The organism is Enterococcus sp. DIV0546 (genome assembly GCF_051712785.1).
In the GTDB taxonomy this organism is placed as follows: Bacteria; Bacillota; Bacilli; order Lactobacillales; family Enterococcaceae; genus Enterococcus; species Enterococcus faecalis.
This window is the reverse complement of record NZ_JBIOPO010000001.1, coordinates 1,817,917-1,875,587: the sequence shown is the minus strand read 5'-3', so window position 1 is coordinate 1,875,587 and position 57,671 is coordinate 1,817,917. Positions and strand designations below refer to the sequence as shown.

Below are 57,671 nucleotides of genomic sequence, written 5' to 3'. Positions count from 1 at the left end.
GGTAGGTGGAATTATTGTTTTAGGAAGTTGGTTTGATGAGAATGGCAATGTAGTAACAGCAGCCAATGATCATCGAACAACGACTGGATTTAATGATATTTTGATTGAAAATAACGTGATTCAACGAGTGGGACTTGAAGGAATTCGAACAAAAGCTGATTCAGATACCTCAAGAGGCAACACTTTCTACAAAACGTTTTCTAATATTACGATTCGTAATAACTATTTAGAAGATATTGCTGGCGACGGGATTGTCTTGTCAGAAGCCAAAAGTGGCGGTGTCGTCGAAGGAAATGTTGCTGTCCGAATGTGCAATGCCGATTATGGTACACAAAATTACGCGGGCGTTTGGGCAATGTCTGTAGATGACGGACTGTTCCAATATAACGAAGTATACGGAATCAAATATGGATTTAACGATGCCGAAGCTTATGATGTGGACATGCAGTCAAACAATGTTATTTATCAATATAACTATTCACATCATAATACTGGCGGCTTTTTATTGCTTATGTCTGATCAAAAAAATTCGGTTATTCGGTACAATATCTCAGCTAATGACGGCGGTGGTAACCGAGGAACAGGTAAAGACAATCCAGGCGGAGCTGGTGGCTACAATTATAAAGAACAAAGCATTTTCCATTATTGGATAAAAAATGATGGAGCGGCAATGCCAACTATCCACAATAATACGATTTATGTTGGCGACGGCATTTCAACATCATTATTTGGTGAAGGAAATAGTTCTGACAACAGTGGTACAGTAGCCAATTTTTACAATAATATTTTATACAAAGAAGGTACCGGACAATTAAAATTCTTATCTAATTATCCAACAAATGGGACACAACCAATTGAACGTAAAATGGTCGATAATCCAGAAAAATATTTCAAAAATAATGTTATTTGGCCAAAAGAAATTGCTACAGAAAAAAGTGGTGCAACTGTTGAAAAATTAGTATCAAGTGGAAACATTTTTGAAAAACCACAATTAGAAATCACAGATAACCCTGAAAAAGTGAAAGAGTTGGCAGAGCAAGAATTTACGACATTGAAACCAACAAAAGATAATGTGGTTGAATTTACTTCCAAAGAACGCTTACGTCAGCGAGCACAAATGTTCCAATTAAAAGAAACCTCTCCAGCGATTGGTAAAGGCTTGTCGGAAGTGAACAGTGCGGCCGAAGACTTCTTTGGAAATAGCTTGAAAAATAAAGTTTTAGATATTGGTGCGCAACAAGCATCCACAATTGAAAAAAGTATTCGTTATCAAAATCAAGTGTTAGAAATTAGTTCGGCAACAGGTGTGTATCCTAATTTGCCAGAGCAAGTTGAATTAACGTACGAAGAAGTCGTTAATGAAGAAGTGGTTGCGACAGGCAAAAAAGAATTTAAGTTACAATGGGAAGCAATCCCTCAAGAAAAAATTAATACAGCAGGCACAGTTGAAGTTGCAGCAACAGTTATCGGCTTACCGATAGATGCTGTCAAAGTAACAGCCAAAGTCTCTTTTGAGGGTGAACTTGGTGAAGGAAAAGACACCGTTAAACTAAAAACAGCCCAAACTGCCTATGTTCAAAAGAGTGATGGTAACCGAGCATACTCTGCTATAGCAGGTGGTACTGCTGCCATTAGTTCAGGAGACGCCTATAAATATCCATATGGAGTAAACTATACAGGCAATTACGCATTAAAATTAAAAAATGCTAGTTCTGCGGGGTATAATCGCCGGATTTACGTTGAAATTGATACACAAGAATTGAAGAACTATCAATCACTAAAAAGTGCCAATTTAGAACTAAATGTGATGCGTTATGATGCGTGGAATGGTGCTGGAAATACAAATGATGAACGTTTGAAAAATACGCAGTTCCAAGTAGATGTTTATGGAACAGATACTAATTGGATGAGTAACACCATTACTTGGAACAATGGTCCAAATAATTTAAATGTACCAAATGAAGAATTTATTGCTCGACAATCTTTTACAAATAGCTCAATTATGAATAATCAAAATACAATCTCTATTGATATTAGTAACTATCTACGGAAGCTAATTCAAAGTGGTGAGAAAATTCCAGCCAAGTTAAGTTTCTTATTAGCGATTACAGACAGTCGTTTGCCTGGTTATGATTCTGATAATGCTGGGTTTGATGCTTTTTCAAAAGAAGGCGCACAAAAGGCCTATCAAGACTTTTTAGCAGGCAAATTGACCTTGCCAACTGGTCAACAGCTAACAGAGTATAGTTTAGCTCCTAAAATTGTTTTATCGAATGTTTTCGAAGTCAAACATGAGTCGATTGAGGTTGCGACAGAAGCGGGTCAAGCCCCTAATCTACCAGAAAAAACAACTATTTTTTATTCGGATGGTTCACAACGAGAAGTGACTGTCAATTGGTCAGAAGTTCCAGCATCTTCTTATCAAAAAGAAGGAACATTCACTGTTGTAGGACGAGCAGCAGGTGTCTCAATGCCAATTATTGCCAATGTAAAAGTCACCGCTAAACATATTGTTGGATTCAAGGAATTGCCTACGCTGGATCGACTAACAGGCACCTCGCGAGGCGAACTGAATTTGCCAACTGAAGTAATTGCAAAATTAGATGATGGTAGCGAAACGAAATTGAAGGTTATTTCTTGGGATGACGATGTTAGTAATTATTCGCCAAGTAGCCCGCCAGGTACTTACCAGTTCCCTGCTGCAGTAGAAGAAAAAATAGGAATTGCGAATCCTGATGAACGAAAAATTTTCCAAGTCGTGCAAACTCATGCGATTCCTGAAAGAATTCAATTTGCTACAGAAACAGCCACTATAAAATCAGGCGAAAATTATCAAATTCAATCTAAAGTGGTTGGTCAAGCGCCGCACACAGAAACGGATGCTTGGAGCTCGCAAGTAACGTATGAGTTGGTTACACCAGATGCTGGCAATACAGTAAGTGTAGATGAAAACGGTCTGATTAGGACAGAAGCAACGACTGCTGCAGGAAATTATCAAATCAAAGTAACAAGTAAAGTCTTGCCGATAGTAACTGCACAATTTTCAATTAAAGTCACAAAATAAATAAACTGTTTGAAGAGACTGGAACAAGAATTGCTGTAGCTTGCAATCTTTCTAGTCTCTTCGATTATCTAGAATCAATAAATATTCTATTGCCTACTATTCATTCTTTTTAAAACAAGGTAAAATAATAAATGAAAGTAAACGATAAAGGTGTGTAGACAATGAATACTATCTTAACAGGTGATCGTCCAACTGGTAAATTGCACCTAGGACATTACGTAGGTTCCTTAAAAAAACGAGTAGAAATGCAAGCAGACCCTACAAATCAATTATTTGTCATGATTGCAGATTTACAAGCATTGACAGATAATGCAAAAAATCCCGAAAAAGTTTCAGCCAATGTTTTAGAAGTTGCTTTGGACTATTTAGCAGTTGGTTTAGACCCTACGAAAACAACAATTTTTATCCAATCGCAAATTCCACAGTTAGCTGAATTAACAATGTACTATCTAAATTTAGTGACCACGTCACGTGTTCGTCGGAATCCAACGGTCAAAGCAGAAATTGAGCAAAAAAAATTTGGGGAGGGTGTTCCGACAGGATTCTTTATTTATCCCGTTTCACAAGCTGCTGATATTACTGCCTTTCAAGCGAATTTAGTCCCAGTTGGGGAAGATCAAAAACCAATGTTGGAACAAGCGCAAGAAATTGTGCATAGTTTTAATCAGACGTACGGTGAAGTTTTAGTTAGACCGGAAGCTGTGTTACCACCAAAAGGCATGGGACGCTTGCCAGGAATTGATGGCAACGGAAAAATGAGTAAGTCGTTAGGTAATGGTATTTATCTTTCAGATCCAGCTGAAGTGGTACAGAAAAAAGTAATGAGTATGTATACCGATCCAAATCATATTCGTATAGAGGACCCAGGACAAGTTGAAGGAAATATGGTCTTTACTTACTTGGATGTTTTTGGGAAAAATAAAGAATATATTGAAGAATTAAAAGAGCACTATCGCCATGGTGGTTTAGGAGATGTGAAAATTAAACGTTACTTAATTGATGTCCTAGAAGAAGAACTCGCACCGATTCGTCGACGTCGTGAAGAGCTGGCTAAAAATCCAGAAGCGATTATGGAAATGTTGCATAAAGGAAGTCTTGCTGCTGAAAAAGTGGCAGCACAAACCTTAACAGAAGTCAAAAAAGCAATGGGAATTCAATATTTCTAAGCAATAAAAGAACTGGAACGAGTCAAAAGAAGAATGACTTGTTCCAGTTCTTTTTAAGTGGTTTGAAATTGACTATTATATAAGCTGGCGTAAAGAGTCGGAGCTTGTAATAGTTCCTGATGCGTTCCTTTTTCAATAATATCGCCATTTTTCATCACTAAAATTAAATCAGCATTTTCAATTGTGGATAATCGATGAGCGATAACGAAGCTTGTTCGATTTTCTGTGACAGTTTCCATCGCTTTTTGAATATGGGCTTCTGTTCGTGTGTCCACACTCGAAGTTGCTTCATCGAGAATAACAACGGGCGGATTTGCTAAAATGATTCGGGCGATGGTTAATAACTGTTGTTGCCCTTGTGATAATGCACCATTTTCGCTAGAAATAATTGTATCATATCCTTGAGGAAGGGTCCGAATAAAATGATCACATTGAGCAATTTTAGCTGCTTCAATTATTTCTTCACGAGAAGCATCTTTTTTTCCATAGGCAATATTATCTGCTACGGTTCCTTCAAATAGCCAAGTGTTTTGTAAAACCATGCCAAATAAATTTCTTAGATTTTGTCGAGAAAGTTTCGTAATATCAATCCCATCAAAAGTAATGGCGCCTTGATTTATTTCATAGAAACGCATTAATAAGTTGACTAATGTTGTTTTACCAGCGCCGGTGGGTCCTACAATGGCCACTGTTTTTTTCGGTTGAACAGAAAAATCAACATTTTTCATTAAAATTTTTTTTGGTGTGTAGCCAAATTGAACATTTTTAAATTCAATGGCTCCTTTAGGAGAAGAAATAGTTTCTAAATGAGTTGCTTCTGGCTGTTCATCAGCTTCATCTAAGATAACAAAAATCCGATCAATGGAAGCCATCGCTGCTTGAATTGAGTTAATGACATAAGAAGCGGTAGAAATCGGCTCAGAAATTTGGTTGATATATTGCAAATACGCTTGCAAGAAACCAATCGTAATACCACCAGATAAAACGAGCATTGCGCCTAAGATAGCACTAATAATAAAAGCCAACTGATTAATAAAACGAATAGCTGGATAAATCGCAAAATTTAGAAACTGTGCTTTTTTAAAGGCACGATAATGTTGTTGATTAACAGCATCAATTGTTTTTTCAGCATTTTGTTGTTGATTAAAGGTTTTTGTGACCAAATTTCCTGCTAAATATTCTTCCATCTTATTATTTAATTGACCTAATTCAGCTTGACTTTGATCAGCAAACACCTTGTTTTTATTCGCAATTTTTGTCGTCATGAAAGTACTGCCGCCAATTAGGAGCAACACTAAAATGGTTAATTTTGCATCAATATAGAACAACATGATTCCTGCAAAAAGGATAGTCACGACGGAAGTGAAAAATTGGTTGATGCCTGTTAAAAGAACTTGTGACAACTGGTTTAAGCCAGTTGTTGAACGACTAATGATATCGCCCACTTGGTGATTGTCAAAGAAGGCCATTGGTAAAGTTTTAAACTTTTTTGTCACTTCTTTTCTAATTCTTAAAGTAACCCGTTCGCTTAAAGAAGCCATTGCTCGTTCCTGAATAAAAGAAGTGATACTACTAATGATTGAAAAGAGAATTAAAAGTAAGACGGGACCTAAGAGCGCTTCTTCAACTAAAGAAAGTGTCATGCCTTTGAGCCCGACACGCTTGATAGCTTCTAAGAGGTTATCAATCCCGATTGCCATAATATAGGTCATGGCAACAATTAATAAGTTTCCAATTAAACTGCAGATCATTAGACCATAAAAGATTGGATGCTCAGGTTTAATCATTTTCCAGAAACGTTTAAAGCTTTGAAGATTCATTGTTTTTTTCATTGTATGGCTTGAAAAGAAAACTTTCTTTCAAGCAGTCACATCCTTTCTTTAATTACTTGGGTAAGATACCTTGCGATTTAGCAAAGTCTTGGTAATAGCTATTAGTGGTAAGTAAATCAGCGTGGGTGCCTTGACCAACAATCCTTCCTTCATCTAGGACGATAATATTGTCAGCGTTCATGATTGTACTTAACCGTTGAGCAACAATGAGTAAAGTTTTGTCCGACATTTGTGCATGTAAAGCGGCACGTAGAGCGGCATCAGTTTTGTAATCTAATGCGGAAAAGCTATCATCGAAAATATAAACATCTGCCGGTTTGATTAAGGCTCGTGCAATACACATTCTTTGTTTTTGACCACCAGAATAGTTGGACCCGCCTTGTGCTACGAAACTTTCAATCCCTTGTGGTAAGGAATCGATAAATTCAGAAGATTGTGAAATTTCTAGTGCCGTTCTTATTTCTTCTGTAGTTGCTTTGGCATTTCCCATTAATAAGTTTGATAAGATTGTCCCACTGAAAAGAAAGGCTTTTTGTGGCACATAACTGATGACTTGGCGAATCGTTTGCTGAGATAATGAGCGGATATCTGTGCCAGAATAGCTAATCGTGCCGGCTGTGACATCATTTATTCGTAAAAGTAACTTAACTAAAGTACTTTTACCAGCGCCAGTTGCCCCAACAATCGCCGTTGTTTTTCCTTTAGGGATGACAAAACTAACATTTTCTAAAACAGGATCAGCTGTTTCTGTGTATTGAAACGTGACGTGATCGAAGCAAATCAAGGCTTTCTCAGGATGATAAGCAATGGTTGCTTCAGTATGAGGATCGCTAATTTCAATTTCTTCTGACAAAACTTCTTGCAAGCGATTCAAGGAAGCAACGGACCGTGGAATGACAACTAATACCATAGCCGCGATCATTAAGTAGGCCAAAGTTAGAAGCGTATATTCAATCACAGCTGTAACGGTGCCAATTTGTAGGGTGCCTACTGCAACTAAATTACCGCCAAACCACAAAATAGAGGCGTACACAACGCCCATTAATAAAAAGGCAACGGGAGTAATCCAAGCAAAGATTTGATTCACTTTACTCATGCGTTCAGCATAATTTTTAAATGTTTGATTGGTTCGCTGCTCTTCAAAGTCTTGATTATTGAACGCACGAATCATATTAATTCCAGTAAAGAACTCTCGTAAAGTCGTAGTAATTCGATCCATTTTTGGTTGAATTTTTAAAGATAAAGGGGTACCTTTTTTCATTAAAAAATAAACAACCACTAAGTAAAATACGATGGAAGCCAATGTTACCCAAGCGAGTGAAACTGAATAAGAAAATGTCATCACTAAGGCAAATAAACTAATAATAGGCGCTGGAAAGATTAATTGGCAAAACAGCACAATCATTGTTTGAACATTATCTACATCGTTGGTCATTCTAGTTAGCAAAGAATTTGAACCAAATTTATCAACATTTTTCATCGAGAATTGTTGAATTTTTTTAAAGAACAATCCTCTAACTTGAAAACCAAATTTAGCAGCTACTAAAGCAGACAAATAGCTAGAAATAATTGCGGCAATTGTTCCAATGAATGCCACAAGAAACATTTGTATGCCAATCGTTTTAATTACTTGTTGGTCACCGCTAACGATGCCCACATCAATCAACTTGCCAACTAATTTAGGGACGCCAAGGGTTCCTGCGATTTGCAAACAGATGGTTAAAGTTGTCGCAAGAACAATCCATTTATTTTCTTTAATAAACTCTTTCATTAATTTCATGAAATTTCCTCCTTAAACAATACCGTTTTAGCTGTTACAAAGAGTCATTGTACACGTTCAAGTAACTTGAATGTCAACAGTAGAAATGCTAAACTTTTTGATGGAGGGAACAGTATGGAAAAAAATTACACAATAAAAGATGTTTCTGAGTTGTTAAATATCCCTAAGTCCACGATTCGTTATTGGGACGAGCAAGGGTTGATTAGTACAACACGCAATGAAGAAAACGGATATCGAACCTTTGATTTAGAAGATTTGTTCAAAATATATGATATTGATTTTTATCGAAAAATGGGGATTCCTATCAAAGATATGTTGAATTTGTATAAAAAGACACCTACCGATCTCTATGCCACCATGGAAGCAACAGAAGAACAACTGGGGCAAGAAATAAAAAGGCTTCAACATAAATACAAAGAAATTAAGAAAAGAAAATTACATTTACACGCGTTAATTGATTTAGAAACATTGGTTTTTTCAGATGAACCAATTCCTTTTGATAAAATTGTTGTTGTTGATATTGAGGATCCAGAAGAGATGAAAGTTTACATGGAACACATTTCAACTTTAGGTATTTATGGGGATTTAAGTGAATCCAATGAACTGACGTATGGGATTTGTTTGGCAAATCATGTGAATAAAAAAAGTTTAGATAAAGTGATTTGGTTCAAAGAATCAAGTAGCCAATACAAAGGCTTTATTTTAAAAGTCAATACACAAGATACCCGTTTGAATAATATCGAAGAAGTAAAAAAGCGTTTAGCAAAACAAGGATTTGAAACAGGCATCGTTGTCGGGGAGCATATCTTGACACAACTAGAAGAGGAGAATCAATATATTGAATATTATTATGGTTGGATTGAAATTTTAGGGGAAAAGTGAAGTAATTGAAACAAAGAAGGAACTAGCAATAGCAAATGTATGTAGTGCGCCCCCAAAGTTAGACCAAAAAATCTAACTTTGGAGGCGTATTTAAATTGGCAAAATACGATTATGCATTCAAGAAAAAAGTAGTAGAAGCTTATCAAAATGGCGCAGGAGGTTATCGAACACTTGCGAATCAATTTGATATTGCTTCACTTTCGACTGTTCGTAAATGGGTTAAAACAGTCGAAAAATTTGGATTTAACGCACTTCATCGAAGAGTAAATTACCAACATTACTCTTCCAAATTCAAGCGGGATGTCATACACTATTATTTAACGAGTGGTGACTCTTATCTGACTGTCGCATTGAAATATGGTCTGCCAAACGATACCTTAGTCCTGGCTTGGCACCAGAAATTTCTAGAAACAGGCATAGAAGGGCTTTCACCAAAACAGAAAGGAAGACCTTCTATGTCAAAGAAAAAGAAACCCGTTCAGGTGAAAAAAACACGAACACGTGAACAAGAATTAGAACATGAAAATGAACTATTGCGAGCGGAACTAGCCTTCATAAAAAAGCTCCGCGCTTTAGGAATGAATATCCCGGAACGACTCAAGAACGAGATGCCCGAATCATCCACGAACTCCGAAAAAAATTCCGATTAACAATCTTACTGGAAGCAACCAAATTTCCTAAAGCGACGTATATGTATTGGCAAAAGCGATTTGAGCGAAAAAATCCCAATCAAAAATTAGAAGCCCTGATTAAGAAAATTTTTGACGAAAACAAAGGAAACTATGGCTATCGCCGTATTCAATTAGCTTTAAAAGAACAAGGATTGAACGTAAACCAGAAAAAAATTCGTCGTCTTATGCGTAAACTTGGCCTAAAAGGGACAAAATTTATTCGTAAATCAAGAAAATATAATTCCTACAAAGGAACCGTTGGCTATGGCGAAAAAAACCGTCTACATCGTCGTTTCTACACTTCAGTACCCCATCAAAAGCTAACAACAGATACCTCTGAATTTAAGTATTATGAACGTGATCAAAGTGGAAAGATTCAAATAAAAAAACTCTATTTGGATCCTTTTCTTGATTTATTTAATGGTGAAATCTTGTCTTACCGTATTTCTAAACAGCCGAATGCCAAAGCAATTCTTGAGGCACAAAAAGAAGCCATTGATAAAACGCAAGATTGTCCATATCGGCGCACTTTTCATTCTGACCAAGGTTGGGGGTACCAAATGAAGCAGTACAAAAAGCAATTAACCAGTCACCAGATCTTTCAAAGTATGTCTCGAAAAGGCAATTGTTTTGATAATTCTCCTATGGAGAATTTCTTTGGTTTACTAAAACAAGAAACCTACCATGGCATTATTTATTCTAGTTTCGAAGAACTAGAACAAGCAATTGAGGAATGGATTGATTATTATAATCATCAACGAATAAAGACAAAACTAGGGTGCAGTCCCGTTCAATTCCGTAAACGGTTCGTCGCATAAAAATACCGACCAGATTTCTCCAGTCGGTATTCGGTCTAACTTTCGGGTCTCACTACAGTAGCTAAGCTAGTTCCTTTTTTTATTTATAACAAGAAATCCAACATATTGTGTGTGCATAAAGGCAAATAGAAAAATAGTAGTGAAATAGCTAGGAATAATAAAGAACCAGCTTGCATTAAAACTGCAAAAAAATAAACTACAATTAAACGAATTGCTCTAGTGTTTTTACGGATAAAATTCAAAAATAGTCCTCCTCAAAAATAATTAGAGGATAACCTTTGTGAAACTATCAAGTTCTCAGGTTTTATAAAACAAATACACACTAGTAAAATCGCTTTATGAGTGAGGCTTATCCAATTATTTTTATGGTTCTTAAACAGTTGTAAAAAAAATATCAGATAAACGTTTTCACAAAGAACAGTCAATTCGGTAAATTTTTACCTTAAAATGACACAAAATCTATAATTTGTTTCTCAAATCCTATAATTTGTTCCTTAAAAAGATATTATGAAAACGCTATTATATTTATGAAAGGAGCGAAACGAATGAAGAAGAAAAACGGGTTTTTTCAAAATGTATGGCGTTATAAGGCCTTAATCCTTATGGCGTTACCAGGATTTATCTGGTTTATATTTTTCTTCTATATACCAGTCTTAGCCAATGTGGTCGCATTTAAAGATTTTCATATTTCACCAGATGGTTTCTTAGCTAGTCTAAGAGAAAGTCCTTGGGTTGGTTTTGAAAACTTTAAATTTTTATTTGCGTCAAAAGATGCTTGGTTAATTACTAGAAACACCATTTTGTACAATGTCGTCTTTTTAGCCTTTAACTTATTCTTCGCGATTGCTTTTGCTATTATTATGAGTGAATTAAGAAATCGTCGCTTGGTTAAAGTTTATCACACGATGTCATTGCTACCATATTTCTTATCTTGGATGGTTATTAACTATTTTGTTTATGCCTTTTTAAGTCCAGATAAAGGGATTTTGAATCAATGGATTACTGGTAATGGCGGCACAATGATTAACTGGTATGCAGATCCACGTTGGTGGCCAGTAATTTTTGTCTTCCTAAATGTTTGGAAGAGCCTAGGCTACAACAGTATTATCTACTATGCTTCTGTGATGGGGATTGATCCGACATACTATGAAGCAGCGATGGTAGATGGTGCCAACAAATGGCAACAAATAAAAAATGTTACGATTCCACAAATTTTACCAATGATGTCTGTTTTATTAATTTTAAACATCGGCGGTATCTTCAGAGCAGACTTTGGTTTGTTCTACATCGTACCAAGAAACTCAGGTGCGCTTTACAACGTGACAAGTGTGTTAGATACCTATATTTACAATGGCTTAACGGCTACTGGTGATGTAGGCATGACGGCAGCTGCAGCGTTATATCAATCTGTCGTTGGGGCATGTTTGTTATTAATTGCGAATTTAGTTGTTCGTCGAATTGAACCAGATTCAGCACTATTTTAGGAGGAAGGATTATGAAAAAGAAAAAAGTCACTAGCGTTAACGTTCGATCCTTCAACCCGACAGCGAATTTGATTTTCAATATTGTCATTGCTATTTTTGCTATTTCCTGTGTGGTTCCGTTTTTCTTTGTTATTATGATTTCATTGACAAGTGAAGGATCATTAGCAGCAAACGGCTACCGGTTTTGGCCAAAAGAATTTTCATTGGAGGCCTATCGTTACATTTTCCAAGGGGCAATGAGTCAACGCATTATTCATGCCTTAGGGGTAACGGTCTTCATTACGGTGACAGGGACGATTGTCAATGCAACAATGACGTCATTATATGCCTATGTCATTTCTCGTTCCAACTTTCCATTTAAAAAATTCTTTACATTGTTTGCGTTAATTACAATGTTATTTTCACCAGGGATGGTTGCGAACTATTTAGTAATGACAAACTTATTGCAATTGAAAGATACAATTTGGGCGTTAATTTTGCCTTTAGCTTTAGGACCATTTAATATTTTAGTGATGCGAACGTTTTTCAAGAAAACCGTGCCTGACAGTATTATTGAATCGGCACGTATTGATGGCGCAAGTGAAATGCGCATTTTTGTCAGCATTGTGTTACCGCTAGCCGTTCCAGGGATTGCCACAATTAGTTTGTTTGCGGCTTTGGGTTATTGGAACGATTGGTTCAATGCGTTACTTTACATTCAAAAAGATACCTTGGTGCCATTACAGTATTTATTGATGAAAATTCAAAACAACTTAGAGTTCTTATCAAGAAGTACGGATATGGGTGCAGCAGCACAAGAAGGCTTAGGCGTTCTACCAAGTGAATCGGCTCGAATGGCGATTGTTGTCTTATCTACGTTACCAATTGCGTTAACTTACCCATTCTTCCAAAAATATTTCGTGGGTGGTTTAACAATCGGCGGCGTGAAAGAATAAAATTGTACAGGAGGAAATAAGGAATGAAAAAATGGCAAAAAGGATTAGCCGTAGCTGGCGCAGCAGCTTTAGCTGTAGGACTAAGCGCATGCGGTAAATCTTCAAAAGATGCAGCGTCAAAAGGTGATGATAGTACACCAACGTTATTAATGTATCGTGTTGGGGACAAACCAGATAATTATGACCAATTAATCGATAATGCGAATAAAATTATCGAGAAAAAAATTGGGGCAAAATTAAAAATGGAATTTGTTGGTTGGGGCGATTGGGACCAAAAAATGTCAACAATCGTTGCTTCTGGTGAAAGCTATGATATTTCATTAGCACAAAATTATGCAACGAATGCACAAAAAGGCGCCTATGCTGATTTAACTGATTTAGCACCTAAATATGCAAAAGAAGCCTATGATCAATTGCCAGATAACTATATTAAAGGAAATACAATCAATGGAAAACTGTATGCGTTCCCAATTTTAGGTAACTCTTACGGTCAACAAGTTTTAACTTTTAATAAAGAATATGTCGATAAATACAATTTAGATATTAGTAAAGTCGATGGTAGTTATGAAAGTGCAACGGAAGTTCTAAAAGAATTCCATAAAAAAGAACCAAATATTGCTGCTTTTGCTATCGGCCAAACATTCTTTGCAACAGGTAATTATGACTTCCCTATTGGTAACCAATATCCATTTGCAGTAAAAACAACTGATACTGGCTCACCAAAAATTATTAACCAATATGCCGACAAAGACATGATTAATAACTTAAAAGTCTTACATCAATGGTATAAAGATGGCTTGATTCCAACAGATGCTGCTACAAGTACAACACCATATGACTTAAATACCAATACTTGGTTTATGCGTCAAGAAACACAAGGACCTATGGATTATGGTGATACAATCTTAACACAAGCTGCTGGTAAACCACTTGTTTCTCGTCCACTAACAGAACCATTAAAAACAACATCACAAGCGCAAATGGCTAACTATGTTGTTGCAAATACGTCTAAAAACAAAGAAAAATCTGTTGAATTGCTAGGCTTATTAAACAGCAATCCAGAATTGTTAAACGGACTTGTTTATGGTGAAGAAGGCAAACAATATGAAAAAGTTGGCGATGATCGCGTGAAATTATTGAAAGATTACACACCAACAACTCATTTGAGTGCTTGGAACACAGGAAACAACTTAATCATTTGGCCAGAAGAATCTGTCACTGAAGAAATGGTTAAAGAACGTGATAAGAGCATCGAAGAAGCAAAAGATTCACCAATTCTTGGTTTTACTTTTGTAAATGATAAAGTTAAAACTGAAATTACTAACGTTGCTACAGTTATGAACCGTTACGCAGCAAGCTTAAATACAGGAACTGTTGATCCAGAAGAAACACTTCCAAAATTAATGGATGACCTAAAAACAGCTGGCTGGGATAAAGTTCAAAAAGAAATGCAAACACAATTAGACGAATATATCCAATCTCAAAAATAATCACAGGAGGCTGAGGCATTAGCTGAGCGCTTTTGGCTCAGCCTTTTACATAATAGAAAGGAAGAGGAAGATGGAAAGTACAGGGATTCAGCGGTTGTTTTACCTTTCCTGGACAGTAATCAAACTAAATTTACTGTTTGTTTTATTTAGTTTAGCTGGAGGGATTATTTTTGGTGTTGGTCCAGCACTCCAAATGATGACTGATTTCATTTTGGAAGAGGGCATGAATTATCAAGCAATCACCGTTAAACGAGCATTTGAATCATGGAAAGCACATTTTAAAAGAAGTAACTGTTATTTTCTACTTTTTCTCTTCACTTTAGGATTTGTTTTTTATAATATTTATTTAGCCGTTCAATTTACCGGAATAATGTGGTTAATTATTACGTTTATTTTATTTTTTGTTTCCCTAATACTCGTTATTTTTTACATTTATATGCTACTATATGAAGGAAGCTATTTTATCTCAACTATTGATTTAATGAAGCTTTCATTTATCAGTATCTTTTTAAACCTCGGTGTATTTTTTAAAGTCTTATTCGGTGTAATTAGTATCGTTGCTTTAACTTGGAAAATGAAAGGACTGCTACTATTTGCTTCGTTTGCCTTAATTATGATGTGGTGTGCCTATGTCACGCGTAAAAATCGCCAGTTTATTGATGGAAAGTTGGAACAAAATGAAGCGAATCTTCAAAAAACTGTTTAAAAAAAAATATTTATTAAATCGATTAGTACAAAAATACAGTCTACTGTTAACAAGTATTATTTTGTTAACGGTGGCTGCTTTGTGCGTTTATGTTACTTATACAATTAACTTATCAATTGATTCACAAAAAAATAACGCCGTTTCCCAAATTGACAGCTATGTAACGAATAAAAATAATGCAGCGACGAATATGATTAATGAATTAGCTGGCTCTGCAAGTAAAATTGAAAACATGCGAAAATATATGGAACTTTCTCCTCCTGAGTATTTTGACTATACTTACAGTCAATGGTCGGAAGATCGGGTCAGTACCCACTTTGGAAATAATTTAAGTACATTATTTAGCACCTTTCCTGACTTAGAAGAAGTGATTATTCGCTTAGATGAATTTGATCAGGTTTTGTTCGCCAATCGCACAGCTACAAATGGGAAAAAAATGGATATGTCATCAATTAAAAAACATGGCTTTCAACTAATGCGAATTATCTCCGATCCTTATACAGGACAACCGCTGGGAGAATTGTACACTGTGTTTTCAAGTCAAGAATTGCTAGGCAACCAAGCAGACTTATTGAAAAAATCAGGTATTAATGCGTTTATCTATGATAGTGCTGGGAATCAAATTTTTTCTGAAAAAGCACAATTTACCAAAGAAGAAGAGCGGCAACTAGATAAAAGAATGCACACCGATAGTGACATTCAACAGGTTTTTCATAATCGCTACGATATTACGGAAATAGAAAGCAGTGGCCGGAGTACCATTCTCTTATTAACAAGCCGCCGAGTCTTATTTCAACAATTGTTTATGAATTATGCAGCCATTTTAGGGATTGGGTTACTTTTGATTGTTATTTTATTAGTGGGCTTAAACCGCCTGTTTAAACGCTATTCTCAACAAGTCCAATTAATTTTAGAAGCGACACGAGCCATTGGCGATGGCAATTTAAAAGAACGAATTGACACGAATCAAGTTCAGGAAGAGTTGAATGATATTGCTTCCGCGATTAATTTTATGGTAGACAGTTTAGATCAATACATTCACGATATTTATACTTTAGAAATTAAGCAACGCGATGCTCACATGAGAGCATTACAGTCGCAAATTAATCCTCATTTTCTTTATAATACGTTGGAATATATTCGTATGTATGCCTTGAGTCGGCAACAAGAAGAACTAGCTGATGTTGTCTATGCTTTTTCAACGTTACTTAGGAATAATATTAACCAAGAAAAAACCACGACCTTGGCAGAGGAAATCTCATTTTGCGAAAAGTATGTGTATTTGTATCAAATGCGTTATCCCGACCAATTTGCCTATAAGTTCGAAATAGAAGAAGCAATTGCTGATGTCGAAATTCCTAAGTTTATCATTCAGCCGCTTGTCGAAAATTATTTTGTGCATGGAATTGACTATCAACGACAAGACAATGCTATCAAGGTCCACGCCTACCGAGAAGGCGAAAAAATTATTGTAGCTGTTGTGGATAATGGAAAAGGAATTAACGCCAATCGGTTAGAGGAAATTCGCGAACGTTTAAATCAAACAGAAATAGAAACGGAACAATCCATTGGGTTAAGAAATGTTCATGAACGTTTACAACGCTTTTTTGGGGAGAGTTATGGTTTAACCATTGAAGGGAAAGAAGGAGAAGGGACGACAATTCGTCTTTCGTTTGTAGCATAAGGGGTGAAAAGATGTATCGAGTGATGTTTGTTGATGATGAATATATGATTTTAGAAGGCTTAAAATGGATTATTCCTTGGCAAGAGTTAAACTTTGAAATTGTTAAAACAGCGCGTAGTGCGCAAGAAGCATTGGCTTTTTTAGAAACAGAATCCATTGATGTTTTATTAACAGATATTACGATGCCGGAAATGAGCGGGATCGAATTAATTGAGCAAGCAAAGAAAAAAGGACATCAATTTATTAGTTTAATTTTATCAGGTTATCAAGAGTTTGATTACGTCAAAAAAGGCATGGCTTTGCAGGTCCAAGATTATCTTTTGAAACCAGTCAATAAGCAAGAACTATTAGCCAATATCCAGAGAATTAAAACAGAATTGGACCAACAAAAAAAATCCCATGCCCGCGTGCGTCTATATCTAGAAAATGGCTTGATGCGTTGGCTTAATGATGAAATCAGCGAAGGGGAATACGAAGAGTTAATGCAGCAATTTGCGACTATAAAACCAGGTGATTTTACCGTTTTATTGGTTGAAGCTGAAATGCCATTTTTAGAAACAATCAAGGAACTATTTATGAAAAAAGGCCAACTGTTATTCATTGAAAGTTGGATGAGTACGTACCACCAATTGTTACTTATCTATAAAGGGGCCAGACAAGAAGCGTTCTTATTTATTCGTGAAATTGAAGCGATTCTAGCTGGTCAAGGTCAGATTTTTGTAGGGGAATCTGTCAATGAATGGGAAACGGTTTATGAAAGTTATGAGAAAGTAAAACAGTTGCAAGCAATTGAAACGTTCTATCAAGAATTTCTGCCAAATAATCAAAAAGAACAAATGAATCGTTCGGCAGAAGATTTTACTTTCCTAGCGTTTAACCAAGCCTTGATGATTGGGGATATGCAGACCATTCAACGGGAATTAGATGCCATTTTCAATCAGTTAAGTCAACAACACGCTACGCCAGAATATGTACGCTATGTAGTCTTCTTACTTTTTTCAGATATTTCCCGTCAGTATCCAACTGTGTTAGAAGAAAACTATGAAAAAATTGTGGAAGAAATTCGAGCCAGCAACAATCTTAATACACTGTATGCGTTAATGCAGCAAGTCTTGGCAGAAGTGAAAAATAAACCTAAAATAAAAAAATATTCAGAAAGTGTTAGCCAAGCTGTAGAAAGAATTGAACAAGGCTATTTAGAAGAATTAAACTTAAAAACGGTGGCGGATGAGCTTCATTTGAACCCTAGTTATTTAGGCCAAATTTTCAAAAAAGAAACCAAGCGGAGTTTTTCTCAATATTTAAATCAAGTGCGTACCAAGCATGCCCAGAAATTATTATTGTACACGGATGATACAATCAACGAAATTTCAGAAAAAGTAGGATTTAACAATACCAACTATTTTTCAAAAATGTTTAAAAAATTAAATGGAATTACGCCAAAAGAATTTCGAGAGCAATACCAATCAAATTACGCAGGTGTCGAAGAATAAAAAGAAAGATGTTCAATTTTTATGAACATCTTTCTTTTTATTATTTTTCCGTACTTAATGAAAACGGTCGTTCTGCTGTGTTTTGTGGATTCGGGACGATCCCTAATTGATAATCTAAAGTCCCGCCGTTTAATAGTTCTTGATGAGTAAAATAAGGCGCAGTATGTTTTTCTTGGTTTAACTGAATTTCATGAATAAATTGTTGTTGGACTTTGTTTGGTGATGTCTGAATGGTTAATTGTTTACCATTTGACAGTTTTACTTCCGCCGTCTGGACTAAAGGCATCCCGATTACATATTCACCAGTTCCTGGTGTGACGGGATAAAAGCCTAAGCTATTAAAAATATACCAAGCAGACATGCTGCCATTGTCTTCATCACCTGGATAGCCAGTTGGTGAAGCATCAAATGTTTGCATTAGTTGTTTTAAAAGTGGTTGAGCCATCTCTGGTTTGCCGATGTAGCTGAATAGAAACGGATAATGGAAACTTGGTTGATTTGAGATGGCTAATTGACCAAAATCAATTGCCGCCATTTCACTCATTTCATGAATTTCAAAACCATAGCCTTCAACGTTAAAGTTAGGCGCTTGATTGCATAGCTGAATTAATTTTTTTTCGAAAGCTAACTCGCTACCATATAGCTTAATCAAACCTGCAAAATCTTGATAAACCGCAAAACTTGATTGCCAAGCACTTCCTTCGGCGTAATCTTTGCCCCAACGAATATCTAAAAAGTCAGGACGGAAATTGCCTTCAGTATCCTTTGCTTGCATAAAGCCAGTTTCAGGATTAAAAAGTTGTTGATAATTCAAGGCTTGTTGACGATAAAACGTTGCGGTCTCTGAATCATTCAATGTTTTTGCAACTTGCGAAATACAGAAATCGCTGTACGCATAGTCTAAGGTATGATTGACAGATTCATGATAGGTTGAAGGAACATAGCCATATTTTAGATAATCCAGAGTTCCTTGACGTCCATAATTTTCTCGTTCGCTTTGTTGTGTGGCGCCTTTTTTCATCGCTTCTAGGAACTGAGGCATCAAGTCAGGACGAATCTTTTTCACGGCGGCATCAGCAATGACAGCGTCAATCAAGGTGCCGGGCATTAAACCACGCTCATCTGGAGATAACCATTTTGGCAAGAAACCTGTTTCGTTGTAACTATTTAAAAAGCCTTCTAGCATCTCTTCGTATTTTTCTTGAGCAATTAGTGAGAACAATGGGTAAACCGTTTTATAAGTATCCCAAAAGCCATTATTGGTATATAGTACACCAGGACGAACCGTTTGCGAGAACGTATCATAATGAATCGGCTGCTGATTTTCGTCCAATTCATAAAAGGTTTGCGGAAATAGGAATGTTCGATACAGTGTATGATAAAACGTTTTAGTATGTTCAGGATTTTCATGCGTTACTTTAAGACGATCGAAATAATTATGCCAATCTGCGATTCCTTGTTGCAGCATCTCAGTAGAACGCAAAGAGATTTCTCGCGCTAAATTTAACTGCGCTTGTTTTTCAGAAATAAATGAACTACTAAAATGAACAACTTGTTGAGCAATATTTCCAAAAGAAAGAAGGATTTTGCCATCTTCACCTGAAGAAGGGGCAAACCATTTGGTTAAAGGCTGTTCAAAATGAAGCACAAAATAAAAACTAAAATCTGGATCTTCACAACCAGAATAGTTGATGACTTTTACAGCCACTTGATGGTCATCTAATTGTTTTACTTGATAACGTCCAGGCAGAGTTAGTAGCAAGTGATTATCTGTTTGTTGATAATCAATGGTTAAGATACCACCATACATGCTTGGGATTAATTGAGAAGTTATTTGATAGCGTAATTGAGTTAAGTTAATTTCGACAGGAGAAAAAAGGCTTTCTTCTGGACGATAAGAACTTTGGGCATGGAATAAAGAAAGTTCCGACAATGAACCACTGACAGGGGTCATTAATAAATGGCTAAAATCACCCATCCAAGGACTTGGTTGATGCGTTACTCGATAGCCTTGAAATGTTCGATCTTCTGGATGAAACCACCAGCTGCCTTTTTGGTCAGTTGTTTGCGGGGCGTAAAAGTTCATCCCAAATGGCACGCCAGTATAGGGTAGACAATTTCCATTTGAAAAACTATGTTGGTTGGCAGTTCCGTGTCGCGTATCAATCGCTTGAATATTCATGAAAGTAGCTCCTTTGTTTTAAATGATATATCATATAGGCTGATTATAGCACAAAAAACGAGAAATGAAAGCGTATTTATTCGCTTTTTTATTTATTTTTAACGAATTGGTATATTCAATTTGGAGAGGGAATTGACAAGCATGTTACAATGGATAAGGAATCGATATTGGAGTGATTGTTATTTATTTTTTTAGTACAAAAAGTCAGCAATTTTTTGCGTATGTTTGGGCCATTTTCCCAGTCATCGCCTTTTTTTTGGTTAGTTTTTATACATTGGATTTTTTATTTTCCCCAAGCTATTTAATTATGGTGCCTGTATTTACTATTATGTTTAAAATTAACTATAAAAAAGATTATTCGTTTGTAGCGCTGCTCAAAATGAGTATCAGGCAATTTGTGATCAGTTTTTTAGCATTTATAGCTAGTAGTTCCTTTAGCTGGTCTATTATTTTAAATAGTAGTGTGACATTTTTAATTGTTTATTTATTTTATTCATCTGCGACACCGATGCGGTATCATAGTTATTTGATGATGTTTACGTTTTGTCAGTTAATCCAGGTTAAAGGAAATACATTTTTGATGCAATCTCAAGTTGTGGCCTTTTTAATTGGTCTTTTTTTATTGGCTTTAACATTAAACGCTTGGTGGCAAACAGGATTAAGTCAGTTAACCAGCTTAAAGAGTAGAGGCCATAAAAGCATTCAATTAAATATGAAGCAACAAAAATTGGCGGTTGTTAATTTCTGGCACGACTTACAACAGACTTTTTTTGGGATTACAAGTTTCAAACAATTTTTAGAAAGTCCTGACGAAAGGGTGCAACGATTTCGTTTAGCTATTCGTATGAGTTTCACCATTACGCTGAGTTTTATTTTAATGTGGAGTGTAGGAGGCATTAAAATAATTTGGATTCCGATGAATGTTTTTCTACTCTTGCATCCAGTGAAAGCAGAAATGAACACGCGTATTAAGACACGTTTTTGGGGAACTCTTTTAGGATGTTTCCTTAGTCTGTTTGTTGTCAATTGGCTTCAATTGCCACTGACACACCTCGTTGTTTCTAGTTTGATTGGCATTTTTGTTTATTCCCTAAAACCAGGAACCGTGTTACAAGTGACAATGGCAACGATTTTTGGGTTATGTTTGGCAACAATTAGTTTACGAGGGATGTACGCCGCAGAGTTGCGGGTCTCTTTTGTATTATTGGCAATTTTTGTTGTTTGCTTAATTGATTTAGGTTTATTTGTTTATCAGCGTATTTTACGTTTTTAAAAAGTGTGGCACAGAGGGTTATTTACCCTCTGTGCCACACTTTTTAATTTTCTAAATTCGTTAATTTTTCCAAGTAATGATTTTCTATTTGCGGAAAATCTATTTTTTCTGGTGCTGCATCAGGAGTTTCAACTACTTGCTTCAAGCGATTGAGAACAATTGACCAACCAGCGATATCTTTATGGCGAGGTGTTGTAAAATTTTCTGGGAGAGATTCTGAAAAGACTAACAGGGTCTGGTGAGGTGCTTGTTCTTTTAAGTCAAAATAGATGATACCAGTATCCCAAGTCACGCCCAGATATTTTTCCTCTGCATAGTCAGTGAAAGGCATTGTTTCTTCAAAATCGGGCAGAATAAACCGCCAAAACCCGTTAACACCTAATTCACCAATTTCTAATTCTGGAAACCATTGTTTTAGCTTGTCTGTCTCAGTTAGGTAGCGCCAAATCGTTTGAGGGCTGGCTGAAATTGCCCGTTCTGTACCAAAATAAATCGTCTGGTTTTCTAAGCGAAAGGTATCTTTCATTTTGTTTCTCTCCTTTATTTATTATTCATGAAGTTCTAAAGGTAGTCCATCTGGATCAAAAAAGAAGGTCATTTTTTCACCCGTAAAATCATCTACTCGTAGCGGTTCTGTTTCAATTCCTTGCTCATTTAAAAAAGCAATCACTTCTTCAATATGTTCAACTTTAAAAGCTAAATGACGTAATCCTAAAGCTTCAGGATAAGAGAGGCGAGCGGGAAATTGATCAGAAATAAAAATTTCCAATTCTTGGCTGCCTAATTTTAAATCTAATTTAATATCGTTTTTTTCGGGACGATGATTTTCGCGAAGAACTTCAAAGCCCAACTTTTCGACATAAAAATTTTTAGTTGCTTGATAATTTGAGGCATTGATTGCCACATGATGAATTTCTTTAAAAAACATTTTTCATACTCCTTTTCGTTTTTTCCCTCTGTAGTATAGCAATAAAGAAGCAGCTAAAAAAGCGTTCTGTTTGACTCTTTAAGAAAAGACAAGGGATTTGTAAAAAAATAAAATTATTTTTTCGAAAGAAAGCGCTTGCCAAAAAAAGAATAATCGAGTATGATGTATATACAACTTAATTGTATATACAAGTTTGAGAGGAGAATGTAAAATGGGTAAGTTTCAAAGCGATGCACAACAGTTGTTGAAAGCAGTAGGAGGCAAAGAAAATATTTCAGCTGTTTCTCATTGTGCAACTCGAATGCGTTTTGTATTAAAAGATCCAAAAAAAGCGGATGTACCTGTGATTGAAGATATTCCTTCTGTAAAAGGAACCTTTACAAATGCTGGACAGTTTCAAGTAATTATTGGGAATGAAGTCCCACAATTTTATAATGATTTTTCTGCAATTTCCGGTTTAGAAGGGGTTTCAAAAGAAGAAGGGAAAGCAGCTGCCAAAAGTAATTTGAGTCCTGTTCAACGAGTTGTTTCTGTTTTAGCTGAGATTTTTACACCATTAATTCCTGCACTTGTTATCGGGGGATTGATTTTAGGGTTCCGCAATATTTTGGAAGGGGTTCCATTTGGCTTTCTTGATGGTCAAACAATCGTGGAAGTTTCTCAATTTTGGAATGGAGTCAATTCATTCTTATGGTTAATCGGCGAAGCAATTTTCCACTTCTTGCCAGTTGGGATTACGTGGAGTATTACGAAGAAAATGGGAACCACACAAATCTTGGGGATTGTCCTAGGGATTACATTAGTCTCACCACAACTTCTGAATGCTTATTCAGTTGCGACGACTAAAGCAGCAGAAATTCCTTTCTGGGATTTTGGGTTTGCACAAGTTAACATGATTGGTTATCAAGCGCAAGTTATCCCAGCCATGTTAGCCGGCTTCTTGCTTGCCTATCTTGAAATTTTCTTTAGAAAAGTGATTCCTCAAGCAATTTCAATGATTTTTGTCCCATTGTTTGCTTTAGTACCAACAGTATTGGCTGCACATGTCATTTTAGGACCAATCGGTTGGACGATTGGTAGTTGGGTTTCTGATATTGTAAATGCTGGATTAACGTCAACATTTAATTGGTTATTTGGCGCCGTCTTTGGCTTTATGTACGCACCATTAGTCATCACTGGGTTGCATCATATGAGTAATGCGATTGATTTACAGTTGATTGCTGACTTTCAGTCAACCAACTTATGGCCAATGATTGCTCTATCAAATATTGCACAAGGTTCAGCGGTTTTAGCAGTTATCTTTATGCATCGTGGAAACAAAAAAGAAGAACAAGTTTCGATTCCAGCGATGATTTCTTGTTACTTAGGTGTGACTGAACCAGCGATGTTTGGGATCAACTTAAAATATGTTTATCCATTTGTTGCGGGCATGATTGGTTCAGCAATGGCCGGAATGTTTGCCACTTTAATGGGCGTTCGTGCGACAAGTATCGGCGTCGGTGGCTTGCCAGGAATTTTATCTATTGTGCCACAATATTACTTGCCGTTTTTAGGCGCAATGGTGATTGCTATTATCGTACCAATGGGCTTAACTTATATTTTCAGAAAGAAAGGCATTTTTAATAAAGTCGATCCAGTTGATGAAGCAACAGGGATGTTATACAGCGAAGAAGGATAATCGCTTTTTGAAGTAAAGAAGAATTCGTAGACATTTTTCTACGAATTCTTCTTCTTTTTATAGAAACTATTGGCTTTTTTCTCTCTTTCAGTTAGACTAAAAAGGTTGAGAAAAGGAGAGCGTAAAAATGGATATTTATTTAAAAAAAGCAATTTTACACATAATTGATCGAGAAACTGGGACGCCGGTTTTCTCTGAAAAGGAACTAGATTTAACCACTGAGTATATTCGAACGTATTTAACTGCAAAAATTTCAAAACTTTCGACTGCACAAACAAAGACTGGAACATTGGCGGAAAATAGTTCCTTTGTTGACACGTTACGTGGGATTCCTAGTGATTTTGTGAAGAAAAGCCAAGAAGTTACCCAACATTGGTATGATGTTTATTCAGGAAGCGAAGATGCGCCTAGTGCTGATATTTTGTTCATTTTATATGAATTAGATACGGTGTTACATGTCGCAATGATTAAATTAAACTATAAAGAAAGTTACACGCATTACGTCGACTATGAGGAAGAATCCGTTTATAACAAACTGATTATCAACCGAGCAATTTTGTCTTCAAAATCACAAAAACCAGATGAAGGGATTACGGTTGACTTAGATACATTAGCGTTTGAATTACTAGAGAAAAGATATGAATTTTCAGGAGAAAAAATCTGGTATTTCTCTGAAAAAGTGATTGAGACGCAAGCGGCACCTTCCATGGAAGAAAATATCAAAGAAATTAAAAAGGCAGTCAAACGCATTGGAAAGAAATTTAACGAAGATGAGTTTGAACTAATGGCTTCGGTAAAAGAAGCGGTATATGATAGCATTGAGGAAACGGGAACGATTGACAATGAGCAGATTGCTGAGCAAGTATTTAAAGAAAATGTATCAGCTAAATTAGCTTACCAAGAAGAAGTGAATGAGTCGAAGTTTGTCGACAAAACACCGCCAGTCAGAGAATCTCGCGAAATTTCTGAAAAGAAATTTGGCAAACAAAAGTTAAAAATGGATAACGGTATTGAATTAATTGTTCCGTTAGATGTTTACCGCAATGGGGATTTAATTGAATTTGTTAATAATCCAGATGGCACAGTGTCCATCATGCTAAAAAATATCGAAAAAATTAGTAATCAATTATAAAGAAAAAACCGTTGGTCGCTTACCAACGGCTTTTTTTCTTTATTTTAATTTTTCCAAAGCTTTTTCTGGGACTTCTTTTTCTGTCACTTCATTCCAGCTGATCACGCCTTTACGGGGATTAACTTTCAATTTTAGATAGGCTTTCATACGCAAAGGTTGATCACGGGATTCGTTTAATTCCACGGTTTTTTCTTCACCGTTTTTATTAAACGCAGGTTGTTGATAGTAATAAATGGTCATTGCTTCACCAGAATTTGTTTTTTCATCTTTCTTTTCACCAGATGTTGTGATTTGTGTATAATAGGCTTCTCCACCGTAATAGTAATTATAAACGCCCCAGCTACCACCGGCTAAAATGACTATGGGAATTAATATTTTTAGTAATGTTTTCATTTTCCTCACCTCAAGGAATAGTATGCCTTTTTTTTAGGAAATTTGCCATATTTTTTTCCGTTAATTGAGTGACAATTTTGTTAGTTTCGGCACTTTCTTGAAAAATTCATCATTTTTTTAAACAAAAGACAACGTTTGTCGCTCCCTTTTTTTCACTATCATGCTACAATAAAGAAAAAAAGATGGAGGTAGAGGACAATGATGCCCTTTTATTTTGGAATCGATCCAACCTATATATTGGTAATTATCGGAATTGCGATTTCTGGTGCGGCCTCCGCATATGTTAACAGTACCTTTCGTAAATATGATCAAGTACGAAGCAGTAAACATGTTACAGGCACGCAGGCAGCACAATATATTTTACAAAAAGAACAAATTAATGATGTTGGAGTTCAGCAAATTGCTGGTGATTTAACTGACAATTATAATTCTGGAAACAAAATGTTGAGCTTATCCGAAGCCACTGCTCAATCGACATCGGTCGCGGCTATTGGCGTGGCGGCTCATGAATGCGGACATGCGGTACAAGATCATACGAACTATGTGCCTTTACGTCTTCGTGCAGCTATTGTTCCAGTTGCCAACATCGGTTCAACCATCTCCTTTCCACTAATTTTGATTGGTGTTTTATTTAGTTGGAATCAAACATTAATCAACATTGGAATTTTGGCTTTTTCATTAGCCTTGATTTTTCAATTGGTGACTTTACCGGTGGAGTTTAATGCGTCTAGACGTGCATTAAGTATTCTTTCTGAAGGTGGGTTATTAACAGAAGAAGAAGTCCCAATGGCCAGAAAAGTTCTTTTTGCAGCTGCACTTACCTACGTAGCAGCTGCGCTTTCGACCTTTTTACAACTTTTACGTTTGGTTATTTTATTTGGTGGCAACAACCGCCGAGACTAAGTGCCAGCAAAGGTCTTTCTATTACGCATAAAAGTAATAATATGTTATGATTAAAATAGAAAATAACAGAGGAGCTGAAGGAAATGAAAGCATCAACAAAAATTGGTATCGGTTTAAGCATTGCTGCAGTTGCAAGTGTCTCTGTTGCAGTCATCGCTTCTGAAAAAATTATTAAGAAGGTATCTCATGTTTCCAATCGTTATAAAGTTAAAAAGTTTGTAGACGATAAATTTGATGGAAACCAAAAATTATTATCGATTGTCGATGATTTATCCGATGATGAATTAGATTCTGTTTTAAATGTTGTGGATCGTGTGAAAGATGGCGGTTCAAAATTAGCTGAATATGGCGAAAAAGTTAAAGACAATACAGATTCTTTAAAAGAACGCTTTTTCACATTTATTGAAGATGCAATGAAGTAAAAAAGATGGCCTAGGCCATCTTTTTTTTATAAAAATAATTCTTTTGTTTCAACATAATAGCCTCTGCCACCAACTAGAACTTGATCAATTGTCTTTTGGGATGTAGTGTTCAAACGCACTAAGACTTCTGAAGGAGCGTTTAAGGTATAACCTTGGGCAAAGGTGTAATTGGTTTTTTGTAAAATTTGGTGATGGTACAGATAACAAGCTAACGCACCATTTGATGTACCAGTAGCGGCTTCTTCATCGATGTCATAAAGGGGTGCAAAATTCCTACAAATGATATTTTCTTCAGACAAAGCAAAAAGATGCATCCCAATAACTCCATACTTTTGACTAAGTAACTTAATTTTTTCAAAGTTTGGTTGTAAATCCTGTAATAATTGCGCATTTTTAATGGGAACCAAAATATCTTTTAGACCCGTTGACACAATCTGGATAGGAAAAACAGTTGCCACTGCGTTTAAATCAAAGTAGCCGCTCAATTCTTCTAAAGTGAGCGTATCATAAAAAGTTGGGACAGTTTGTTCCATAAATAGTTGTTCATCGTTCACCGTGATTGCGAGCAAACCGCTGTTCGTTTCGATTGTATATGCTGTTTGCAATAATTTATTTAAGTGCTTCATGATGGTGAAAGCGCCAATTGTCGCGTGGCCACATAAGTCGACTTCTTCTTTTGGTGTAAAATATTCAAGGCGGAAATCAGCAATCTTTGAGTCTGAAATAAAAGCAGTTTCTGCAAATCCTAGTTCTTTGGCGATGGCCATTTTTTGGGTTCTCGTTAAGGGCTGTGTCATAAAAACAACGCCTGCTTTGTTGCCACCTTCGTGGTTTTTACTAAATGCACTAGCGACATATGCGGTAATTTTCATTGGAACGCCTACTTTCTAATTGGGAATAAAAAACATACGAGTAAAAAATGGACGTACTACTTTCTTAATAACAAATAACAAAAGATTAAATCATCCATTTTTTTTAAAGATAAGCCAGTTTGTTCAAAAAACTTTTCCAACCGATAGTGTAAAGTATTTCGATGCATAAATAAATCTTTTGCAGTGGAGCTGATATTGCCTTGATTTTTCCACAAAGCGCTGATGATTGGCTGAATATCGGTGTCTTTATTTAATAAACGACGATAATACTCAACAAGTACATTTTGGCTCATGGCTTCCTTGGTAAAATAGTGGAGGGCGACATCGGTTAAACTAAAAACAGTCGTCCGGCTAGAGGAATTAAGTTCTTCTGAAAAAATACGTTGTTCTTCATGGAAACAACGCCGGAGAATGTCTTCAGAGGAATAAAAATTGCCAACAAATACAGCACTAGTGCAATCAAAGTCTGTATCTAATGTTAAAAAGATCCCTTGAATTTCTTCTTGTTGAAAGGTATTTTTTGACTGTTCTTCAACTAAAATATACATATTATTACTTGGACTGAAACAATCAACTGTATCTGGAAACATCTTTGTTAAATTAAATTGCCATTCAGCTTGTAATTCTTTTGGGACATTCGTTTGAATTTGCAACATACGAAAGGTCCCTTCGGCAGGTAATTTTGCCTGTTGAAATAAGTAACTGAACCAAGGATGGTTACCAGTAATTGTTGGGTTTTCAGAAATTGGAAAAAGCGCTTCCAACAAATGCTGTTCTTTAATGCTTAAGAAAGCTTTATTCACAATGAAAAATTGGTCGTCAACAGGAATTGAATAGGTGGCTTCGGAACCAATTGTTTTTGATAAATAGCCTTTGGGATAAAGCTGAGATAAATTTTCAATAATCATAGACACACCTCACTGATTTATTGTACCATGAAGCAAGACAGAAGTTTAGTGGGAAAAAGCCGAAAGGTGGAAATTAATTGGGAAAAAAAGAAACAACGTTAACACAAGAAGAAAAAGAATTTTTTATGCGAGAAGCCATTGCAGAAGCGAAAAAAGCAGAAGGTTTGGCTGAGGTGCCTATTGGAGCTGTGATAGTTCGTCAAGGGGAAATTATTGGCCGCGGGCATAATCTGAGAGAAGCACGGCAAGAAGCAACGGCGCATGCAGAAATGTATGCAATCCAAGAAGCGTGTCGCGGGATAGAAAATTGGCGTCTAGAAGAAACCCAATTATTTGTAACTTTAGAGCCTTGTCCAATGTGTAGTGGGGCGATGCTTTTAGCACGAATTCCAGAAGTTTATTATGGCGCAACTGATCCTAAAGCAGGCACTGCTGGGACTTTGATGAATTTATTAGAAGATGAACGCTTCAATCATGTGGCCTATGTCGAAGCAGGCGTTTTAGAAGAAGAGTGTCGCTTATTGCTAGTTCAGTTCTTTAAAAGGTTACGGGCAAAGAAAAAAGAAGAGAAACTTTTAAAAAATCAAAAGAAAGACTAGTCAAAAGAATAAAAATACGTTATACTAGGTTTTGCCGAAAGGCTAGGACAATGGCGGGCTAGTGAATTGTGTCAGATCCGGAAGGAAGCAGCACTAAGCAAGTGCCGCCATGTGTCTGATTGAATAAGGAACGTATCAAGGCTGAGAAGCCTTTTTTTATTTGAAATAAAAAGAAGCAAGCCGTTATTTTTACGGCTTGCTTCTTTTTAAATTTATGCCCAATCGCCATTTCTAAAAACTGGAACAATCGTCCCGTCTTCCTTAATGCCGTCAATATTCATTTTGTCAGATCCTACCATAAAGTCCACATGTGTTTGGCTACGATTTAAACCAGCTTCAGCTAATTCTTCTTCGCTCATCTCCGTGCCGCCTTGTAAGTTGAAGGCATAGGCCGAACCAAAGGCTAAATGATTAGAGGCATTTTCATCAAACAATGTATTATAAAAAATCAAACCGGATTGTGAAATTGGTGAAGGGTCTGGTACTAAAGCAACTTCTCCTAAGTGTTTGGCACCTTCATCAATAGCTAAGAGATTTTTCAATGCTTCTTCGCCTTGTTCAGCTGAGAAGTCAACAACTTTTCCATCTTTAAATGTAAATTTCATTCCCGAAATGATTGTGCCAGCATAACTTAGTGGTTTTGTACTAGAAACATAACCATCAACGCGGCGACTATCTGGGGCGGTGAAAACTTCTTCTGTTGGCATATTAGCCATGAATTCTTCCCCACGCGCGTTATAACTACCAGCGCCTTCCCATAAATGGTTTTTAGGCAAACCAATCGTTAAATCTGTTCCAGGAGCTGTGTAGTGTAAAGCAGTAAATTGTTGTTCGTTTAATTCAGCCGCTTTTTCTTGTAATTTTTTATCATGGATATCCCAAGCAATGACTGGGTTTTCTTCATAAATTCGTGTTGTTTTGAAAATTTCATTCCAAAGTGCATCAACTTGTTCTTCACTTGTTGCTAATTCTGGAAAGACTTTAGCTGCCCAGCCTTCACTAGCAGCAGCTACAACAGTCCAACTTACTTTGTTGGCTTGCGTTGCTTTTCGTAGGTTGACCAATGCTTTCCCATTAGCCGCTTGGAAAGCTGCTACACGTTGTGCATCCACGCCAGCTAATGCATCAGGATTAGAAGAAACCACGCTAATTCGGCTTGCGCCTTTGGCAATCCAATCATCGGTTTGATCAATTTTATATTGAGGAACATTTTCAATACGATCAGTTGCAGCATGAGATAAAAATTCACGTTGAATGGTTTCGTCGCTCCATTGAACAATTACTTCGGCCGCGCCTAAGCGATAAGCTTCTTCCGTAATTAAGCGGGCAAGGGGCGCTTGATCGACACTGATTTGTAAAACAACCGTATGATTGTCCTGAACATTGACACCCGTTTCAGCAATTAAACGTGCATATTTCTTTAGATTTTCATTAAAATTCTCTAAGGTCATTCGTGATTCCTCCTTCATTTTGATGGGTAATGACTGCTCATATCATAACACGGAAGAGCAGGGAACTCAACGAAATAAAGCCTTTATCAACTGTTATTTTAAGTTGGGGTAAAAGTTGTCGTGCTCCCGCTCAGTGAACTTTTGTACAAAGAGTTGTTCTAATTTTGCATAATAGAAAAATCGTGTTACAATAACCATAAGCATTTATTTGGAAGCGTTGTATATGAATGAATAAAGGGGATAGGGAATTATGGCAAGAAAAAAAACCATTACGAAAGAGCAGATTTTAACAGCTGCCTATGAAGTAGTCGCCACTGAAGGATTTTCGAAGTTCACTGCACGTAATATTGCTAATAAAATGAAATGTTCCACCCAACCGATTTATTTGGAATTTAAAAACATGGATGATTTACGCGATGCTTTATTCCAAAAAATTCATAAATACTTAGCGAAAGAAGTCTTTCCAGTAAAACATACCGGAAATACAATTGTTGATTTGGCTTTAAACTATATTCATTTTGCGACAAGTGAAAGTAAGTTATACCGTGCGCTTTATTTAGAAGAATATGGTGGCGGCAAAAAAATGCAAGAATTCTCTTATCACTATTTTACTGAAGCGGTAAAAGCCGATCCTGAGTATGCTAATTTAAACGATGTTCAAATTGACTCTTTACACATGGGAACATGGGTGGTCGCTACTGGTGTGGCTGCATTGATGACTTCTGGAATTATCCATCCTTCAGAAGAACAAATCATTCATTTAATGAAAGATAGTATTGAAGCAATTCTTGAACGAGATGAACCAATTGATATTGACCTATAAAAATTAAAAAAAGTGTAACCTCATGCTGATAACTTCTGTGAGGTAACAGCAAAAGACTGTTTCTTAAAAGAACGGTCTTTTTTTGTTAAGTGTATTAATGGTAGATTATTCGCAACCATGCTACAGTAAAGAAGAGAAATAGAAAGGGGCAAAAAACATGAACCGAGTGAAAGATAAGCGTTTATGGCTAAGTATTGTAGGAATTACCGGACTAGGGCTCTTGTCGGGCTTATTTTCAGTAAATGCGAGAGAATATTATCAAGCGTTGAGATTACCAAGTTTTGCTCCGCCAGGCTGGTTATTTGGACCGGTGTGGTTGGTGTTGTATATTTTTATGGGCATTACTTTTTATTTCATCTTAGTTCATCCAAATAAACAACAGAAAAAACGGATGATTACGCTATTTATTTTACAATTTATTGCGAACTTTTTCTGGACATTTTTCTTTTTTTCTTTACAAAATAATTTATTATCTGTGATTGATATTTCATTGTTATGGTTATTATTAATAGTTCAACAGTGGGACTACTTGCGTTATAAATTAATAACGCGTGGCTGGTTGATGATTCCTTATATTCTTTGGGTTACTTTTGCGGCAGCATTAAATTACAGTATTTTATTTTTAAATTAGGAATATCAAAACACCAGAGAAAAATGGAAACTAGCCATTTTTTTCTGGTGTTTATTTTATTTATTTCAACGTAGTTATTCTGCGGCAGTTGCTAATTTTTTCGCAAATTCTTCTAAACGTTGGATGTCGTCTTCTTCAGCGGCTAAATCAACTTTAACGCTGTCGGCGCCTTTTTTTGCCCCAATTTGAGTAAAGACTGCTTCGAAGTCGTCCACCGATTTACAAAAATCATCATAAAACGTGTCTCCTGAACCACAAACGCCGAAGATTTTTCCTGATAAATCAATCTCTTGTAAGTCTTCATAAAAGTCGACAATTTCATCAGGTAAATCGCCATCGCCATACGTATATGTAGCTACTACACAGATATCGGCCTCTTCAAAATCAGCGGCATCGACTTGCGTACACTCATCAATTTCAACCTCTAATTCTAAATCTTCAAATGCTTCTGCAACAATGTCGGCAATTTCTTCTGTATTCCCAGTCATGCTTGCATACACAATTTTAGCTAACGTCATAAACTTTCTTCCCCCTCATACAATTCTGTCACTTATTATAGCAGATGCGCATTTCTTATAAAAGACTAGCGAGTGCTTTTATTAAGGGACTTTTTGAAAATTGGTGTTTGAACAATCTTTTTTGCAAAAAATGTGATAAAATAATTTGAATGAAACAAGTTTAGGAGAGATAGTATGATTACATTAAAATCACCACGAGAAATTGAAATGATGGATGAATCAGGGGAATTATTAGCGGATGTTCACCGTCATTTACGGACGTTTATTAAACCTGGCATTACAAGCTGGGATATTGAAGTATTTGTGAGAGACTTTATTGAAAGTCATGGTGGCGTGGCGGCTCAAATTGGCTATGAAGGTTACAAATATGCTACTTGTTGTAGTATCAACGACGAAATCTGCCACGGATTTCCTCGTAAAAAAGTATTAAAAGATGGCGACCTAATCAAAGTAGATATGTGTGTCGACTTAAAGGGCGCAATCTCTGATTCATGCTGGTCTTATGTCGTGGGTGAATCAACACCTGAAATTGACCGCTTGATGGAAGTAACCAAAAAAGCGCTATATCTTGGAATTGACCAAGCACAAGTAGGAAATAGAATTGGCGACATTGGTCATGCAATTCAAACGTATGTAGAAGGAGAAGGCTATGGGGTTGTTCGCGACTTTGTAGGCCACGGCATTGGCCCAACTATTCATGAAAGTCCAATGATTCCTCACTATGGTGAAGCAGGTAAAGGACTACGTTTAAAAGAGGGAATGGTTATTACCATTGAGCCAATGGTTAACACAGGAACTTGGCGCATGAAAATGGACCCAAATGGTTGGACTGCTTATACTGAAGATGGCGGTCTAAGCTGTCAATATGAACATTCATTAGCGATTACGAAAGAAGGTCCAAGAATCTTAACGTCACAAGGCGAAGAATTGACTTATTAATAAGGAGAGTGTGTGATGAAGTTTCTCGACAACATCAAAAAGAATCAATCTTTGATGCGTTTTATTGAGACAACGCAAAGTCACATGGTCACAGCCGAAATAGGCAACAGCTCAGTGGTTGTTGCCTATTATTTATTACTCTCGCTGTTTCCATTACTGATTGCGGTAGGTAATGTCTTACCTTATTTAAGAATCGACCCTAATTCTGTGTTGCCTTATATTGCAGAGGCGATTCCGAAAGATGTTTATAAGAACTTAGAACCAGCGATTCGTTCACTACTGACTCAACGTTCAGGCGGGTTGCTTTCTGTTTCCGCTTTAGCAGCATTTTGGAGTGCCAGTCAAAGTATTAATGCACTACAAAACGCGATGAATAAAGCTTTTGGTGTCGAACAAAGGAAAAATTTTATTCTCGTAAGAGTGGTCTCATTTTTAGTTATTTTGTTATTTATGGTAGCGATTGTTGGTGTAGTAGTAATTTTAGGTCTGGGTCAGTACATTATTGAATTACTGCAACCAATTTTCCATTACTCAACGTCTGTGATCGATACTTTCCAAGCGTTAAAATGGCCGTTAACGACCGTTGTTTTATTAGTGATTATGTGTTTGATTTATGCGGTCGTTCCTAATCGGAAATTATCGTTACGTTCTATTTTGCCAGGGGCTATTTTTTCGACAGTCGGTTGGATGCTATTATCACAAATTTTTGGTTTGTACGTAAAATATTTTAGTTCTAGAATCGCAAGTTATCAAATCATTGGGAGTTTTATCATCTTGATGTTATGGTTGAATTTTGCTGCCACGATTATTATTTTAGGAGCAATTGTCAACGCTGTCGTCGATGAATACTTATCTGGAGATAAAGAAAAGAAACAACCAAGTTTTGAACAACGCTTGTTTAGATGGTTTAAAAAGAAAAATAAATAGATTTCTTTAAAAAAGTCTAAACCGTTGCCAGAACACATGTTTCAGCTTGTAAATGCTTCAGTTTACGGTATAATATACCCTGAACGAGAAGAAAGTGGGTTCGACTATGTCACTATTTATTTATGAAGTTTTGATACGTTTATTTATGACATTTATCTTATCTTTGCTATTAACACCACTTGTTAAGCTTCTAGCGTTTCGGATTGGCGCCTACGATGCACCAGGAGAGCGACGAATCAATACCAAAAATATGCCTACAGCAGGAGGACTTGCAATCTACATTGCTTTTGCTAGTTCATGTTTATTGATTTTTCGTTCGATTATCCCACAAGATTATATTTGGCCGATTATTTTGGCTGGTGGAATGGTTGTTTTGACAGGCCTCATTGATGATATTAAAGAGATTACTCCAATGAAAAAAACAATCGGTATTTTGTTAGCAGCATTAGTTATTTATTTTGTTGCTGGAATTCGGATAGATTTTGTGACGTTGCCAGTTGTTGGAATGATTGATTTGCGCTGGTTTAGTTTACCACTAACTTTATTGTGGATTTTAGCGATTACGAATGCAGTAAATTTAATTGATGGTTTGGATGGTTTAGCATCAGGCGTATCCATTATTGGATTAACCACGATTGGTATTACAGGGTATTTTTTCCTACATGCTAAAACGGTCTATATTCCAATTGTTATTTTTATTTTAGTTGCGAGCATTGCGGGATTTTTCCCATACAATTTTTATCCGGCTAAAATATTTCTAGGAGATACCGGGGCGTTATTCCTCGGGTTTATGATTGCAGTAATGTCGTTACAGGGCTTAAAAAATGCCACGTTTATTACGGTAATTACGCCAATGGTGATTTTAGGTGTACCAATCACGGATACGGTTTATGCAATTATTCGACGGCTATTGAACAAGAAGCCCATTTCCTCAGCAGATAAAATGCATTTACATCACCGCTTGTTATCTTTAGGTTTTACCCATAAAGGGGCGGTCATGACTATTTATGCATTAGCGTTAGTTTTTTCCTTTGTCTCTTTATTGTTCAGCTATTCAAGTACAGTAGCATCAATTTTATTAATTGTCTTTTGTTTAATTGGCTTAGAACTATTCATTGAACTAATCGGTCTAGTTGGCGAAGGACATCAACCGTTGATGTATTTGTTACGGATTTTAGGGAATCGTGAATATCGTCAGGAGCAAATGAAAAAGCGACTTGGCAAGCATTCTAAGAGAAAGTAAAGAAATCTTTAGGTTGCTTTGCGAGAGCGTAAACCTATGATATAATTCCATTAAACTTAAAAAAGTATATGTGTGAAACATATGCTTTTTTTTTAAGACGATGTTTCAGTAGTAAGGAGAAATGAGCATGCAAGAAATGGTAACAATCTCGATTGTCACTTATAATAGTCGTTACATTTTTAATGTACTAGACCAATTAAAAGCCGAACTAGGTACTGATAGTATTTATGATATTCATATCTATGACAATCATTCTGAAACAGCGTATCTTGAAAAATTAACAACATATGAACCATTTATTACTATCCATCGAGCTGAAGAAAATCAAGGGTTTGGTCATGGTCATAATCAAGTGTTATTCAATGCTTCGACAAAGTATGCAATTATTTTTAATCCCGATGTTTTGGTTACTAAAGACGTGCTTGATCGTCTATTAGACCGTATCAAAATAGATAAGAACATTGCAGTCGTTAGCCCTAAAGTGTTAAATGAAGATGGCACGACGCAATATTTAGTTCGTCAAAAATTAGATGTCTTCGATTATATGTTACGTTTTATTCCCTTTCAATTTGTAAAGAAAATTTTTGATAAACGTTTGAGTATTTATGAATGTCGCGATTTGTCGGATACAGAAACAACGGATATTAAAATGGGCTCAGGCTGTTTTATGTTGATTGATCGTGAAAAATTCGTTGAAATTGGTGGGTTCGATGAACGTTTCTTCATGTACTTTGAAGACAACGATTTATGTTTACGTTTTGGCAAAGCAGGCTATCGGATTCTCTATACGCCTTTTGAAACGGTTGTTCACATGTATGAAAAGGGTGCCCATAAAAGTCGAAAATTGTTTAAAATCTTTATGCAATCAATGGGAAAATTTTTTAACAAATGGGGCTGGAGGTTCTTTTAATGAGTCAAAGATTAGCGGTAGTCATCGTCTTATATCAAATGAAAATGGCTGATACGCCGAATTATTTGTTATTAAAAGAAGTGGTAAATCACCCCGAATTGCACTTATTTATTTATGACAACAGCCCACTTCCTCAAGAAGATGCATTATTTTTACAACAAAATGTTACTTATCGACATAATCCTGATAATCCAGGCCTAGCGACCGCTTATAATGAAGCGATTGCTTTTAGTCAAACGAATCAATGTGAATTATTGTTGCTCCTTGACCAAGACACAGAAGTACCAGCTTCTTATTTTGATACGTTGATCATCATGCCGTTAGATCCGACTGTGGCAGTCTATGTTCCAATTGTAGAAGCAAATGGACAACAAATTTCGCCAGTATATAGTGATCAATATGTTGGACTTAAAGGAGCAAAGCCAACAGCAGGGATAGCCAACCAACCGTTGATGGCTATCAATTCTGGTACAGTCATTACGGCAGAAACACTGCGCTGGTTGGAAGGATTTTCGGAAGAATTTCCTTTGGACTATTTAGATCATTGGTTCTTTTATCAATTGAATCAAGCCAATAAAAAGATTGAAGTCTTACCAATCCACCTAAAACAAGAATTGTCTGTTTTAGATTATCGTACAATGAGTCCTCAACGTTATCGCTCTATTATTGAAGCAGAAACGTTATTTTATCGTCGATATGATCAAGAAAAGTTTTCCCATCATCGACGCCATTTATTTTTACGCAGTAGTAAGCAATTTTTAACTGTCAAAAATCGCCAAATTTGGCGGCAAACATTGGCAGAATTTCTCAAGTTAATGAAAGGATAATCTATGATCTCAGTTTGTATTGCGACATATAATGGAGAAAAATATCTCGCGGAACAATTAGATAGTATTCTTTTACAAGTCAGTGAAGAAGATGAACTAATTATTTCAGATGATGGTTCTACTGATCATACGTCGGAAATTTTGAGGACGTATGCAGCGAATTATCCCCAAATTCAATTGTTACAAGGTCCAGGGCAAGGAGTGATTGCTAATTTTGCATTTGCGCTTACGCATACGAAAGGCGAAGTGATATTTTTAGCAGATCAAGATGATGTTTGGTTGCCAAATAAAGTAACGACGGTGACAGAATATTTTGAAGCGCACCCTGACATTCAAGTGGTTATTAGTGACTTGAAAATTGTTGATGCAGATTTACAAGTTACCAATCCCTCTTATTTTAAGTTCCGAAAAGTCAAACCAGGGTTTTGGCGAAATGCGATAAAAAGTGGCTATATTGGGGCAGGTATGGCCTTTCGTCAAGAGATGAAAAACGTTATTTTACCCATTCCGCCAGAAGTTCCTATGCATGATATGTGGATTGGCTTATTAGCTGCACGGAAAAAGCAAACGGGTCTCATTAAAGAACCATTAGTGCTTTACCGAAGACATGGAGCGAATGTCAGCCCTATTATTACCAAAACAAGTTTCCAACAAAAATTAAATTGGCGTGTGAATTTATTAAAAGCTTTACATCAGCGTTTAAAGGAAAAGCGCTAAACTTTTACAGATTTGTAAAATTTACGTAAAAAACATGACAAACCCTATGCTTAATGCGATAATAGGGAAGGATATTTGGTTTTATAAAAACTAAAAATAGAAGTATTTAAGGAGATTGTTCATGAAAGGAATTATTTTAGCAGGCGGAAGCGGGACACGCTTATATCCGCTAACAAAAGCAACATCAAAACAATTAATGCCAATTTACGACAAACCAATGATTTATTACCCAATGTCAACGTTAATGTTGGCGGGAATTAATGAAATTTTGATTATCTCTACACCAGAAGATACACCACGTTTTGAAAGCTTATTCGGCGATGGCCATGATTTAGGCATTCATATCGAATACGCGGTACAAGAAAGCCCAGATGGTTTGGCGCAAGCATTTATTATTGGTGAAGAATTTATTGGTGATGACAGTGTCTGCTTAGTTTTAGGGGACAATATTTATTATGGTGGCGGCTTATCAAAAATGTTGCAACGAGCGGCTTCTAAAGAGTCAGGGGCAACAGTCTTTGGTTACCATGTAAATGATCCAGAGCGTTTCGGCGTGGTAGAATTTGATGAAGAGATGCGGGCGCTTTCTATTGAAGAAAAACCAGCACAACCGAAGTCAAATTACGCAGTGACAGGTTTGTATTTTTACGACAATGAAGTGGTTGAAATTGCGAAAGGGATCAAACCGTCAGAACGTGGGGAATTAGAAATAACAGACGTTAATAAAGTCTACCTTGAAAAAAATAAACTTTCTGTTGAGGTAATGGGCCGTGGCTTTGCTTGGTTAGATACAGGCACACACGAATCCTTATTAGAAGCGTCAACATTTATTGAAACAATTGAAAAACGTCAAAATTTAAAAGTCGCTTGTTTGGAAGAAATTGCTTATCGAATGGGCTATATTACAAAAGAACAATTGGTAGAATTGGCACAACCATTGAAGAAAAATGGCTACGGCCAATACTTGCTACGTTTAGCAGCAGAATAGGAGCGAAGAAACGTGAAAGTTATTGATACAAAATTACAAGATGTCAAAATTATCGAAATGGATGTTTTCGGTGATCATCGTGGCTTTTTTACAGAAAGTTATTCCAAAGCTAAATTTGCAGAACATGGATTAGACTTTGATTTTGTCCAAGATAATCATTCATTATCAACAGAAGCAGGTGTCTTGCGTGGATTGCATTTTCAAAAAGGCGAAGCTGCGCAAACCAAACTAATTCGCGTTGTAACAGGTGCGGTATTAGATGTGATTGTTGATATTCGTAAAGGGAGTCCAACCTATGGTCAATGGGAAGGCTACATTTTATCAGAACATAATCACCGTCAGCTTTTAGTACCAAAAGGTTTTGCTCATGGTTTTGTCACCTTGACACCGAACGTGAATTTTATGTACAAGTGTGACAATTACTACAATGCGGCAGCAGACGGCGGTATTGCTTTTAACGATCCAGCGTTAGCTATTGATTGGCCAATTGCGCCAGAAAAAGCGATTACGTCAGAAAAGGATCAAAAACATCCAACCTTAAAAGAATTTGAAGCGGAAAATCCGTTTATCTATGGCGAAATTTAAGAAAAAAGTAGGAGAGTTTCAATTATGAAAAAAATCATCGTAACAGGTGGAGCTGGTTTTATCGGCTCAAATTTTGTTCATTATGTTGTAAAGAATCATCCAGAAGTTCATGTAACTGTATTAGATAAATTAACGTATGCAGGAAATGAAAAAAATCTTGAAGGTCTACCGAGTGATCGCGTGGAATTAGTCGTAGGAGATATCGCTGATGCTGAATTAGTTAATCGTTTAGTCGCTGAAACAGATGCGGTCGTTCACTATGCTGCTGAATCGCATAACGACAACTCATTAAACGACCCATTCCCATTTGTACAAACCAATCTGATTGGGACGTACACATTGATCGAAGCTTGCCGTAAAAACAATGTTCGTTACCACCATGTATCGACTGATGAAGTTTATGGCGATTTACCTTTAAGAGAAGATTTACCAGGACATGGAGAAGGCGAAGGGGAAAAATTCACTGCCGAAACGCCTTACAATCCTTCAAGTCCTTATTCTTCAACAAAAGCAGGATCTGACTTGTTAGTCAAAGCGTGGGTTCGTTCTTTCAACTTACAAGCAACAATTTCAAATTGTTCAAATAACTATGGGCCATATCAACATATTGAAAAATTTATTCCTCGTCAAATTACCAATGTCTTAAGTGGCATTACACCAAAACTTTATGGTGCTGGTAAAAATGTTCGTGACTGGATTCATACAAACGACCATTCTTCGGCTGTTTGGGCAATTTTAACAAAAGGACAAATTGGCGAAACATATTTAATTGGAGCCGATGGTGAAGAAGACAATAAAACAGTGATGGAATTAATTTTAGAATTAATGGGACAACCTGTTGATGCCTATGAGCATGTCAACGATCGTGCAGGACATGACTTACGTTATGCGATTGATTCAACCAGATTACGCGAAGAATTAGGTTGGGAACCAGAATTCACGAATTTCCGTGAAGGCTTGGCAGAAACAATCAAGTGGTATACAGAAAATGAAGACTGGTGGCGTGCAGATAAAGAAGCTGTTGAAGCAAAATATGCACAAAATGGTCAGTAATTTTTTCTGACATGTGAGATAACAGTCGAAAGGCGATGGCAAAGTACAAAAGCTACTTTGCCCTGCCTTTTTTTCAAGAAGGAGCGAAAAAAATGATTTTAATTACTGGTGGAAATGGCCAATTGGGCACAGAATTACGTCACCTATTAGATGAACAAGGAATTGAGTATGTTTCAACGGATTCCACAGAATTAGATATTACTGATGCGGATAGTACGTTGGCAAAAGTGAAAGAAATTCAACCAAGCGTCATTTATCATTGTGCTGCTTATACAGCTGTTGATAAAGCAGAAGACGAAGGCAAGGAATTAGATGAAAAAGTGAATGTAGATGGCACACGTCATGTTGCAGAAGCTGCTAAAGCAGTGGGGGCGATACTTGTTTACGTAAGTACAGATTATATTTTTGATGGAACTAAAAAAGAAGGCGTCTATACGATTGATGATCAACCGAATCCTTTAAATGAGTATGGTCGGACGAAGTTATTAGGTGAACAAGCGGTACAAGAAATCCTGGACGACTATTATATTATTCGAACATCATGGGTATTTGGTCAATACGGTCATAACTTTGTCTTTACCATGCAAAAATTAGCGGAAACAAGAGACCAACTAAAGGTAGTGGACGATCAGTTTGGCCGCCCAACTTGGACAAGAACGTTAGCCGAATTTATGGCATTTGTTATTGCAGAAAAAGCGCCATTTGGTGTTTATCATTTGTCTAATGAAAACAGCTGTAGCTGGTATCAGTTTGCTAAAGAAATTTTAAAAGATACTGAAGTGGAAGTACTGCCAGTGGATTCAACTCAATTTCCACAAAAGGCGCAAAGACCACAATATTCTGTCATGGATTTAAGTAAAACAGAAGCGTTAGGCTTTAAAATTCCTACTTGGCAGGAAGCCTTAGCACAAATGTTAGAAAATGTTCAACAATAAAAAACTTAACTAAAGGGTTTTTGGGTAGAGAGAAAGTGGAAAGGTGTTCTTCTATGAAAGTTCTTTTAATCATTCCTGCTTACAATGAGGAAGAAAATATTTTGCGGACGATTGCTTCCATTGAAACATTTAAACAGGAAGTTACGCATTTTCAACATGAATTGGATTATGTGGTAATCAATGATGGTTCGACAGATAGAACCAAACAAATTTTAGAAGCCAACCAAATTAATGCCATTCATTTAGTGTTGAATTTAGGGATTGGCGGGGCGGTACAGACCGGCTATAAATACGCCTTAGAAAATGAGTATGATGTGGCGGTTCAGTTTGATGGTGATGGTCAACATGATATCAATAGTTTACCTGTCTTACTGGAACCATTAGCAGAGGGTAAATGCGATTTTTCGATTGGCTCTCGTTTCCTTCCTGGAAACGAAGCGGCTTTTCAAAGTACGAAAATGCGCCGTTTTGGTATTCGTCTATTATCTTTTTGCATTCGAATAGCTTCTGGTAAAACAATTTATGATGTGACTTCGGGGTATCGAGCGGGAAATCGGAAAGTGATTGCTTTTTTTGCAAAGCGCTATCCGACAAACTATCCCGAACCAGAATCGATTGTTCACTTAATCAAAAAACGCTTTGTGATTGTTGAAAGACCTGTCAATATGATGGAACGGCTTGGTGGTGTTTCTTCGATTCGTGCATTGGCTTCTGTGAAGTATATGCTGGAAGTCGGCTCAGCAATTCTGATTGCTGCCTTTATGAAGGAGGGAGATTGATGTTACCAACCGTGTTATGGTTTGTTTTATCTTTATTTGCAATTGGCTTTTTCTTATACATTATTCGAGGAATTAATAAAAATATTTTTCTCCTAAAAAATGCCTTGATTTGGTTATTAATCTCAATTGTTTTAATTATTTTTGCTATTTTCCCGCATGTGGCAGAATGGTTAGCAATGGCCTTTGGGTTTGAAACAACGTCAAACTTCTTATTATCAGCTGCAGTGATTGTCCTTTTAATTATGGAAATTAAAAATTCTGTGTTGATTTCAAAACACGAAAATCGCATTAAAACATTATTGCAGGAATTATCTATCATGAAATCTGAAGAAAATAAAAAAGATCGCTAATGTGTAGTGACCCTTAAAAGTTGGACCTGAAAGTCTAATTTTTAAGGGTCAGCTCAATGAATAGCGATCTTTTTTATTTAAGATTCATAATCACAATGCCGACAATAATAACCACAGCACCAATAAGGGCATTCGTTGTGATTGTCTCTTTTAGAATAAGATTTGAAGCGATTAAAATAGCAATGTTTGTACAGGCAACGCCTAAGGGAACAATGTAAGAAACATCGGAACGACTAATAATTAACATCCATAAAATAAAACTAATTAAATAACAAAATAAACCTAATAAAGAAATAAGTGAGATATTCATTGAAAAGATTGTTTGTTGGAGTTGGATGTTCAAACTGCTAGAACCTAGTTTAAATAAGACCAGACCAGCAGAAGACAGAAATACGTAAATAATAAAAAGAACCATAATTTCCCTTCTCTCAAAAATAGTTTCCGTGCAAAAAATGCAAGACCTCCATTATTGTAGCATAATCTCCTAAAAATTGGACAAGATTTTTTAATATAGTGAAATCAGTTAAATTTTTCTTTATAAAAAGGGGTCTACTATTGAAAAGCTAGGCGTTTATCGATAAAATAGAAATGTTGTTTAAAATGGCATTTTTGTATCCAAAAATTTTAGATAAAAATAGTTTATTACGGAAGGAATAAGTATATGTTTAAAGAAACATTTTCAATTTTTAAGAATATTTTTCAGAACAAAAAATTGTTACTACAATTTTCATTTAATGATTTTAAGGCCAAGTATGCTGGTTCAGCACTAGGGATTGTCTGGGCGTTTTTAACGCCATTAGTAACTGTTTTGACGTATTGGTTTGTCTTTTCTGTAGGCCTTCGTTCTAGAGCTGGCGACAATATGCCGTTCATTGTCTATTTAGTAACAGGGATGGTGCCTTGGTTCTTCTTTTCAGATTCGTTATTATCAGCCACGAATGTGTTTCGTGAATATAGTTATTTAGTTAAAAAAGTCGTGTTTAATGTACAAATTTTACCAACGTCTAAAATTTTATCGAACTTGTACACCCACTTGTTTTTCATTCTAATTGGTTTTGTAATTACTACAGCTAACGGTTATTATCCAAGTTTGTACAGTTTGCAATTAATTTACTACTTAGCTTGTTTATTAGTCTTTTTAACAGCAATTACGTGGATTACTGCTTCAACACAACCATTTTTACCTGATATTATGCAATTTATCAATATCATTATGCAAACAGTTATGTGGACATTGCCAATTTTATGGCAGCCAACTGGAATGATTGCGACAATCTTAAAAATCAATCCATTATATTATATTGTTCAAGGATACCGCGAATCTTATTTAGGCGGTGCATGGTTCTGGGAACATTGGCAATATAGCTTATATTTCTGGGGAGTTACTATTGTTTTACTATTAATTGGCTCAACCGTGTTTAGACGCTTAAAACCACATTTTTCAGATGTACTATAAGGAGAGAACGACATGTCAGAATATGCAATCGATATCCAACATATTACCAAAACATACAACATGTATAAAAAGCCGTCCGATCGGTTTAAAGAAGCGCTTAGTCCAACCAAAAAATCCTACCACGATTTGTTTTATGCGTTAGACGATGTCACGATGCAAATTAAAAAAGGCGAGATGATTGGCTTTGTCGGCGAAAATGGCTCTGGGAAATCAACCATGTTAAAAATTATTACAGGAGTATTAACGCCAACCTCAGGGTCCTTGGTGATTAATGGGAAAATTTCAGCGTTGCTTGAATTAGGTTCAGGTTTCAACCCTGAATATTCAGGATATGAAAATATTTTCTTAAATGGAATGGTCTTGGGTTTTTCCCGAGAAGAGATGGAAGAGCGTGTCCAAGATGTCATTGATTTTGCTGACATCGGCGATCATTTGTATCAACCAGTTAAAACGTACTCTAGTGGTATGTTTGTCCGCTTGGCTTTTGCGGTAGCTATTAACGTGGACCCAGATATTTTAATTGTCGATGAAGCGTTGGCTGTCGGGGATTTAGAGTTTCAATTAAAATGTATGGAAAAATTTACGGAAATTAAAAATTCTGGTAAAACAATTTTATTTGTTTCTCACGATGTAAACTCCATCCGTCGTTTTTGTGATAGAACTTTTTGGTTGCAACACGGGAAAGTCGTTGAATATGGAGATACGATGGACGTGACTACCAATTACGAAAACTTTTTGAAAAAGAAATCAATTAAAACAGTTGACCGCGAAGCGACCATGAAAGATGAAACCCCAACGCCAGATATTATTGAAGTGGATCATGCGGAACTTTTAAACGCGGATTATGAACCATTAGAAATGGTAACGCAAGATGAAAAAGTGATTGTAAAAATTGAATATACTGTCAAAAACGACCAAATTAAGAAGCCTGTTTGTGGGGTCGCTATTCGAACAGTGGACAATCATTATGTCTGTGGCTTAAATACGTTGTTAGATGGCGTGCAAATCCCTTGGAAAAAAGGACGGAATGTTTTTTATTTAGAATATGAAAAAATGTCATTATTAACAGGTGAATATTATTTTGATATTGCTTTCTTTGAGGAACATGCAACAGTCCCATTAGTCTACAAAACAAAATACGTGACGATGTTTATTACCGGTCGTTATGCCGGAGAAGGAATTGTCATCTTAGATCATAAATGGAAGGATACGACAAAAGATGAAGTATGATTTTGAAATGGAAACAGACGAGAGTACCAGTGTTGGGAAAATCGTAGCACAAATCAAAGAAAATAGTGATGTCTTGGAATTTGGTCCAGGTAATGGGCGAATGACTAGCTATTTGATGGAAGAAAAAAAGTGCCGGGTCTCAATTGTTGAATTAGACAAAGAACTTTATGATCATGTCAGTCAATTTTCAACAGATGCCTTTTATGGCAATATTGATGAAAATGATTGGGTCGAATACTTTGCTGGTAAGACGTTTGATTATATCGTTTTTGCGGATGTGTTGGAACATTTAATGAATCCTCAAAGCGCCTTAGCAAAAGTCAAACCGTTTTTAAAACCAGGCGGTCAAATTTTAATCACGTTCCCTAATTTGGCGCATAATTCGGTCTTAATTGATTTATTTAATAATCGTTTAACGTGGAATGAAACTGGGCTGTTGGATGCTACGCATAAATCATTCTATTTACAAGAAGGATTTGAAAAAGTTTTTGCAGAAGTTGGTTTATACATTGCCAAAGAAGATTTTACATTTAATCAAGTTGGCTACAACGAAATTCCTACGACGTATGAAGCGTTACCTGTAGAAGTACAAGCAGCTTTTAAAGCGCGTCCCTTTGGCGAAGTGTATCAGTACTTTTTTGCCTTGACTGCTGAACCAGTAGAACAGCCAGAGCGAGTGACACCAGTAAATTCATACAATGAAAAAAACGTTCATATTTTAATTAATTGCGGCGAAGAAAAAGAGACTGAGTTGGATCAACCAGTTGATTTACAAAAACCTGAAACAAAACAGTTCCAACTGAAGATACCAGAAGACGTCCAACTGATAAAATTATTCCCAAGTTTAACGGGGGCAATTGTTAAATTATCCATGACGATAGACGGCGAGACAGTCCCAGTCGCAGCCACGAATGCTTTTCTGGTACAAGAGAATATCTATTATTTCTTAGATACGCAAGTCCCTGTAATCGAAGTAACCGATGCACAAATGGCAGGCAAAGACCTGACAGTAGCCATTGATTATTTCTTTGAAGGCAACTATTCAGAACGTGAAAATACCTTTATTCATGCACTGTTAGATGAAAGAAATCAATTTTTAGAAGAAATGAATAAACAGACGGAGACTGCCCCTATGCCTACTGGAAAATATAAACGAATCACGTTAACTAAATTTGACAAAATGATTAATTTAACCATCGATGATATTGCTCGCGATGTAGAAAATAACGTTTCTGTTATCAGAGGGTGGGCGTATGACAAACAAACAAATTATCCGCTAAGATTCAGCATTGCAGAAGCTAGTGAATCAGTCACTTATACGGTGGAAACAGAATATCGTCGGGATGTTATTGATATGTTTGAATTAGAAGGCGATCAAGATTATGGTTTTGTCATTACGATTAAAGATCCAGAAGATTTACCAGCCTACACGCTAAACATTGACACCAAATCAGGCCAGAAGGTTCAATACGTGGTGGAGCGTCCAAACATGGTTCAACCAGGCACGAAATTTGATCGAGCATGGCGTTCGATTCAGACACGTGGTTTGATGGGCTCAGTGAAGTGGTACTTTAAACGACAAGAAAAAGCAGAAGCCCCTGTTGACGTGGAGGCAGTTTTAGCGGAAATTAAAACGTTCCAATTTCAGCCTAAAATTTCTGTCGCTGTGCCTGTTTATAATGTCGAAGAAAAATGGCTTGCAGCGTGCGTTTCTTCTTTACAAAATCAGTACTATGAAAATTGGGAGTTATGTTTAGCAGATGATGCATCGCCAAGCGAACATATTAAGCCTATGCTAGAAAAATATAAAGAACTAGATCAACGAATCAAAGTTATTTATCGCGAAGAAAACGGACATATTTCAGAAGCAACCAACTCAGCTTTGTCGATTGCTACTGGCGATTTTGTTGGTTTCATGGATAACGATGATGAATTAGCGCCACAAGCATTATATGAAGTGGTCAAAGCTTTAAACACAGACCCAACGATTGATTTTCTTTATACTGATGAAGATAAAATTACAGAAAATGGTCGTCGCTTCAACGCGTTTTACAAATCGGACTGGAATCCAGAACTGATTTTAAACCATAATTACATTACACACTTTGTTGTTGTGAAACGTGATTTATTAGAAAAAGTAGGCGGATTGAACTCAGCATATAACGGCGCTCAAGACTATGATTTCGTATTACGAGCAACGGAACAAGCAACGAAAATCAAGCATATTCCTGGTATGATGTATCATTGGCGTGCCATTGAATCATCGACTGCTCTAAACCCTGAAAGCAAAGGTTACGCCTATGTAGCTGGTCAAAAAGCGGTCCAAGCGGCAACGGAACGCCGTGGCTTAAAAGCACAAGTAGAGATTGCCGAATTTTATGGTTCCTATAAAATTAACTATCTTTATGATCATGTGCCGATGGTATCATTGATTATTACGAATGATACAGAGAATATGAGTAGTTACTTACGTCAATTATTAGAAAAAACTGCCTATACAAATTATGAAATTCTATTGCCTGCACGCTTCGAGAATCAAATAAATACCCAAAATGACCGTCTTCGTTATGTTTCAACAGAAACTCGTCATGGCATGATTCAAGCTGCTAAGGGAGAATATGTGGCTTTATTAAATGCTGGATTGGTACCAACGAAAAATGATTGGTTAAAAGAGTTAATGAACATTGGTCAACAAGAGACCTCTGGTTTAGTGACTGGCCGCGTAGTTGACGCACGCTATCGCGTGGAAACGGTGGGAGTATCAGTTGATACAGACAAAGGTCGATTACTTTATCCCGAAAAAGGCACCCCTGGTAAAAGCTTAGGTTACTATTACAGAATTGCTTTACCAAGAAATATTCAAGCAGCAACTGAAGACTGCTTACTATTCAACAAACAACTTTACCTAAATTTAGAAGGAATTAACGAAAACTTAGGTAAAGAGTGGATGGGTGTCGATTTATCGTTACAATTTGCTAGCGCTGGTAAACGAAATGTATATGTGTCCTATGCAATTTTGAAAGCAGACGAAAAAATGCAAAACCATGATAAAAAAGGATTTTATAAAGAACTTGCGGAAAAATGGACCGCGGAAGCTTTAGTTGATCCCTACCGAAATCCGAAACATCTATAAGGAGAATGCACATGAATGAAGACATTAAGGTGATCTTTGATAGTATCTATCGCGACAAAACAACAAATAATTTAACCATTACAGGTTGGGCGTTAGATACAATCACTAAAGAAAGCCCAACTTTCACAATTAATAATGAAAACCAAGTGTCCGCTTATAACATTCAGCGCGTTTTACGTGAAGATGTTAATCAAATTTATCAAACAGAGCCTGCGATTGAAGCTGGCTTTGTTGTTACACTTGAAGGAATTAAACAAAAAAAAGTACTCCCTTTTCATTTTCAATCATCAGCACATGTTGTAACGGTGGATTTTCCCTTGAATAAAAAATATCCAGTGATTCCAGGGACAGAAGATAAAGTAACTCGTCTTTGGATAAAAGCCAAAAAAGGATTTAAGTATATGGCTAAAAATGGTATTTCTCATACCATTCAACGAGCGAAAATTGAGAAACTAAGAAATCAAGCTTCGTATCCTAACTGGTTAGCTAGAAATGAAGTACTAGACATAGAAGCGATGACACAAGAAATCGCAACATTTCATTACCAACCTAAAATTTCCATTGCGATGCCAGTGTATAATGTTGAAGAAAAATGGCTTCGTTTGTGCATTGATTCTATTTTGAATCAAGTCTATACTAATTGGGAATTATGTATGGCCGATGACGCCTCAACAGATCCCAATGTCAAAAAGATTTTAACAGAGTACCAGCAATTGGATGAGCGAATTCGGGTCGTCTTTCGTGAACAAAATGGTCATATTTCCGAAGCAACCAACTCTGCTTTAGCGATTGCTACCGGAGAATTTGTCGCCTTACTAGACAACGATGATGAATTAGCGATCAATGCTTTTTATGAAGTGGTTAAAGTGCTGAATGAAAACCCAGAACTGGATTTAATTTATAGTGATGAAGATAAGATTGACATGGATGGAAATCGTTCTGATCCAGCCTTTAAACCAGATTGGTCACCTGATTTACTTTTAGGAACCAATTACATTTCGCATTTAGGCGTGTATCGTCGGAGTATTCTAGAAGAAATTGGCGGCTTTCGAAAAGGTTACGAAGGTTCTCAAGACTACGATTTAGTCTTAAGATTTACTGAAAAAACGACAAAAGAACGCATCACACATATTCCAAAAGTTCTTTACTATTGGCGGATGCTGCCAACCTCAACAGCAGTGGATCAGGGCTCCAAAGGTTATGCTTTTGAAGCGGGGTTAAGAGCCGTGCAAGATGCGCTCGTTCGTCGAGGTATTAATGGTCATGCAACGCATGGGGCGGCGAATGGCTTATACGATGTTTATTATGACATTGAATCTGAAAAGTTAGTCTCAATTATTATTCCAACTAAAAATGGCTATAAAGACGTACAACGTTGTGTTTCATCGATTATTGAAAAAACAACCTACCAAAATTACGAGATTATTATGGCTGATAATGGAAGTACAGATCCAAAAATGCACGAATTATATGCAGAATTTGAACAACAATTACCTGGCCGCTTTTTCGTTGAATCAATCGATATTCCATTCAATTTCTCAACTATTAACAATCGTGCAGCGAAAAAAGCGCACGGAGAGTATTTATTATTTTTAAATAATGATACCGAAGTGATTACAGAGAATTGGTTAACCTTGATGGTTTCATTTGCTCAGCAAGAACGGATTGGCTGTGTAGGTGCGAAATTATTGTATCCAAATAATACGGTCCAACACGCAGGCGTTATTTTAGGATTAGGTGGTGTTGCTGGACATGGTCATTATGGTTATCCCCATGGTGACTTAGGCTATTTTGGTCGGTTAGCTATTAATGTTAATTATTCAGCAGTAACTGCCGCATGCTTACTTATGAAAAAAGCAGATTTTGATGCAGTTGGTGGTTTTGAAGAAGCGTTTACCGTAGCTTTCAATGATGTTGATTTATGCCTGAAAGTCCAAGCTTTAGGACGTGACAATGTTTGGCTTCATGAAGCAGAGCTTTATCATTTTGAATCTCAAACTCGTGGATATGATGATAAAGGCAAAAAGAAAAAACGTTTTGAACAAGAAAAAGTGATGATGGAAGAAAAATGGGGACCTTTAATTGAAAATGATCCATTTTATAATCCTAATCTGACAAGGGATATTCCCAACTTTTCATTACGAATTGACTAGATGCAATTGCGGATGACGAAATGGAGCGAAAAGATGGAACAACAACTAACTACAAGAAAAGAAAAACAACCATTACGCAACCAAGCTGAGCAGAGCGCTCGCTTGGTTGATCATTTGTTACGCTGGCGCTATCTGCTAGCGGCAGTCATTTTTATTTTACTGGTAGCCTTTAAAGTCCATGGTAGTTCATTAAACATGTGGGATGCGTATGTTTCTGAATATGCAGATGGTCAAAAAAGTTCATTAATTGCTGGTGAACCAAGAGGTGTTCGCTCGGATGAATGGCTCGTTCAAACCCCATTTAGCCTCTCACAAACACAAACAGGTTTGAAAACACATAATGATGTGATTACGTTAAATGGGCAAGACATGGTGGTAGGCTATAATTCACCAGCGTGGAATTTGGCCACGTTAGCGAAACCTTTTACGTGGGGCTATGTACTATTAGGCAAAGAATATGGCTTATCATGGTATTGGAATCTTAAATTAATTGGCTTAATTTTATTCTCTTTTGAAATTGGTTTGATCGTCACACGGCGGAATAAATATTTAGCTTTGTTAGCAAGTGTTTGGATTCCGTTTTCTTCGGCCCTTCAATGGTGGTTTGTCTCGCCAGTTGGAGATTTAGTATTTTTTGGCTTAGGTTTTTTAGTGGGAATTTATAATTATTTCTATTATCATAGTAGTGTTCGACGTCGTGTCATTTGTGCGATAACGGCTGTTATTATGGCCTCAGGATTTGTTTTAGTTATTTATCCTGCGCTACAAGTACCACTTGGTTATTTGATTTTATTATTTTTAATTTTATTCTTTTTAGAATTTCGTAAAAAAATTAAGTTGGATAAGTGGGATGGGGTCCTGATAGGTGGGGCACTCTTGATGACGGCGATTATTGTTGGCGGATCGCTATATGGCTCATTGGATTCCTTAAAAGCAGTAATGGATACCGCTTATCCAGGAAAACGGGTAAGTTTAGGTGGCGATATGCCTAAACGCGATATTTTGTTATTTTTAACAAATTGGAAAATGCCGTTTCAAGATGTTCCATATTCCAATAATTCGGAAATCAGTAGTTTTTATCAATTATTTTTTGTTATTTTGCCGCTCTCACCATTTATTTTTTATAAAAAAATCAAAGAAAACATTTACGGTTTTGTCTTATTCGTGTATTGTTTATTTAACTTAGTTTGGATGAGCGTTCAATTTCCAACAATTTTTGCTAAGTTGACATTGTGGTCTTATGTGCCAGAACAACGGGCGATGTTATCCTTCGGGTTTGCAGCTGTGTTGTTGAGTTTATGGTTCATCGATTATTTATGGAATCGCCAAGCAAAAATTCCAATGATGGCCTGGTTAGGGGCGCTAGGATTAAATGTTGTTCTGTATTTCTTTGTTTTATATACGGGCAATTTACGGTTATACGTTACACGAATGGACATTATTGGTGTCTTAGTTGTCGCTACCGTTTTAATTGTTGCTTTATTTAAACGTTGGCGCACGTTATTTGTCCTTGTCTTATTAGGAATCATTATGGTTTCTGGTGCCTTTGTTAATCCAATTTCTCGAGGCGTTTCTGCTGTCTATGGTAAAAAATTAGCGGTAGAAGTGGAAGAAATTAACAAAAAAGACCCCAACCAATTGTGGGTGGGCGAACGCTTGATGTATGGCTATTTGCCAATGTTAGGTGTGCATACATTTAACGGTGTTGCTTTTACACCTGACTTAGAGGCTTGGAAACCATTAGATCCAAAAGGAAAAGACACATTTATTTATAATCGCTATGCGCACATCAATGTTGAAGTAGGAAATCAGGCCCCTGTTTTAGAGTTGATGCAAAAAGATGCGATTATTGCTCGTTTATCTCCAGAAAAATTAAAAGAATATGGGATTAAATATGCGGTCGTTTATAAACCATTAGAACCGTTAGACACACCAACGATTCATTTTGAAAAATTATATGGACCTGATCAGAACGGGGCATATATTTATCGAATAAACGACTAGTGATTCATTCATGGAATGAGGTTTGAATATGGGAAAAGTATTGAATAGAATCGGTCGACTTATTTTATTAGTAACAATGATCGGCTCGTATACGATGTGGGTCGTAGGAATTGATGCGCCAGTCACAAAATATATGTATGCCAATAGTTCAATTTTATTATTAATAGCAGTAATACTTGTACTGCTATTAAATTGTACAAAATTAAAATTTATTGACTGGCTGACCGTAGCGTTGGCGCTAGCCACCTGGCTCTTGTTTCACTTTACGGAATCAATCCGTCATAGCACAATGCAAACAGATACAATGATTCCTTTAATTATTTTGTTGGTCCTTTGTTTTAAAGTTTGTGTCTTTGATCGTTTGGATCAAACGCTTTTATTAATTGTCTCTTTAGTTGCTTTGAGTGCGACTTTGTATCGGATGTCCGTGGAGTTGCCTCAGTTGATTCCAGCAGACGAAATTTTTAAAGAATCAAATAAACTAGAAAGTATTTGGATTAATACCAATACGATTGGTGCAACATTGATGTTTTCAACAATGATGGCCAGTAGTTTGATCAAAGCATATAGAAATAAGGTTTTTAACCTGCTGCTTTTACCTGTATACATTGGTGGTGTTTTAGGTACATGGGTCAGTCAATCAAAAACCTCTTTTGCCATTTTAGTTGGTTTTATTCTGGTGGATAATCTTTTACCAAAACGTTTCTTGCAACGTTCGAAAGTTTGCCTGTTTGGTTTTGTCGGAGTAGCTGCATTGGGACCATTGTTATTTTACTTATGTGCGGAATCGGATACTGTGGATTTATTTACAGGAAGAGAACGAATTTGGCATGAGTTTTTTGCTAAATGGTTATCTGATCCTCAACATATTAAAGTCGGTATGGAGCCTTTTGTGGCCTCATGGAAACCGCTGGGGACACATAATGCTTTTCTATTTACGTTAAGTAATTTTGGTGTCATCGGCTATCTGATTTTATTTGGTTTTTTAGTCAGTATGATTTTATTGATTGGTTTCCGCAAAAAAACATTGGATCGTTTGCAAGTTAGTTTACTTTTAGGCTTCCTTTTAATCTGGATTCATTCATTTATGGAAGATATTTTATTAGCGCCTCATTGGATGCCGATTGTTTATAGTTTCCTCGGGCTAGCCTTCTACTTCCGGCCAGAGAAAAAACGAGGAAGACATGAAAGACCAACGACACCTAAAAGAAGAAAACGAATGAAACAAACAAGTCCTGTTAGCAATGAAGAGCGCCCAATAACACCTGTTGACGAAGAGGGCTGGGACCAACCTGAAGAATTAAGTCGTGTCCAAAGACATCGCAGATAATTTTCATCCTATAGAACTTTCTTGTCCGCTGACATTATGGTAATATAGGGGTTGCATGTTATTACAAATAATGTAATTACTGGAAGTGAAGAGAGGAAGTTTTTAATGACATCAAAAAGTGAATGGAGTAATGCAAGACGGATTGTAATTATTTTAGCAGACGTTTTGCTCTATAATTTATCAATCATCTTAGGATTTATAATGAAATTTGGCCGAGCAATACCATCATTTAACTTTGTGGCTTATGAAAAATCTGCAATTTATATTTCAATCTTTTTTATCTTTTTGAATTTGTTGTTAGGTGCGTATATTTTTTATAATCGCAAAATTAGTGACATCATTTTTGTCACGGTGATTGGTCAAATTTTAATGACTTTAACGATTATGATTGTGACATTTGCCGGACGTTGGTTTACGTTCCCGCGTTCTGTTTTAGGATATTCTTTTATAATCGGAATTATTGTTCTAAGTCTTTGGCGAATTCTTGTTTATTATCTTTACTTAAAGGTCAGCAATGAGCGAAAAGTTGTTTTACTAGGTAAAGAAAATCAAGTCATGCGGTCAATTCAAAACTTTATGTCTGATAAAAATAACAAGCATAAAGTAACGAGTGTTGTTGTCAGTAATTACTATGAAAACTTAAAAAAAATTATCGATGAAATCGATATTGTTTATATTTCAAGTAATGTTGATGAGAACGAAAAAGTAAAATTGTATCAATTAATTGTCAAACACAAGAAAAAAATCTTTTTAGATACAAGTTTTGAAAATCTAATTATGTTAAAACCAAACATGATGAACTTTGAAGATGAAAGTATCATCGAAGTCTCAAATTTTGAAATTCAACCAGAAGAGAATTTTATTAAACGTTTATTCGATATTTTAGTCTCTGTTTGCCTATTTGTGATTACCTCCCCCTTAATGCTTATTGCAGCGATTTTAGTCAAAGCAACCTCACCGGGACCAGTGATTTACAAACAAACTCGGATTACATTAGATCAACGTGAGTTCTCGATTTTAAAATTTAGAACGATGTCGGCAACAGCGGAAGCAAAATCAGGTCCAGTCTTATCTACAAGTAACGACAGTCGCGTCACTACAGTTGGTAAATACTTGCGCGCTTTACGTATTGATGAGTTGCCACAACTAATCAATGTTATTCGCGGGGATATGTCCATTGTCGGACCACGTCCTGAACGACCATTCTTTGTTGATCAATTTAATCAGGAAAACCCGAATTATTATTTACGTCACAATGTACGTGCGGGGATTACTGGCTATGCCCAAGTTTATGGGAAGTATGCTTCTGACTACAATAGTAAATTGAACTTTGATTTACTGTACATCAAGAATTATTCATTACTATTGGATATGAAAATTCTGCTTCAAACTATCAAAATTCTCTTTGATAAAGTATCATCAAGAGGATTGGATGAGTCTGAAGAACGTGAAGAATTGACGATGGATTATTGTAAAGAGAATGCTATTAGAATTTATCGTTAAAAGTTTGAGACATAAGCTTAAATAACTTATGTCTCAAACCTTTTTTTTGAAACAAGGAACGTTGAAATAATAAAAGAGCTATGCGATAATATAAACTGTTACATTCTTACATAAAATGCAACGAGGAGTGAACAAATGGAAACAGCACTTGTTTCAATTATTATGCCTATGTACAACGCGGGCAAATTTTTATCAAAATCTATTGAAAGCGTTCTGGAACAAACCTACCAGAATTGGGAATTATTACTCATTGATGATGGAAGTAAAGATGATTCTATTGATATTGCACTTGCCTTTATGGAAAAAGATTCAAGAATCTTTTTACTGAAAAATGAACAGAACATGGGCATTGCAAAGACCAGAAATAAAGGAATTGAAGCTTCAAAGGGACAATATATTGCCTTTTTAGATAGTGATGATTTATGGCTTCCTAATAAATTAGAAGTTCAAATCAAGTGGATGGAAGAAAAAAAACTTTTATTTACATGTAGTTCTTATTTTGTATGTAATGAAAATGGCAACATTACTCATGAGCGTAATTTTAGTGAGGGACCACAAACCTATCAAGATCTTTTAAAAACAAATACTATCGGCTGCTTAACGGTCGTAGTCGAATCTAATCTGCTTAAACGCCATTTAATGCCGGATTTAAAACATGAAGACTATGCTACTTGGTTAAACATTTTGAAAGAAATAAATACGGTCTATTTTATTAACGAAAAAATAGCCATTTATCGTAAGCTAACCACCTCTACATCTTCTAACAAATGGAATACAATCAGTTGGGTTTGGAAAATTTTACGTCAAAATGAACAATTTTCAGTTATTAAAAGTTCATTCTACTTAATGCGTTTTTTATTCTATACAACATTTAAATATGCAAAGAATGAATAGGGAGGAAAAGGAAAAGTGGAACAGACAACACAGACGCAATTAGTAGAAATTCAACAAGTCGTTTTACGCATGTCAAAATATTTTGTGGCTTTTTGTGAAGAACATAATCTAACCTGTTATTTTTGTGGAGGCGGTTGTATTGGAGCAATCCGCAGTCAAGGTTTTATTCCATGGGATGATGACTTAGATTTCTTTATGCCAAGACCAGATTATGAAAAATTAAAAGTGCTTTGGCCTAAATATGCAGATACAGAACGTTATCCATTGTTAGTTGCTTCAAAAACTTATAATGATCATAATTCATTTATGACAATTAGGGATGCACAGACAACGTTTATTAAAACCTATCAAGATGGATTAGCGATTCCTCATGGTATTCCTATCGATATTTTTCCTTTAGATGGTGCGCCAAAAGGAAATTTTCAAAGGAAGAAACAAAAAATTTGGGCATTAATTTATGCTTTATTCTGTTCACAAGTGGTACCAGAAAAACATGGTGGCATTTTAGCAACGGGTAGTCGGGTATTATTGAATATCTTTCCATCGAAAAAAGTTCGCTATCATATTTGGCGCTTTGCTGAAAAAAGAATGACTAAGTATTCCTTCGGCTCCACTCCTTATGTCACAGAATTATGTGTCGGACCACGTTACATGGGTAATATTTATCATTTGGAAGATTTTAAATCTGCTATTTTTGTTCCATTTGAAGATACAAAAATGCCAATACCAGTGGGCTACAAGCGCTACTTAACAGAGGTTTTTGGGGATTATATGCAATTGCCACCAGAGGAAGATCGCCAACCCCATCATGAAGCGCTAATTGTTGATACTAAAAAATCGTACACAGAATATCTTAAAAAATAAATAAAAGATGAAAACAATCGATTAAAGATCTGTTTTCATCTTTTTACCATTTAAAAGTAAAAAATTGATATAGGAATGTTAAAAAAGCGTAATTGAATTTGAAATAAAGGTATGAGATAATAATTGGTGTTAG

At 36.2% G+C, this 57,671-nt stretch carries 50 protein-coding genes and 1 other RNA gene (1 of these 51 running past the window's edge); 40 read left to right on the top strand and 11 right to left on the bottom strand.

What is annotated here, in order from left to right:
• A protein-coding gene (locus tag IGJ24_RS09160; protein WP_438775398.1) for an Ig-like domain-containing protein crosses the window boundary here: on the top strand, nucleotides 1-3,064 show its 3' portion. It extends 716 nt beyond the left edge of the window; 3,064 of the gene's 3,780 nt are visible here — the last part of the coding sequence; its start codon lies beyond the left edge, outside the window; it ends in the stop codon at nucleotides 3,062-3,064.
• Nucleotides 3,065-3,225: 161 nt separating this feature from the next.
• On the top strand, nucleotides 3,226-4,230 hold the full coding sequence (gene trpS / locus IGJ24_RS09155; RefSeq protein WP_002362895.1) for a tryptophan--tRNA ligase: 1,005 nt from the start codon (nucleotides 3,226-3,228) through the stop codon (nucleotides 4,228-4,230).
• 53 nt (nucleotides 4,231-4,283) lie between these two features.
• Here the strand turns inward: trpS and IGJ24_RS09150 are convergent, their stop codons facing one another.
• On the bottom strand, nucleotides 4,284-6,062 hold the full coding sequence (locus IGJ24_RS09150; RefSeq protein WP_438775397.1) for an ABC transporter ATP-binding protein: 1,779 nt from the start codon (nucleotides 6,060-6,062) through the stop codon (nucleotides 4,284-4,286).
• A 52-nt stretch (nucleotides 6,063-6,114) separates the two neighbouring features.
• Nucleotides 6,115-7,842, bottom strand: coding sequence for an ABC transporter ATP-binding protein (locus IGJ24_RS09145; RefSeq protein WP_289865863.1), 1,728 nt, complete (start codon nucleotides 7,840-7,842; stop codon nucleotides 6,115-6,117).
• A gap of 66 nt (nucleotides 7,843-7,908) precedes the next feature.
• Here IGJ24_RS09145 and IGJ24_RS09140 point away from each other — a divergent pair, with 66 nt between their 5' ends.
• The 8 genes from IGJ24_RS09140 (at nucleotide 7,909) to IGJ24_RS09105 (ending at nucleotide 18,005) form a co-directional block, all read left to right on the top strand.
• On the top strand, nucleotides 7,909-8,724 hold the full coding sequence (locus IGJ24_RS09140) for a MerR family transcriptional regulator (RefSeq protein ID WP_289865862.1): 816 nt from the start codon (nucleotides 7,909-7,911) through the stop codon (nucleotides 8,722-8,724).
• Nucleotides 8,725-8,819: 95 nt separating this feature from the next.
• Nucleotides 8,820-10,213 (top strand): IS3 family transposase gene (locus IGJ24_RS09135; protein WP_104837045.1). Its coding sequence is split into 2 segments (ribosomal slippage): nucleotides 8,820-9,360 and nucleotides 9,360-10,213, totalling 1,395 coding nucleotides; the frame shifts between segments, so codons are not numbered across the junction.
• 527 nt (nucleotides 10,214-10,740) lie between these two features.
• Nucleotides 10,741-11,697: an ABC transporter permease gene (locus tag IGJ24_RS09130; RefSeq protein ID WP_002356852.1), complete on the top strand. Its 957-nt coding sequence runs from the start codon at nucleotides 10,741-10,743 to the stop codon at nucleotides 11,695-11,697.
• A gap of 11 nt (nucleotides 11,698-11,708) precedes the next feature.
• Nucleotides 11,709-12,632 (top strand): carbohydrate ABC transporter permease, encoded by a 924-nt coding sequence (locus IGJ24_RS09125; protein WP_002359877.1) that lies wholly within the window; start codon nucleotides 11,709-11,711, stop codon nucleotides 12,630-12,632.
• A gap of 23 nt (nucleotides 12,633-12,655) precedes the next feature.
• Entirely contained in the window at nucleotides 12,656-14,122 is a 1,467-nt protein-coding gene (locus IGJ24_RS09120) for an ABC transporter substrate-binding protein (RefSeq protein WP_002362904.1), read from the top strand.
• A 70-nt stretch (nucleotides 14,123-14,192) separates the two neighbouring features.
• Nucleotides 14,193-14,828 (top strand): YesL family protein, encoded by a 636-nt coding sequence (locus IGJ24_RS09115; protein WP_002362905.1) that lies wholly within the window; start codon nucleotides 14,193-14,195, stop codon nucleotides 14,826-14,828.
• Nucleotides 14,782-16,512 (top strand): sensor histidine kinase, encoded by a 1,731-nt coding sequence (locus IGJ24_RS09110; RefSeq protein WP_353890758.1) that lies wholly within the window; start codon nucleotides 14,782-14,784, stop codon nucleotides 16,510-16,512. Before IGJ24_RS09115 ends, IGJ24_RS09110 begins: the two co-directional genes overlap by 47 nt.
• 11 nt (nucleotides 16,513-16,523) lie before the next feature.
• The gene (locus IGJ24_RS09105) at nucleotides 16,524-18,005 is read left to right on the top strand and encodes a response regulator transcription factor (RefSeq protein ID WP_289865385.1); all 1,482 of its coding nucleotides are present in this window, start codon (nucleotides 16,524-16,526) and stop codon (nucleotides 18,003-18,005) included.
• A 40-nt stretch (nucleotides 18,006-18,045) separates the two neighbouring features.
• On the opposite strand, the gene IGJ24_RS09100 is transcribed toward IGJ24_RS09105, so the two are convergent.
• Nucleotides 18,046-20,187 (bottom strand): GH92 family glycosyl hydrolase, encoded by a 2,142-nt coding sequence (locus tag IGJ24_RS09100; RefSeq protein WP_002376945.1) that lies wholly within the window; start codon nucleotides 20,185-20,187, stop codon nucleotides 18,046-18,048.
• 172 nt (nucleotides 20,188-20,359) lie between these two features.
• On the opposite strand from IGJ24_RS09100, the gene IGJ24_RS09095 reads away from it, so the two are divergent.
• Nucleotides 20,360-21,460 (top strand): FUSC family protein, encoded by a 1,101-nt coding sequence (locus tag IGJ24_RS09095; RefSeq protein ID WP_010823815.1) that lies wholly within the window; start codon nucleotides 20,360-20,362, stop codon nucleotides 21,458-21,460.
• 43 nt (nucleotides 21,461-21,503) lie between these two features.
• Here the strand turns inward: IGJ24_RS09095 and IGJ24_RS09090 are convergent, their stop codons facing one another.
• On the bottom strand, nucleotides 21,504-21,986 hold the full coding sequence (locus IGJ24_RS09090) for an SRPBCC family protein (RefSeq protein ID WP_002356863.1): 483 nt from the start codon (nucleotides 21,984-21,986) through the stop codon (nucleotides 21,504-21,506).
• Between the two features lie 21 nt (nucleotides 21,987-22,007).
• A complete protein-coding gene (gene gloA2 / locus IGJ24_RS09085; protein WP_438775396.1) occupies nucleotides 22,008-22,388 on the bottom strand; it encodes an SMU1112c/YaeR family gloxylase I-like metalloprotein in 381 nt (126 codons plus the stop codon).
• A 211-nt stretch (nucleotides 22,389-22,599) separates the two neighbouring features.
• On the opposite strand from gloA2, the gene treP reads away from it, so the two are divergent.
• Together treP and IGJ24_RS09075 are read left to right on the top strand one after the other, a co-directional pair.
• Entirely contained in the window at nucleotides 22,600-24,066 is a 1,467-nt protein-coding gene (treP, locus tag IGJ24_RS09080) for a PTS system trehalose-specific EIIBC component (RefSeq protein ID WP_002383776.1), read from the top strand.
• Nucleotides 24,067-24,193: 127 nt separating this feature from the next.
• A complete protein-coding gene (locus IGJ24_RS09075; protein ID WP_002356866.1) occupies nucleotides 24,194-25,198 on the top strand; it encodes a nucleoid-associated protein in 1,005 nt (334 codons plus the stop codon).
• 39 nt (nucleotides 25,199-25,237) lie between these two features.
• Here the strand turns inward: IGJ24_RS09075 and IGJ24_RS09070 are convergent, their stop codons facing one another.
• Nucleotides 25,238-25,591, bottom strand: coding sequence for a YxeA family protein (locus IGJ24_RS09070; RefSeq protein ID WP_002387247.1), 354 nt, complete (start codon nucleotides 25,589-25,591; stop codon nucleotides 25,238-25,240).
• Between the two features lie 198 nt (nucleotides 25,592-25,789).
• Here IGJ24_RS09070 and IGJ24_RS09065 point away from each other — a divergent pair, with 198 nt between their 5' ends.
• Both IGJ24_RS09065 and IGJ24_RS09060 read left to right on the top strand, forming a co-directional pair.
• A complete protein-coding gene (locus IGJ24_RS09065) occupies nucleotides 25,790-26,494 on the top strand; it encodes a zinc metallopeptidase (RefSeq protein ID WP_002384290.1) in 705 nt (234 codons plus the stop codon).
• 83 nt (nucleotides 26,495-26,577) lie between these two features.
• On the top strand, nucleotides 26,578-26,916 hold the full coding sequence (locus tag IGJ24_RS09060) for a hypothetical protein (protein WP_002356871.1): 339 nt from the start codon (nucleotides 26,578-26,580) through the stop codon (nucleotides 26,914-26,916).
• A gap of 26 nt (nucleotides 26,917-26,942) precedes the next feature.
• On the opposite strand, the gene IGJ24_RS09055 is transcribed toward IGJ24_RS09060, so the two are convergent.
• Both IGJ24_RS09055 and IGJ24_RS09050 read right to left on the bottom strand, forming a co-directional pair.
• Entirely contained in the window at nucleotides 26,943-27,788 is an 846-nt protein-coding gene (locus IGJ24_RS09055; protein WP_289865388.1) for a PhzF family phenazine biosynthesis protein, read from the bottom strand.
• A 56-nt stretch (nucleotides 27,789-27,844) separates the two neighbouring features.
• On the bottom strand, nucleotides 27,845-28,696 hold the full coding sequence (locus tag IGJ24_RS09050) for a PucR family transcriptional regulator (protein ID WP_002398570.1): 852 nt from the start codon (nucleotides 28,694-28,696) through the stop codon (nucleotides 27,845-27,847).
• A gap of 77 nt (nucleotides 28,697-28,773) precedes the next feature.
• Between IGJ24_RS09050 and tadA the strand changes: the two genes are divergently transcribed.
• Both tadA and ffs read left to right on the top strand, forming a co-directional pair.
• A complete protein-coding gene (gene tadA, locus IGJ24_RS09045; protein WP_002384292.1) occupies nucleotides 28,774-29,295 on the top strand; it encodes a tRNA adenosine(34) deaminase TadA in 522 nt (173 codons plus the stop codon).
• Between the two features lie 39 nt (nucleotides 29,296-29,334).
• An RNA gene (ffs, locus tag IGJ24_RS09040) (signal recognition particle sRNA small type) lies at nucleotides 29,335-29,421 on the top strand.
• Nucleotides 29,422-29,507: 86 nt separating this feature from the next.
• Here the strand turns inward: ffs and IGJ24_RS09035 are convergent.
• Nucleotides 29,508-30,746: an aminopeptidase gene (locus IGJ24_RS09035; protein WP_010708839.1), complete on the bottom strand. Its 1,239-nt coding sequence runs from the start codon at nucleotides 30,744-30,746 to the stop codon at nucleotides 29,508-29,510.
• A gap of 250 nt (nucleotides 30,747-30,996) precedes the next feature.
• On the opposite strand from IGJ24_RS09035, the gene IGJ24_RS09030 reads away from it, so the two are divergent.
• Nucleotides 30,997-31,569: a TetR/AcrR family transcriptional regulator gene (locus tag IGJ24_RS09030; RefSeq protein WP_002356883.1), complete on the top strand. Its 573-nt coding sequence runs from the start codon at nucleotides 30,997-30,999 to the stop codon at nucleotides 31,567-31,569.
• A gap of 157 nt (nucleotides 31,570-31,726) precedes the next feature.
• On the top strand, nucleotides 31,727-32,200 hold the full coding sequence (locus IGJ24_RS09025) for a TspO/MBR family protein (RefSeq protein ID WP_002356884.1): 474 nt from the start codon (nucleotides 31,727-31,729) through the stop codon (nucleotides 32,198-32,200).
• Nucleotides 32,201-32,274: 74 nt separating this feature from the next.
• On the opposite strand, the gene IGJ24_RS09020 is transcribed toward IGJ24_RS09025, so the two are convergent.
• The gene (locus tag IGJ24_RS09020; RefSeq protein ID WP_002356885.1) at nucleotides 32,275-32,718 is read right to left on the bottom strand and encodes a flavodoxin; all 444 of its coding nucleotides are present in this window, start codon (nucleotides 32,716-32,718) and stop codon (nucleotides 32,275-32,277) included.
• A gap of 174 nt (nucleotides 32,719-32,892) precedes the next feature.
• Here IGJ24_RS09020 and map point away from each other — a divergent pair, with 174 nt between their 5' ends.
• The 12 genes from map to IGJ24_RS08960 all read left to right on the top strand — a co-directional run bounded on the left by map (nucleotide 32,893) and on the right by IGJ24_RS08960 (nucleotide 42,971).
• Nucleotides 32,893-33,657: a type I methionyl aminopeptidase gene (map, locus tag IGJ24_RS09015; protein WP_002389095.1), complete on the top strand. Its 765-nt coding sequence runs from the start codon at nucleotides 32,893-32,895 to the stop codon at nucleotides 33,655-33,657.
• 15 nt (nucleotides 33,658-33,672) lie between these two features.
• Entirely contained in the window at nucleotides 33,673-34,584 is a 912-nt protein-coding gene (locus IGJ24_RS09010; RefSeq protein ID WP_002384297.1) for a YihY/virulence factor BrkB family protein, read from the top strand.
• 106 nt (nucleotides 34,585-34,690) lie between these two features.
• Nucleotides 34,691-35,827: an MraY family glycosyltransferase gene (locus tag IGJ24_RS09005; protein ID WP_002366956.1), complete on the top strand. Its 1,137-nt coding sequence runs from the start codon at nucleotides 34,691-34,693 to the stop codon at nucleotides 35,825-35,827.
• Between the two features lie 121 nt (nucleotides 35,828-35,948).
• Nucleotides 35,949-36,737 carry a glycosyltransferase family 2 protein gene (locus IGJ24_RS09000; protein WP_002359892.1) on the top strand — a complete coding sequence of 263 codons (789 nt, stop codon included), beginning with the start codon at nucleotides 35,949-35,951 and terminating at the stop codon, nucleotides 36,735-36,737.
• On the top strand, nucleotides 36,737-37,564 hold the full coding sequence (locus IGJ24_RS08995) for a glycosyltransferase (protein WP_002376950.1): 828 nt from the start codon (nucleotides 36,737-36,739) through the stop codon (nucleotides 37,562-37,564). Before IGJ24_RS09000 ends, IGJ24_RS08995 begins: the two co-directional genes overlap by 1 nt.
• 3 nt (nucleotides 37,565-37,567) lie before the next feature.
• On the top strand, nucleotides 37,568-38,281 hold the full coding sequence (locus tag IGJ24_RS08990; RefSeq protein WP_289865389.1) for a glycosyltransferase family 2 protein: 714 nt from the start codon (nucleotides 37,568-37,570) through the stop codon (nucleotides 38,279-38,281).
• 121 nt (nucleotides 38,282-38,402) lie between these two features.
• Nucleotides 38,403-39,269 carry a glucose-1-phosphate thymidylyltransferase RfbA gene (gene rfbA / locus IGJ24_RS08985; protein ID WP_002364387.1) on the top strand — a complete coding sequence of 289 codons (867 nt, stop codon included), beginning with the start codon at nucleotides 38,403-38,405 and terminating at the stop codon, nucleotides 39,267-39,269.
• Nucleotides 39,270-39,281: 12 nt separating this feature from the next.
• Nucleotides 39,282-39,854, top strand: a complete 573-nt coding sequence (gene rfbC, locus IGJ24_RS08980; protein ID WP_002356893.1) for a dTDP-4-dehydrorhamnose 3,5-epimerase — start codon at nucleotides 39,282-39,284, stop codon at nucleotides 39,852-39,854.
• 24 nt (nucleotides 39,855-39,878) lie between these two features.
• Complete coding sequence (gene rfbB, locus IGJ24_RS08975) at nucleotides 39,879-40,907, top strand: dTDP-glucose 4,6-dehydratase (RefSeq protein WP_002359895.1); 1,029 nt, start codon at nucleotides 39,879-39,881, stop codon at nucleotides 40,905-40,907.
• Between the two features lie 92 nt (nucleotides 40,908-40,999).
• Complete coding sequence (rfbD, locus tag IGJ24_RS08970; protein ID WP_289865390.1) at nucleotides 41,000-41,842, top strand: dTDP-4-dehydrorhamnose reductase; 843 nt, start codon at nucleotides 41,000-41,002, stop codon at nucleotides 41,840-41,842.
• 53 nt (nucleotides 41,843-41,895) lie between these two features.
• Nucleotides 41,896-42,621 carry a glycosyltransferase family 2 protein gene (locus tag IGJ24_RS08965; RefSeq protein ID WP_129193848.1) on the top strand — a complete coding sequence of 242 codons (726 nt, stop codon included), beginning with the start codon at nucleotides 41,896-41,898 and terminating at the stop codon, nucleotides 42,619-42,621.
• Nucleotides 42,621-42,971: a DUF2304 domain-containing protein gene (locus IGJ24_RS08960; RefSeq protein ID WP_002419746.1), complete on the top strand. Its 351-nt coding sequence runs from the start codon at nucleotides 42,621-42,623 to the stop codon at nucleotides 42,969-42,971. Before IGJ24_RS08965 ends, IGJ24_RS08960 begins: the two co-directional genes overlap by 1 nt.
• A gap of 73 nt (nucleotides 42,972-43,044) precedes the next feature.
• On the opposite strand, the gene IGJ24_RS08955 is transcribed toward IGJ24_RS08960, so the two are convergent.
• On the bottom strand, nucleotides 43,045-43,386 hold the full coding sequence (locus IGJ24_RS08955) for an EamA family transporter (protein ID WP_002356899.1): 342 nt from the start codon (nucleotides 43,384-43,386) through the stop codon (nucleotides 43,045-43,047).
• A gap of 246 nt (nucleotides 43,387-43,632) precedes the next feature.
• On the opposite strand from IGJ24_RS08955, the gene IGJ24_RS08950 reads away from it, so the two are divergent.
• The 9 genes from IGJ24_RS08950 to IGJ24_RS08910 all read left to right on the top strand — a co-directional run bounded on the left by IGJ24_RS08950 (nucleotide 43,633) and on the right by IGJ24_RS08910 (nucleotide 57,538).
• On the top strand, nucleotides 43,633-44,427 hold the full coding sequence (locus tag IGJ24_RS08950; protein WP_002356900.1) for an ABC transporter permease: 795 nt from the start codon (nucleotides 43,633-43,635) through the stop codon (nucleotides 44,425-44,427).
• 12 nt (nucleotides 44,428-44,439) lie between these two features.
• The gene (locus IGJ24_RS08945; RefSeq protein ID WP_289865391.1) at nucleotides 44,440-45,657 is read left to right on the top strand and encodes an ABC transporter ATP-binding protein; all 1,218 of its coding nucleotides are present in this window, start codon (nucleotides 44,440-44,442) and stop codon (nucleotides 45,655-45,657) included.
• Entirely contained in the window at nucleotides 45,647-48,790 is a 3,144-nt protein-coding gene (locus tag IGJ24_RS08940; protein ID WP_289865392.1) for a glycosyltransferase, read from the top strand. Before IGJ24_RS08945 ends, IGJ24_RS08940 begins: the two co-directional genes overlap by 11 nt.
• 11 nt (nucleotides 48,791-48,801) lie before the next feature.
• Nucleotides 48,802-50,943 carry a glycosyltransferase family 2 protein gene (locus IGJ24_RS08935; RefSeq protein ID WP_002364384.1) on the top strand — a complete coding sequence of 714 codons (2,142 nt, stop codon included), beginning with the start codon at nucleotides 48,802-48,804 and terminating at the stop codon, nucleotides 50,941-50,943.
• The gene (locus IGJ24_RS08930) at nucleotides 50,944-52,947 is read left to right on the top strand and encodes a DUF7657 domain-containing protein (RefSeq protein WP_002398588.1); all 2,004 of its coding nucleotides are present in this window, start codon (nucleotides 50,944-50,946) and stop codon (nucleotides 52,945-52,947) included.
• Between the two features lie 28 nt (nucleotides 52,948-52,975).
• Complete coding sequence (locus tag IGJ24_RS08925; protein WP_289865393.1) at nucleotides 52,976-54,277, top strand: EpaQ family protein; 1,302 nt, start codon at nucleotides 52,976-52,978, stop codon at nucleotides 54,275-54,277.
• A 105-nt stretch (nucleotides 54,278-54,382) separates the two neighbouring features.
• Nucleotides 54,383-55,780, top strand: coding sequence for a sugar transferase (locus tag IGJ24_RS08920; protein WP_104853734.1), 1,398 nt, complete (start codon nucleotides 54,383-54,385; stop codon nucleotides 55,778-55,780).
• 135 nt (nucleotides 55,781-55,915) lie between these two features.
• Nucleotides 55,916-56,674 (top strand): glycosyltransferase family 2 protein, encoded by a 759-nt coding sequence (locus IGJ24_RS08915; protein ID WP_289865394.1) that lies wholly within the window; start codon nucleotides 55,916-55,918, stop codon nucleotides 56,672-56,674.
• Between the two features lie 15 nt (nucleotides 56,675-56,689).
• A complete protein-coding gene (locus IGJ24_RS08910; protein WP_002366946.1) occupies nucleotides 56,690-57,538 on the top strand; it encodes a LicD family protein in 849 nt (282 codons plus the stop codon).
• Nucleotides 57,539-57,671: the final 133 nt, after the last annotated feature.

Coding starts and splice junctions, on each gene's coding strand:
- IGJ24_RS09025 (WP_002356884.1), top strand. CDS start 31,727: ATGAACCGAGTGAAAGATAAGCGTTTATGGCTAAGTATTGTAGGAATT.
- IGJ24_RS08920 (WP_104853734.1), top strand. CDS start 54,383: ATGACATCAAAAAGTGAATGGAGTAATGCAAGACGGATTGTAATTATT.
- rfbA (WP_002364387.1), top strand. CDS start 38,403: ATGAAAGGAATTATTTTAGCAGGCGGAAGCGGGACACGCTTATATCCG.
- map (WP_002389095.1), top strand. CDS start 32,893: ATGATTACATTAAAATCACCACGAGAAATTGAAATGATGGATGAATCA.
- IGJ24_RS09030 (WP_002356883.1), top strand. CDS start 30,997: ATGGCAAGAAAAAAAACCATTACGAAAGAGCAGATTTTAACAGCTGCC.
- IGJ24_RS09000 (WP_002359892.1), top strand. CDS start 35,949: ATGAGCATGCAAGAAATGGTAACAATCTCGATTGTCACTTATAATAGT.
- gloA2 (WP_438775396.1), bottom strand. CDS start 22,388: ATGTTTTTTAAAGAAATTCATCATGTGGCAATCAATGCCTCAAATTAT.
- IGJ24_RS08995 (WP_002376950.1), top strand. CDS start 36,737: ATGAGTCAAAGATTAGCGGTAGTCATCGTCTTATATCAAATGAAAATG.
- IGJ24_RS08945 (WP_289865391.1), top strand. CDS start 44,440: ATGTCAGAATATGCAATCGATATCCAACATATTACCAAAACATACAAC.
- IGJ24_RS09070 (WP_002387247.1), bottom strand. CDS start 25,591: ATGAAAACATTACTAAAAATATTAATTCCCATAGTCATTTTAGCCGGT.
- IGJ24_RS08915 (WP_289865394.1), top strand. CDS start 55,916: ATGGAAACAGCACTTGTTTCAATTATTATGCCTATGTACAACGCGGGC.
- rfbD (WP_289865390.1), top strand. CDS start 41,000: ATGATTTTAATTACTGGTGGAAATGGCCAATTGGGCACAGAATTACGT.
- IGJ24_RS08990 (WP_289865389.1), top strand. CDS start 37,568: ATGATCTCAGTTTGTATTGCGACATATAATGGAGAAAAATATCTCGCG.
- IGJ24_RS09055 (WP_289865388.1), bottom strand. CDS start 27,788: ATGAAAATTACCGCATATGTCGCTAGTGCATTTAGTAAAAACCACGAA.
- rfbB (WP_002359895.1), top strand. CDS start 39,879: ATGAAAAAAATCATCGTAACAGGTGGAGCTGGTTTTATCGGCTCAAAT.
- IGJ24_RS09110 (WP_353890758.1), top strand. CDS start 14,782: ATGGAAAGTTGGAACAAAATGAAGCGAATCTTCAAAAAACTGTTTAAA.
- IGJ24_RS09010 (WP_002384297.1), top strand. CDS start 33,673: ATGAAGTTTCTCGACAACATCAAAAAGAATCAATCTTTGATGCGTTTT.
- IGJ24_RS09075 (WP_002356866.1), top strand. CDS start 24,194: ATGGATATTTATTTAAAAAAAGCAATTTTACACATAATTGATCGAGAA.
- trpS (WP_002362895.1), top strand. CDS start 3,226: ATGAATACTATCTTAACAGGTGATCGTCCAACTGGTAAATTGCACCTA.
- IGJ24_RS09020 (WP_002356885.1), bottom strand. CDS start 32,718: ATGACGTTAGCTAAAATTGTGTATGCAAGCATGACTGGGAATACAGAA.
- IGJ24_RS08925 (WP_289865393.1), top strand. CDS start 52,976: ATGGGAAAAGTATTGAATAGAATCGGTCGACTTATTTTATTAGTAACA.
- IGJ24_RS09065 (WP_002384290.1), top strand. CDS start 25,790: ATGATGCCCTTTTATTTTGGAATCGATCCAACCTATATATTGGTAATT.
- IGJ24_RS09115 (WP_002362905.1), top strand. CDS start 14,193: ATGGAAAGTACAGGGATTCAGCGGTTGTTTTACCTTTCCTGGACAGTA.
- IGJ24_RS08965 (WP_129193848.1), top strand. CDS start 41,896: ATGAAAGTTCTTTTAATCATTCCTGCTTACAATGAGGAAGAAAATATT.
- IGJ24_RS08950 (WP_002356900.1), top strand. CDS start 43,633: ATGTTTAAAGAAACATTTTCAATTTTTAAGAATATTTTTCAGAACAAA.
- IGJ24_RS08935 (WP_002364384.1), top strand. CDS start 48,802: ATGAATGAAGACATTAAGGTGATCTTTGATAGTATCTATCGCGACAAA.
- IGJ24_RS09050 (WP_002398570.1), bottom strand. CDS start 28,696: ATGATTATTGAAAATTTATCTCAGCTTTATCCCAAAGGCTATTTATCA.
- IGJ24_RS09060 (WP_002356871.1), top strand. CDS start 26,578: ATGAAAGCATCAACAAAAATTGGTATCGGTTTAAGCATTGCTGCAGTT.
- IGJ24_RS09005 (WP_002366956.1), top strand. CDS start 34,691: ATGTCACTATTTATTTATGAAGTTTTGATACGTTTATTTATGACATTT.
- IGJ24_RS09035 (WP_010708839.1), bottom strand. CDS start 30,746: ATGACCTTAGAGAATTTTAATGAAAATCTAAAGAAATATGCACGTTTA.
- IGJ24_RS08955 (WP_002356899.1), bottom strand. CDS start 43,386: ATGGTTCTTTTTATTATTTACGTATTTCTGTCTTCTGCTGGTCTGGTC.
- IGJ24_RS09130 (WP_002356852.1), top strand. CDS start 10,741: ATGAAAGGAGCGAAACGAATGAAGAAGAAAAACGGGTTTTTTCAAAAT.
- IGJ24_RS09090 (WP_002356863.1), bottom strand. CDS start 21,986: ATGAAAGATACCTTTCGCTTAGAAAACCAGACGATTTATTTTGGTACA.
- IGJ24_RS09145 (WP_289865863.1), bottom strand. CDS start 7,842: ATGAAATTAATGAAAGAGTTTATTAAAGAAAATAAATGGATTGTTCTT.
- IGJ24_RS09100 (WP_002376945.1), bottom strand. CDS start 20,187: ATGAATATTCAAGCGATTGATACGCGACACGGAACTGCCAACCAACAT.
- IGJ24_RS08930 (WP_002398588.1), top strand. CDS start 50,944: ATGCAATTGCGGATGACGAAATGGAGCGAAAAGATGGAACAACAACTA.
- IGJ24_RS09150 (WP_438775397.1), bottom strand. CDS start 6,062: ATGAAAAAAACAATGAATCTTCAAAGCTTTAAACGTTTCTGGAAAATG.
- IGJ24_RS09125 (WP_002359877.1), top strand. CDS start 11,709: ATGAAAAAGAAAAAAGTCACTAGCGTTAACGTTCGATCCTTCAACCCG.
- treP (WP_002383776.1), top strand. CDS start 22,600: ATGGGTAAGTTTCAAAGCGATGCACAACAGTTGTTGAAAGCAGTAGGA.
- IGJ24_RS08940 (WP_289865392.1), top strand. CDS start 45,647: ATGAAGTATGATTTTGAAATGGAAACAGACGAGAGTACCAGTGTTGGG.
- IGJ24_RS09105 (WP_289865385.1), top strand. CDS start 16,524: ATGTATCGAGTGATGTTTGTTGATGATGAATATATGATTTTAGAAGGC.
- IGJ24_RS09120 (WP_002362904.1), top strand. CDS start 12,656: ATGAAAAAATGGCAAAAAGGATTAGCCGTAGCTGGCGCAGCAGCTTTA.
- IGJ24_RS08960 (WP_002419746.1), top strand. CDS start 42,621: ATGTTACCAACCGTGTTATGGTTTGTTTTATCTTTATTTGCAATTGGC.